Here is a 56,937-nt window from a genome sequence, read left to right on the forward strand (position 1 = left end):
CACGCCACCGGCGCGCTTGTCCTGCGGGATCGAGGCGACCTTGTTGAAAGCACCGCGAAACTTGAACGAACCGGTGCGCTGGAGCATCTCCGGCTTCAGGAACACCTTTGCGCCGACGCGCTCGTTGAGCACGGGAAAGGACAGCAGCGGGGTGCGGACCGCGAAGGGCGCGATCACGCGTGCTGCGGCATCGATATCGGCAGGGCCGATCGGGAGGAGCTGTTCGGTCATAACCGACCATATCGCGGCTATCGAGGCGCGGGCAAGACACCTCCACGCGAGGATTTCTTCCGCTCAGGCGACGAAGCGCGCCGGCTCCGCCCCGTTCCGGCCCGGCAGCACCGCGCCGACCGCCAAAATGCTGTCGATAAAATCCCAGGCCGAGGCTTCCCAGGTGTAGTTGGCGGCGAATTCGACACAGTCCTGCCGGGAGATGTCGAGCGCGGCGAAGCAGGCGCTGCGCAGATCGTGATCGAGCACGCCAACCGGCGCGTCGCCGATCACGTCGCGGGGCCCCTTCACCGGGAACGCCGCGACCGGCAGGCCGCTTGCGAGCGCTTCGAGGAGGACCAGGCCAAACGTGTCGGTCTTGCTCGGAAACACGAAGACGTCGGCGGCCGCGTAAATGTCCGCCAATTCCTCGCCGTGTTTTTCGCCGAGGAAGATCGCGTCCGGATAGGCCTCCTCCAGCGCGATACGCCCCGGACCGTCGCCGACGATCACCTTGGTGCCGGGCAAATCGAGGTCAAGGAATGCCTCGAGGTTCTTCTCCACCGCGACCCGGCCGACCGAGAGGAACACCGGTGCCGGCAAACAGAGATCGATCGCGCGAGGATGGAACAAATGGGTGTCGACGCCGCGGGGCCACAGCACCACATTGTCGAAGCCGCGCTCGGTCAGCTCGCGGGCGAGCGCAGGCGTTGCCGCCATCACGGCGCGGCTGGGGCTGTGGAATCGGCGCAGCGCTCGCCAGATCAGCGAGCCCGGCACCGGCACGCGGGCGCGGACATATTCGGGAAAGCGGGTGTGGAAGCTGGTCGTGAAGGGCAGCTTGCGCTGGCGGCAATAGCGGCGGACCATCAGGCCGATCGGACCTTCCGTTGCAATGTGGATGCTGTCCGGGTGCGCCTCTTCGATCAGCTTCGCGATCCGCGCGGGGCGCGGCATGGCCAGCCGCACGTCCCGATAGCTCGGCATCGCAAAGGTGCGGAACGATTGCGGCGTCAGGAACGCGAATTCGACGTCGAGGCTTTTGGCGGCGTCAGCAAGCTTGGTCAGCGTCCGAACCACACCGTTGACTTGCGGGTGCCAGGCGTCGGTCGCGACCAGAATGCGCATCAGGCTGCCCTTGTTATGCAGCTTTGGCTGCGACCTGCGGTATCTGTGCCGGCTTCTCGGCCTGGTCCGCCCAAGTGATGATCTCGAAACGGCCGTCGTCGTGCTCGACCAGCGCCGTACAGCTCTCGACCCAGTCGCCGCAATTCATGTAGCGGATGCCGCCCTCGTCGCGGATCACGGCGTAGTGGATGTGGCCGCAGATCACGCCATCGGCGTCATGGCGCCGCGCCTCGGCGGCGAGCGCCTGCTCGAACGCGCCGATATAGTTGACGGCGTTCTTGACCTTTTGCTTGGCCCATTGCGACAGCGACCAATAGGGCACTTTGAACATGCGCCGGAAGAAATTGACGAAGCGATTCATCTGGATCGCGAAGTCGTAAGCCTTGTCGCCGAGATGGGCGAGCCAGCGCGCGTTCTGCACCACGAGGTCGAAGATGTCGCCGTGGATGACGAGATAGCGCTTGCCGTCCGCGCCGGTGTGGACAGTGTTCTCGACGACGTCGATGCCGCCGAAATGCGTGCCGTAATAGTTACGAAGGAACTCGTCGTGATTGCCGGGGATGTAGATGACCTTGGCGCCCTTGCGCGCCTTGCGCAAAAGCTTCTGGACGAGGTCGTTATGCGATTGCGGCCAATGCCAGCTCGATTTCAGCGCCCAGCCGTCGACGATGTCGCCGACGAGATAGATCGTGTCTGCATCATGGAAACGCAGGAAGTCGAGCAGAAGGTCGGCTTGAGAACCGCGGGCTCCGAGATGAACGTCGGAGATGAACAACGTGCGAAAGCGCCGCTCAGGGCTCTCGTCACTCACATCGTAACTTCCCATGCGACAGCCTGTAACAATGTCCCGTGACAGGGGGATGACCAATTGAACCTTTGACGCACCCTCGGATACGAATCGCGCCTTGCCTCGCCCTCCCCGCGAATATCAGTCGCATGCGACAATCAGGCGACATCACGCCGCAGCAACCTCCGCAAGAACCCGGAACTGCTGGCTGGATGGGTTAACGGCCGCGCGCTCGCGGCCGGTCTCAGTAAAATCTGTGGAAATGATGGATCGGCCCGTGGCCGTGGCCGACGCTGAAGCGGTCGGCGGCCGCGATCGCAGCGCTGATCCAGGCCTTGGCGTTGCGCACGGCGCGCTCGAGATCCTCGCCTCTGGCCAGCCCGGCGGCGACCGCCGAGGACAGCGAACAGCCGGTGCCATGGGTGTTGCTTGTGGCCACGCGCGGCGCGGCGAGCGCGATCGTGGTCTTGGCATCGACGAAATAGTCGGTGCTCTCGGCGCCCTCGCCGTGCCCGCCCTTGATCAGGACCGCACGGCAGCCCAACGCCAGCAGCCGGCGCCCCTGGCTCTCGATCTCGGGCTCACTTGTCGCGACCGGCTCGTCGAGCAGAGCTGCGGCCTCGGGCAGGTTGGGTGTGATCACCGAGGCCAGCGGCATCAGTTTGATGCGCAGGGCGTCGATGGCTTCGGACGCGAGCAGGCGATCACCCGATGTCGCCACCATCACGGGATCGAGCACGATGTGTTGGGGCTTCCAGCGCGACAGTGCGGCCGCGATCGCATCGATGCTGGCGGCCTGCGCCACCATGCCGATCTTGACCGCGCCGACCTCGAGATCGGAAAACACCGCGTCGATCTGCGCGGTGACGAACTCGGCAGGCACGGCGTGAATGCCGGTGACGCCGCGCGTGTTCTGCGCCGTCAGCGCCGTGATGGCGGAAGCGCCGAAGACACCGAGCGCGGCAAAGGTCTTCAGGTCTGCCTGGATGCCGGCACCGCCGCTCGAATCGGAGCCGGCGATGGTGAGCGCCACGGGGGTGATCATGGGCCGACTTTCCGCTTCCTGGGGACCATGGCCCCTCCTAGCGCGCATATACAGAGGCAGCAAGTTCGCTTGCCAAATCCGGCCGGTTTTGGCCTATTAGCCGGTCAGATATGCCTTCGGAGTGACTGCAATGGTTCCTTTTTTCGTCCAGATCAAATGCAAGCTCGGCCAATCCTATGTGGTCGCCAATGCGCTTGCCGAAGCCGAGATCGCCTCCGAGATCTATTCCACGGCCGGTCAATACGACCTGCTGGTGAAGTTCTACGTCGACAACGACACCGATATCGGCCACTTCGTCAACGAGAAGGTGCAGGTGCTGCCGGGCATCCAGGACACCCTGACCATCATCACCTTCAAGGCGTTTGGCGCGACCTAACTTCCTTCTTTGCGCTTCGGTCGCGGCGGACCGTCCACCGGCGGCAGCGATTTGAGATAGTCCGCCATCGCCGCGAGATCCTCGTCCGGCAATTGCGAGGTGTTCTTGATCACCCGCGTCATCGCACCGCCGACGCTGTCGCCGTCGGGGAGTTCGCCGGTCTTCAGGAGATAGGCAATATCCTTCGCGCTCCACTCCCCAAGACCCTTCTGCGTGATGTTGGGCACCCAGCCCTCGCCTTCCGGATTGGGTCCGCCGGCGAAGCGTTCTCCGGCGATGATGCCGCCAAGCGCATTGCGCGGGCTGTGGCATTCCGCGCAATGGCCAAAACTGTTGACGAGATAGGCGCCACGATTCCATTGCGGCAACTTCGCGCTGTCGGCGACGAAAGGCTTGCCGTCCATAAACAGAAGTTTCCAGATGCCGACGTTGCGCCGGATGTCGAAGGGAAAGCGCACATCGTGGTCGCGCACCTTGCCTGCAACGGCCGGCAGCGTTTTCAGATAGGCGAAGAGATCAAGCACTTCCTCGCGCCTGGCATGCTGATAGGACGTGTAGGGAAAGGCCGGAAAATAATGCTGTCCGTCCGGCGAGACCCCGCGCATCACCGCGTTGACGAATTCGGCATCGCTCCATTTGCCGATGCCGTAGGTCGGATCGGAGGAGATGTTCGGCGCGTAGAACGTTCCGAACGGCGACTTGATCGCGACGCCGCCGCCGAGCCTGAGACGATCGGGCTGGTCGGGGACGGCATGGCATGAGGCGCAGCCGCCGGCGTTGAACATCACCTCGCCATTGGCAAGATCAGGCACGTGGGCAGGCGCGCCACCGCCGGCCGCCACCACCGGCGCGCTGAGCCACCAATAGGCGCCGGCTGCGGCGAGTGCGGCGAGCAGCGCCACGGAGATGGTTCGTCGCAACATGCGGTCCTTTCGTGCCTCGCGGCGAACCTTATGACCGATGTCTTCCCCGCTCCAGCCACGAAGAATTTAGCCCACCGCGGCCTAAAACGGGAATAAACTGAAATGCCGGCTGTTGGAAGTTTGGCAGCCCAAACGGGTTCAGCAGGGAGAAGAGTCATGAACAAGACCGTCATCGCCGTGTCAGTGCTCGGCGCCGTTGCCTTTGCGGGTTCGGCCAGCGCGGAAAAGCTGAAAGCAACGCTCGACGCCAAGTCCGAGGTGCCCGCAACGACCAGCAGCGGCACCGGAACGGCCGATCTGGACTACGACGCCGCCAGCAAGAAGCTGTCCTGGAAGGTCACCTATTCCGGCCTGTCCGGCCCGGCCACCGCCGCCCATTTCCACGGACCCGCCGAGGCCGGCAAGAACGCCGGCGTCGCGGTCCCGATCCCCGGCGCCGCCAAGAGCCCGGCCGAGGGCTCGGCGACATTGACCGACGCGCAGGCCGCCGATCTCCTGGCCGGCAAGCTCTACGTCAACATCCACACCGCGGCCAATCCGGGCGGAGAGATCCGCGGTCAGGTGATGAAGTAACCTTTCGCACTGTCCGACAAAAGGGCGGCTGCTTACGCAACCGCCCTTTTCGATTCACGGAGCCCGCGCTGGCGCATACGTCACACGTCAGGTTCGGCCGCATTCAACGCCTGCGCGAGGTCGGCGATCAGGTCCGAGGGGTGTTCGATGCCGATCGACAGCCGGATCGTGGAATCGAGGACGCCGATTTTCCGGCGGATATCGGCGGGAACGCCGGAATGGGTCATGGTGGCAGGCAGGCTCGCAAGCGACTCCGTTCCACCAAGGCTCACCGCCAGCTTGAGGATCTGCAGCGCGTTGAGGAATTTCATGGCCGCCGCCTTGCCGCCGACGATGTCGAACGAGAACGTGGATCCCGCACCTGAGCATTGCCGCGCGAACACAAGTCCGGCCGGCGAAGCCGCTTCGTGATGACCGAGATAGTGGACCTTGGCCACTTTGGGATGGTCGCGCAGATAGTCGGCCACGAGGCGCGCATTCGCATCGGCCTTTTCCATCCGCAGGCTCAGCGTCTCGAGCGACCGATTGATCATCCAGCAGGAATGCGGATCGAGCTGGGTGCCGATGGCGCCCCGGAGCGCCTTGATGCCTTTCACGACCGCCTTCGCGCCGAGCGCGGCGCCCGCGATCAGGTCTGAATGACCGCCGACATATTTCGTGAGCGAGTACAAGGAAATATCCGCGCCGTGCTCGATCGGCCGCTGAAACACCGGTCCGAGCAGCGTATTGTCGCAGGCGATGATCGGGACGTGTCCTTGCTTCTTTCCGATGACGTCGGCGATACGCCGCATCATCGCGACGTCGACCAGCCCGTTGGTCGGGTTGGCCGGAGTTTCGATCAGGATCATCGAGACCCGGCCCTTGCCCATGGCCTCTTCCGCGGCCTGGCTGACCACAGCTTCGTCAACACCATCGGCGAAGCCGACGGCGCCGATCGACAGACGCGCAAGCGTATTCGTCAGCAGGGTTTCCGTCCCGCCATAGAGCGGCTGGGAGTGCAGAATGACATCGCCAGGGCGGACGAAAGCCAGGATCGTGGTTGCGATGGCCGCCATGCCCGATGAGAACAGCGCACAGCTCTCGGTGCGCTCGTAGATCGCGAGCCTGTCCTCGACGATTTCGCTGTTGGGATGATTGAAGCGCGAATAGACCAGGCCCGCACCCATCCCTTCCGGAGGCTCGCGCCGGCCGGAGACGAAATCGAAGAAGTCCTGCCCATCCTCGGCCGTCTTGAACACGAACGTGGAGGTCAGGAACACCGGCGGCTTGACGGCGCCTTCCGACAATTGCGGATCATAGCCATAGGTCAGCATCAGCGTTTCGGGATGCAGCATATGGTTGCCGATGTGCGTCTTCGACGGGAACGGTTTCACCATGGCTTGTCTCGCTGTTTGATTCAGATCCTGCCGCGTTGGAACTCCTGACGTCATAAAGTCGTCAGGAGCCAGATGCGCCAGCATCCAACAGCTCGCATCGACGCCGCGGCGGCCGAGCTGAAGATAGCCGCTCTGACAGCGATCCGTCAGGCCTTGCGAATAGAATTTGCTGCGCCTCCCCTGTCATTCCCGCGAAGGCGGGGAATCCAGTATTCCAGAGACGTCAAACGTCCCCAGCAGCGCCGCGGCGTACTGGATCGCCCGCCTTCGCGGGCGATGACGCTGAGCTTGTGGTGTCGTGCGTGCTGTTACTTCAGCTTGACGCGATAGGTCTCGTGGCAATCGGTGCAGCGATCGTTGATCGCGGTATAGGCGGCCTTCAGGCTCGCCACGTCGGTGATCTTGCCCTTGACGTCCGCGATCGCCTTCTGGACCGGTGGGATCTTGGAGTCGAAATCGGCTTTGTTCTTCCAAACCTTCGACGACGCCCCATAGGTCGCGTTCACGACGTCCTGCTTGGGATTGACCTCGAACGTCTTGGCAATCTTGGCGACGTCGCCCTCGAGATTGGCGATCGCCTCGTCGACGGCCTTCTGGTTGTAGGGGATGTCGCCCTTGGTCATCTTCTGGATGACGGTGTAGAGGCTCTTGGCCTGCGAGCGCATCAGATTGTCCTGCTGGACGGCAATCTCCTGTTGCGCCATCACGGCGCCCGCACCTAGCACCAACGTGCCCACGACAATCATCATCCGTTTCATCGGCTTGTTTCTCCGGCTTGTATGGGTTGGGGGAGCGCCATCATGATAGAACCCGGCGGCGGGTGTTTATTCCCGCCGCGGAGATCGCCGTTTACAGGCTGTGACGGCGATGGTGCTCGTTGATGGCGATCCACACCCGCTCCGCGGTCGCGGGCATGTCGATGTGGTCGATCTTGTACTCGCGCCAGAGCCCGTCGACGATGGCGTTGACGACGGCCGGACAGGAGCCGATCGCGCCGGCCTCGCCCGCGCCCTTCACTCCCAGCGGGTTGGTCGTGCAGGGAACGTTGGCAGTCTCGAACACGAACGCAGGCCCGTCCGCCGCGCGCGGCAGCGCGTAGTCCATGAAGGTCGCGGTGATGAGCTGGCCGTCGCTCGCGCCATAGACCACCTGCTCCATCAGCGCCTGGCCGATGCCCTGCATGGCGCCGCCATGCACCTGGCCGGCCAGCAGCAGCGGATTGAGCGTCTTGCCGAAATCGTCGACGATCACGTAGTTGACGATTTTGATGATGCCGGTGGCCGGATCGATCTCGACTTCGGCGACATGCGTGCCGTTCGGATAGGTGCCATCGGCGCTGGCGAAGGTTGCACTCGCGTTCAGCTTCGACGGGTCGGCGCCGGGGCGCTTAGCGAGATCGGCGAACGAGATCGAACGGTCGGTGCCGGCGATGCGCACCACGCCTTCTGAAATCTCGAGGTCGCCGGCGCTGGCCTCCAGCGCCTGCGCCGCGATCTCCTTAAGCTTCGCGCCGAGTTCGCGGGTCGCACGCTCGACGCTGACACCGCCTGAGGGAATCGAGGCCGAGCCGCCGGTGCCGAGGCCCGTGGCGATCATATCGGTGTCGCCCTGGTGGACGTGCACGCGCTCGGGCGCAACGCCGAACTGCTCGGCGACGATCTGCGCATAGGCGGTCTGGTGGCCCTGCCCGCTCGACTGCGTGCCGATCAGGACGGTGATGTCGCCATTGGGATCCATCCGCACATTGGCGGTCTCCTCGCCCATGGTGCCGCAGACCTCGACATAGCTCGCAAGCCCGATGCCGCGGATCAGGCCGTTCTTCTTGGCGAGCTTTGCGCGCTTTCCAAACTCCTTCCACTCGGCGATCTCCATCGCGCGCTTGAGATGCGCGGCGAAGTCGCCGGAATCGTAGACCTTGCCGGTCGCGGTCTTGTACGGCAGCGCCTTCGGCTGAATGAAATTCTTGCGGCGGATGGCGTCCGGCGTCATGTCGAGTTTTCGCGCGCAGGCATCCACGAGGCGCTCGATGACATAAGCGGCCTCAGGCCGCCCCGCACCGCGATAGGCGTCGACCGGCACGCTGTTGGTGAAGATGGTGCGCACGCGGCAATGGAACGCCTGGATATCGTAGAGGCCCGGCAGCATGCCGGCGCCGCCATGCGGGATGTAGGGGCCGAAGGTCGACAGATACGCGCCCATGTCGCCCATCAGGTCGCAATCCATCGCGAGGAACTTGCCGTCCTCAGCAAGCGCCATCTTCGCGGTGGTGACGTTGTCGCGGCCCTGCGCGTCGCCCATGAAATGCTCGGTGCGGTCGGCCGCCCATTTCACCGCCTTCTTCAGCTTTCGCGCGGCGACTGCCAGGAGGGCGTATTCCCGATAGGGAAACAGCTTCGTGCCGAAGCCTCCGCCGACGTCGGGGCAGATCACCCGCATCTTGTCCGTCGGGATGTTCAGCACGTTCTGGCAGAGGATGTCGCGCAGGCGATGGCTGCCCTGGCTGCCGACCGTCAGCGTCAGATGGTCGCGCTTGGCGTCGTATTCGCACACGGCAGCGCGCGCCTCCATGAAGCTCGCGACCACACGCGGATTGACGATCGAGATTTCGGCGACTGCATGCGCCTTGGCAAACACAGCTTCGGTCGCGGCCTTGTCGCCGATCGAGACGTCGAACAGCACATTGCCGGCCTTGTCCGGCCACACCTGCGGCGCGCCCTTCTTGATGGCGTTGACGACGCCGGTCACAGCCGGCAGCGGGCTCCATTTGACCTCGATCGCCTCGATCGCGTCGCGGGCCTGGTCGATGGTCTCAGCCACGACGAAGGCGATGGAATCGCCGACATGGCGCACCTCGTCCTTCGCGAGGATCGGGTAAGGCGGGCCGGTGAAGGGATCGGTTTCGAGATTGAACAGGCAGGGCAGATTGCCGAGATCCTTGACGTCGTCGGCGGTCAGGATCAGCGCGACGCCGGGAAGCCCGCGGGCGCGGCTCGCATCGATGGTGTATTTGGCATGGGCATGCGGCGAGCGCAGCATCAAGCAGCGGAGCGCAGCCTGCGGCGCGTAATCGTCGGTATAGCGGCCCTTGCCGCGGATGAGTGCGTCATCCTCCTTGCGCAGCACGCTTTGGCCAACGCCGAACTTGATGGGAGCCGCCATTTTCTCTTCCCGTTCTCATGGTTGTTTTGCCGGCATATTGCCGTGGAAAAAGTTGCAAGGCAAATGGCTTTGGCTGGGCACGGTCCGCCGGTCAGAAGGGGATGGGACGGAAAGGTTGCGGCTCGCTCATTTCCCTGTGAAGATCGATGATCCTGCGGACCTCCCCGGCACGCTCGGAAAACCCCTTACAGGTCGCAATGAGCACATTGGTCGTGCCGGCCAGTCATCGGCCAATGGGAGGCAAGCGGACGTTTTGCGACCGCTCTGAGAGGTTAGCCAATGAGCCGAAGGGATCATTCCCCGACGGTTCAGTTTCCGTCAGGTGCTGGGCAAGGAAAGCCGACGACGCCTGTCAGGAATCTCATCTCTTCCCCCTACCCGCCTTCACGACTTCTTCTGCTTCGCTTCCACGTGTCGCGCGAAGTTGTCGAGGATGGCCTGCCAACCGCCTTGCTGCTGCTCGACCGAGTGCGTCGATTCGCCATCGAAGACAACGCGGACGAGAATGCCCTTCGGACCGGGCACAAACTCGACTTCGGCTTTTCGCTCGCCGAACGCGTATTCGATCCGCTTGTGTTCGACGATCTTCGTGTACGTACCGGCGAAGTCAAAACCCATGCTGCCGTCCTTGGCCTCCATGCGAGATGAGAAGGCACCGCCTTCTCGCAGGTCGACGGTAGCCTTGGTCGTATGCCAGTCGTCGGACGCGGCGTTCCACTTCATGATGTCGGCAGGCGTCGTATAAGCGCGCCAGACCTGATCGATGGGGGCTGCTACGTTGGTTTCGACGGTGATCCTCATAAACAGTGCTCCTGGTTCGATTTTGCCGGATCGAGGTGACGGCATCACTTCACGTGTGCAGGGTCCATCCACCGCACTTCCGCGATGTGTCCATCCAAGGACGATCGAGACTGGTCCGTGCCGACAAGGTCGAGCCGTCAATGCGTTGAAAATTCGAAGAAGCTAGCCGCGCACCAGCGAGACCAGCCAGCGGCGGCCGAACAGAACCAGGATCGCGAGCGCGTAGACGATTGTGCCCCCGAGGGCCAACAGGACCAGCGTCAGTTCGTCTTGGAAGTGCATCGAGGCAAGATAGGCGCCGCTGAACCGCGCGATCAGCCAGAAGGCGGCGGCCAGGATGATGCCGGTCAGCAGGAATTTGGCCAGCGACAACAGCCAGGCACGGTCCAGCACGAGAAAGCCCCGCCGCACTGCGAAGAAGAGCACCAGCAGCAGATTGGTCCAGACACCGACGGCTGTTGCGAGCGCCAGGCCGATCTGGGCGAGCGATCCCATCAAGGCGACTTTCAGGGCGACGTTGACCGCGATGCCGGTCAGTGACGCTCGAACCGGCGTCGCCGTGTCCTTGCGCGCATAGAAGGACGCGACCGCGCTGCGGATCAGCACGAAGGGGATCAGCCCGATGGCATAGGCGGCGAGCGTGGCGCCGGCGACGGCGGCATCGGCCTTCGAGAACGCCCCGCGGGCGAACAGCGCACGCATGATCACGTCGGGCACGGTGAGGAAGGCGGCGACGAACGGCACCGAGAACAGCAGCGTGAAATCGAACGCGCGGCGCTGCGCCTTCATCGCGCCGTCATGGTCGTTGGCGGTGATCCGCCGCGACATCTCCGGCAGCAGCACCGTGCCGATGGCGATGCCGATCACGCCGATCGGCAGCTGGTTGAGGCGGTCGGCATAGTAGAGCGCCGACAGCGCGCCCGCGGGCAGGAAGGTCGCGATGATGGTGTCGGCAAACAGCGCGACCTGCGTGCCCATCGAACCCAGCGTCGCGGGCCCGAGCGCCCTGAAGAAGCCGCGGACGTCTTCGTCGAGCTTGAGTGGCGCAAAGCGCGGCAGGCCGCCATGGCGCGCGAGATCGCCCGCCAGCAGGAAATATTGCAGGAAGCCCGAGATCAGGACGCCCCAGGCGGCGGCATGGCCCGCGCTGGGAAACCAGACAGCGAGCGCCAGCGTCATCATCATCGAGATGTTGAGGAAGATCGAGGCCGCCGCAGCGCTGGCGAAGCGCTGCATCACGTTGAGCATGCCGCCATAGAGCGTGACCAGCGTGATCAGCAGCAGATAGGGAAAGGTGATCCGGGTGAGCTCGATCGCGAGCCTGCGCTGCTCGGCATCCTCGCTAAAGCCGGGCGCCAGAATGCTCATGGCCTGCGGCATGAACAGCCAGGCGACTATCAGCAGCACCACTTGCGAGGCCAGCAGCAGCGTGAAGATGCGGTCGGCGAACAATCTTGCCGCCCCCTCCCCGCGCTCGCCATGGACGTGGGCATAGGCCGGCACCCAGGCGGCGTTGAACGCGCCTTCGGCAAAGATCGCGCGGAAATGATTGGGCAGCCGCAGCGCCACGAAAAAGGCGTCGGCCACGGGGCCGGCGCCGAGGATCGCCGCGAGCATGATGTCGCGGGCAAATCCCGTCAGCCGCGAGAGCAGCGTATATCCGCCAACCGTGAAGATGCGTCCGAGCATGCGTATGTTTTAGAGCATGGCGAGATTAGGTCTAGGTGCAAGCTGCGGCGCAGGTCCGCTCCCTCCCCCGCTTGCGGGGAGGGTTGGGGAGAGGGTGTTTCCGCAATTGAGCCCCCCAGAGGAGAGAACCCTCACCCGGATCGCTTGCGCGATCCGACCTCTCCCGCAAGCGGGAGAGGTAAAGAATAACGGCGAAATCAGGTTGAAAGCGCGCCGCGCACGGCCGCGATGATTCGCTCCTGATCGGCTTCGGTCAGATAAGCGTGCATCGGCAGGCTGATGACGTCCTGCGACAGGCTCTCGCAGCCCGGCAGGCCGCCTTCTGCAACCGGATACTGCTTGTAGGCGGTTTGCTGATGCATCGACTTGCCGTAATAGATCGCGGTCGGCACACCCTGGGCCTTCAGCGCGGCGGCGAAGCCGTCGCGGTCGGTGCCCTCAGGGAGACGGATCGTGTACTGCGCCCAGACCGATGTATTGCCGGGAGCAACGCGCGGCACGGTGACCACATTGCTGAGTCCTCGCGCGTAGCGTTCGGCGACCTTGTTGCGGGCAGCGATCTCGTCGTCGAAGATCTTCAGCTTCTCGATCAGGATCGCGGCCTGCATGGTGTCGAGCCGGCCGGTCAGGCCGAGGCGGACGTTGTCGTATTTATCGACGCCCTGCCCGTGCACGCGGATGCTGCGCAGCGTCGCCGCGAGCTCGTCGTCATCGGTGAAGATCGCGCCGCCGTCGCCGAAGCAGCCAAGCGGTTTTGCGGGGAAGAAGCTGGTCGCGGTGGCGAGCGCCAGCGTGCCGAGCTTGCTGCCCTTGTAGCTCGCACCAAATCCCTGCGCGGCGTCGTCGAGCACGAACAGGCCTTCCGCCTTGGCGATCTCGGCAATGGCGTCGTGATCGGCGGGCTGGCCGAACAGGTCGACCGGAATGACCGCGACCGGTTTGAGGCCCTGCTTGCGGGCGGTCGCGATGCCGCGCTTCAGCGACTCCGGGCTCATGTTGAAGGTCGCTTCGTCCACGTCGACATAGACCGGCGTTGCGCCGGTCCGCGCCACCGGCGAAGCCGTCGCGATGAAGGTGAAGGACGGACACAGCACGGCGTCGCCCGGCCCGACATTCTTCGCCATCATCACCATCAGGATCGCATCGGTGCCGCTCGCGCAGCCGATGACGTGCTTGGCGCCGCAATAGGCCGCAAGCTGCTTCTCGAGCTCGGCGACTTCAGGGCCGTTGACGAACTGACAATGGTCGAGAACGCGCTTCACGGCTGTATCGAGCGAATCGCCGAGCCGGCGGCGCTGCGAGGCGACGTCGACGAAGGGAATGGGTTCGGAACGCAGATGCTGGTTCATGGCCTGGTTCTTGGCGCCTTCTTGAATGGTCGACATGGAAAAGGATCAGCCGGCGACGCGGCGCGGACCCTTGCGGGCGGACGACGTGGCTGCGGGGCGGGACGGCGTTTCCAGGCACTGCGTCGCGATCTCGAGGCTGGCAACACCTTCGTCGCCCGTGACCGCCGGCGTCTCGCCGTTACGCACGGCCTTGAGGAACGCGATCAGCTCGGCGCGAAGCGGCTCGTCATGGCCGACCGGCAGATGCCGCATCGAATAGCTGCCGTCCGGCTTGAAGCCGAAGCATTCGGTGACCTGACGCGTCAGGAGATCGCCCATCACGTATTTGCCGCGGGTTGCGACCGTGACGCTGCGCGCCTTGAACGGGGTCAGCCAGTTGGTGTTGATGTGGGCGAGCACGCCGTTGGCGGTGCGGAACTGCAGCAACGCGATGTCCTCGCGCTCGGCGATCGCGCTCGACAATTGCGGTTGCACCTCGACGATGTCGGATTCGGTGAACCAGCGGATCAGGTCGATGTCATGCACGGCAAGATCGATGACGACGCCGACGTTGGACATGCGCGGCGGGAACGGGCCGACACGCGTGATCGCGATGGAGAGGATATCTTCGCCCGCGATCGCCTGCTTGACGGCGGCGACCGCCGGATTGAAGCGCTCGACATGGCCGACCATCAGCGTCACGCCGGCCTTTTGCGCGGCGGTGACGATCTCGCGGCCCTCCGCGACCGTGGAGGCGATCGGTTTCTCGACCAGCACGTGGATGTTCTTGGCGATGCAGGCGAGCGAGACCTCGTGATGCAGATGGGTCGGCGCCGCAATGGTGACGGCATCGATGCCCTCGGCCAAGAGCTGGTCGAGCGTCTCGAAGCCCGTGCAATTAGCAAGTTCCATGGCGCGCGTGCGATGTGCCGGCGAAGGATCGACGACGCCGACGAGGCTGACGCCGGGCAAGCCGCTCAGCACGCGCGCGTGGTTGCTGCCCATCACGCCCGCGCCAATGACGCCGACGCGCAAGCCGGCCTTTGCCGGTGCAGATCCGTTGGAACTCATCTGAGCAAACCCCGATTCAACGCAAAATCCCCGGCGCAGCTCTAGCACGGACGCCACATTTGTGGCGAATGCCGCCCTCACGATCCGGACACAATTTGATTCAAAAAGTTACACGTTCCCTGGGCCTTAAGCCTCTGAAAGAGACCAACGTTTCAGCCCGGGTCGCGTGATTCGGAGCTTGCTGGCTACGACCTTTGATAGTCGTCTTCAATCCGGATGATGTCGTCTTCGCCGAGATAGCTTCCGGTCTGGACCTCGATCAGCTCCAGCATGATCTTGCCGGGGTTCTCCATCCGGTGCACCGCGCCCATCGGGATGTAGATCGACTCGTTCTCGTGCACCGTCTTGACGGTCTCGTTGACGGTGACGCGGGCGGCGCCGCGGACCACGATCCAGTGCTCGGCGCGATGATGGTGCTTCTGCAGCGACAGACGCCCGCCCGGCTTCACCACGATGCGCTTGACCTGGTGGCGCTCGCCATTGTCGACCGACTGGTAGCTGCCCCAGGGCCGATGCACCCTGAGGTGCTCCTCGGTGACCTTCGGTGCCACCGCCTTGAGCTTGGTCACGAGCCGCTTCAGGCCGTTGGCATCCTTCTGGCGCGAGACCAGCACCGCATCCGCGGTCGCGACCACGACGAGATCGTCGACGCCTTCGAGCGCGACCAGCGCGGAATCGGTGGTGACGTTGCAGTTGCGGCTATCTTCGAACACGGCGCTGCCGTGCGAAGCATTGCCTTGCGCGTCCTTCTCGGACAATTCCCACACCGCGTGCCAGGAGCCGACGTCGGACCAGCCGCAGGACACCGGCACCACCGCTGCGCGCGCGGTCTTCTCCATCACCGCATAGTCGACCGAGATCGCCTTGGCCGCGCCGAATGCCTCGGGCTCCAGCGTCACGAAGCCGAGATCGCGGCCGGCATTGGCGACGGCATTGGAGATCGCCTCCACACTCGCCGCGTCAACCTTGCGGTATTCGTCGAGCAGCACGCTGGCCGGGAACATGAAGTTGCCGCTGTTCCAGAGATAGCCGGAATTGACGTAGTCGGCCGCCTTCACCGCGTCCGGCTTCTCGACGAAGCGCGCGACCGCGTGCACCGTGCCGGAGATCACCTCGCCCGGGCTGATATAGCCGTATTCGGTCGCCGGCCGCTCCGGCTTGACGCCGAAGGTGACGATCCGCCCGGCGCTCGCGGCGATCAGACCTTCGCGGCACGCCGCGACGAAGGCGGCATTGTCCTGCACCACATGGTCGGCGGCGAGCGCGAGCACGATGGCTTCACCGGCGCGGTTCTGCGCGAACACCGCGCCCGCGGCAATCGCGGGCCCGGAATCGCGCCGCATCGGCTCGAGGATCACGTCGGCCTCGATGCCGATCTCGGCGAGCTGCTCCAGCACCATGAAGCGATAGGAGGCGTTGGTGATCACGATCGGGCGATCGAACAGCGAGGCCTCCGAGACGCGTAGCAGCGTATCCTGAAACGTCGAGCGCGTGCCGAACAGCGGCAGGAATTGCTTGGGGCGCACCTCGCGCGAAGCCGGCCACAGCCGCGTGCCGGCACCGCCGCACATGATCAGGGGGATAATGCGTTTGTCCATCGTCATTTCAAACCTTGAAGTAGTCCCGATACCAGGTGACAAAATTACGAACCCCGTGCGCAATCGGCGTTGACGGTGCAAAGCCGGTGTCGCGCATCAGGTCCGAGACATCCGCGAACGTTTCCAAAACGTCTCCCGGCTGCATCGGCAGCAATTCTTTGACCGCCGTCCGACCCAGCTCCTGCTCCAGAAGTCCGACGACATGCATCAGTTCTTCCGGATGGTGGTTGCCGACATTGTAGACCTTAGACGGCGCATTTGCGGCAGCCGGGTCATCCGCGGGCACCTGATCAATCAGCTTGGACACCACGCGGGTGACGTCGTCAATATAGGTGAAGTCGCGACGCATTTTGCCATGGTTAAAGAGCCGGATCGGCCGATCGGCCATGATGGCGTTCACGAACAGAAACATGGCCATATCGGGCCGACCCCAGGGGCCGTAGATGGTAAAGAAGCGCAGGCCCGTGACCGGCAGCCGATAGAGATGGCTGTAGGACTGCGCCATCACCTCGTTCGCCTTCTTGGTCGCGGCGTAGAGGCTCACGGGATGGTCGGTCCGGTCCTGCACGGCAAATGGCAGTTTTGTGTTGGCGCCATAAACGGAGGATGACGAAGCGTAGACGAGATGACGACAGCCATTGTGCCGGCAGCCCTCCAGCACGTTGAGAAAGCCCTGGAGATTGGAATCGGCGTAGGCGTGCGGCTGCTCGATCGAATAGCGCACGCCGGCCTGGGCCGCGAGATGCACGACTTTGGCAAATCGGTGTCGCGCAAACAGCGCCGCGATGGTCTCGCGGTCGGCGAGATCGGCCTCAACGAAGGAGAAACGGGAATCCCCGCGCAACAGCGCAAGGCGCGCCTGTTTCAACGCCGGGTCGTAATAGCCGTTGAGATTGTCGAGCCCGACGACGGGCCGGCCCTCGCTCAGAAGCTGCCGGGTGACGTGAAAGCCGATGAAACCGGCCGCACCCGTAATCAAAATCGCCTGATCCGTCATTCTGTTCCCGAGAAATCCTTCGCCCGTGAGGCCTCTCTAGCGGGGAGCGCAATAGCTCCGCCACCCTGCATGAGGCTGTTCATGAGAACTCTTAATAACCGCTATTGCAAGATCGACGCCAAAACCATACCAAAGCGGCCGAATTCGGCGCCTCGCGTCGGGTGGTTTCAAATCCCTTGTTCACGCGGGCGAAATGCGCCGAATCCTGCTGTCGACGGCCAAGATCCTGATTTCCGGAGCGCTGCTCTATTTGGCGCTGCGCAAGGTCGATCTGTCCGAACTGTTTTCGCGTTTCACCGTGACCAGCCTGTTCTGGATCGGCCTGGCAATCGCGATCACGTTCCTGCAAATCTTCGTCGGCGTGCTGCGCTGGCGCGAGATCAGCGCGGAATGCGGCGCGCCGCTCGAGCTCGGCCGGGCCATGCGCTACAACGTGATCGGATCGTTCTTCAACCAGACCCTGCCGTCGGCGATCGGCGGCGATGCGGTCCGGCTCTGGCTCGTCGCGCGCGCGGGCGCCGGCTGGCGCGCTGCGACCTACTCGATCTTCGTCGACCGCGCGATCGGTTTGATCGCGCTCGCGATCATCATCGTCGCGAGCCTGCCCTGGAGCTACGCCCTCATCGCCGATCCGCACGGGCGCTCGGCGCTGCTGCTCGTCGACCTCGCGGCGCTCGCGGGTGGTCTCGGCTTCCTGGTCTTCGGCGCGCTGAAATGGCACTGGCTGAAAACCTGGTGGGCCACGCATCACATTCACGCCTGTGCCGTGATCGCCAACCGCGTGATCTTCAGCCGCTCGCGCGGACCGGCGGTCGTGATCCTGTCGCTCGCCGTGCATGTGCTGGCCGTCGTGGTCGCCTGGTGCGTCGTGCAGTCGATCGCGGCGCCGGTCGGCTTCAGCGACGTCTTTATGCTCGTACCGCCGGTGATGCTGATCACGATGATGCCGATCTCGATCGCCGGCTGGGGCGTGCGTGAAGCCACCATGGGCCTCGCGTTCGGCTTCGCGGGACTTGCCACCAACGAGGGCGTCAACGTCTCGCTCCTGTTCGGCGCCGTGTACTTCATCGTCGGCGCAATCGGCGGCCTGGTCTGGATCCTCAGCGCGGAGAAAGCCGCGCAGGGGTCGGCGCCGCTCGGGGTGCCGGAGTGAACGCGGCCGTTGACGCGCTCGGCGCCCTACCCTCGCTGCTTGCCGTTGCCATTGCCGCGCTGGTGTCGGCCGCCATCACCTGGACCAGCCGCCCCCTGCTCCAGCGCTACGCATTGGCGCGCCCCAACGCGCGGTCCTCGCATCGTATTCCGACCCCGCAGGGTGCGGGCATCGCGGTAATCGCCGCGACGCTGCTGGTCGCATCTGCCTGGGCAGCCTGGGCGAACGTCGCGATTCCACCCGCGCTGATCGCTGCGACGATCCTGATCGCCCTGGTCGGATTTGCTGACGACATCGTGTCGCTGCCGGTGCTCGTGCGGCTCGTGCTGCAGGCCGCCGCGGTCGGCGCCGTCGTGTTCACCGCGCCCGAGACCGCGCGCATCGCGCCGGCGCTGCCGCTGGCGCTGGAGCGCGGCCTCATCCTGCTGGCGGGCGTGTGGTTCGTGAACCTCGTCAACTTCATGGACGGGCTCGACCTGATGACGGCGGCGGAAGTCGTGCCCGTCACCGCGGCGCTGCTGCTGCTGGGACTGCTCGGCGATTTGTCTTGGCCGGCCGCGCTGATCGCCGCGGCGATGTGCGGCGCCGTGCTCGGCTTTGCGCCGTTCAACAAGCCGCTCGCAAAAGTCTTCCTGGGCGATGTCGGCAGCCTGCCGATCGGCCTTTTGCTCGGATGGTGCCTGCTCGAACTCGCCTGGCACGGACAAGCAGCCGCAGCGCTGCTGCTGCCGGCCTATTACCTCGCGGATGCCACCATCACGCTGTTTCGCCGCATCGCGCGCCGCGAACAGTTCTGGTCGGCGCATCGCTCGCACTTCTATCAGCGCGCCACCGACAACGCCTTCACGGTCCCGCAAGTGATTCGCGAAGTGTTCGTGCTCAACCTCGTGCTGGCATTGCTTGCCATCGCCACCGTGCGCGCCGGCGCGATCGCGATCACGCTTCTCTCCCTGCTCGCCGGCGCGATCGCGATCGGATTTGTGCTGCGGCGTTTCTCCCGCCCTCAGGCGTCCTGAGCCGACAGCGCCAGCCGCAAGCCATCGTCGAGAGAGACCTGCGGCTGCCAGCCGGTTGCGGTCACCTTGGCGAGGTTGAGCTCGAGCGAGCCGATCAGGCTGTCATGCGTATCCTGCCGGCCCATCACGCTCAGCAGCGTTGAGAGCAGGTCCGGCGGCATGCCGAACAGCCGCGAGTTCTTGCCGGCAGCTTTCGCCAGCCGCTCGATGAATTCGGGCGTGGAGACCTGCTCCTTGTCGGCCACCAGGAAGATCTCGTAGTTGCTCGTGGGATCGGGATGGGAGAGCCGGCGCAGGATGAACGACGACAGGTTCTGCACGGCAAGGAAGGCGCGGTGATTGTGGATCGCGGCAAAGGGCAGCGGCAGCCCGAGGTTCACGGCACGCGTCAACAGCGCGAAATTGCCCTTGGCGCCCGCACCATAGACCAGCGGCGGCCTGATCACCGAAATCTTCATGGCGCTATCGCGCGCCAGCGTCTTCAAGCCCGCCTCGGCCGCGGCCTTGGACATGCCATAGAGGCCGCGCGGCGTCAGGATATCGTCCTCGCTGAACGGCGCGCGGCCCTCGTTGCTGCGGCCGTGCACGAGAACTGTGCTGACGAAGATGAACTGGCGCACGCCAGCCGTCGCCGCGCTGCGCGCCAGGTGCAGCGTGCCGGCAATGTTGACGTTGCGGTAGAGCTGGACCGCATGCTCCTCGTGCTTGTGATGCACGCGCGCGGCGAGATGGACCACCGCGTCGACGCCTTGAAGCGCGGCCTGCCAGTCGGTCTCGGGGCCAATCGTCTCGATCACGACCTCGTCGTCCATGCCTTCCGGGCTGCGCACCGCGCGGCGGACCGACCATCCCTCGCGCGCCAGCGCGGGCACGACATGACGGCCGACGAAACCGCTCGCCCCCGTCACCAGTACGACTGGCTTGGGCTCGTTCATCGTTGCTCCGCCAGTTCGGGGTTGCGCAGCAATTCGTCGACCACGGCGGCATAGGCGTTCATCGCGGTGACGCGATCGAACTTCGCTGCCGCCTTCACCGCGCGCTCCGCAATAGTGACATCGTCGGAGCGAGACGCCGCGCGGATCGCCTCGGCCAGTTGATCGGCACGGCCCGGCGTCACGACCCAGCCCAGCCCGTTCTCCACCACCGTCAACGCGGCCTCGGCCTCCGGCTCGGAGACCAGCACCACGGGACGGCCAACCGCCAGCAGATTGTAGAACCGGCTCGGCACCGACACTCCCGCAACGTCCTTCCGGTACGGAATGATCCAGAGATTGGCCGCCGCCAGGAATGCCTCGAGCTCGGCATCCTCGACCCGCGCCACGAAGGAGACATTGGGCAAGTTCGCTTCGGCCTGCAACTGCGTCAGCCGCTCGAAGCCGATGCCCCAGCCGGAGAGCAGGAAGCGGATGTCCGAATCGTCCTTCAAAAGGCGCGCCGCCTCGAACACGATCTCCGGATCGTGGGTGAAGCCGAGATTTCCCGACAGGCCGACAATGAAACGCGCGCGATGCGCCTTGCGGAACGGATTGTCCGCCGTCACCGGGCGGGGTGCGGGCGCGAGCGTCGCCCAGTTCGGGATGAAGCGGATCTTGTTCCGCGTCATGCCGGAATAGCTCAGCAGCGGCCGTTCCGCATCGCGGCCGATGGTGATGACGGCATTGAGCGCGCGGAACATCAGGCTGTTGGCGGCGCGCATCGTCATGGTCACGATCGAACCGGGCTTGAGCAGGCCCGCCATCACCAGCACGTCGGGGAAGAGGTCGTGCATGATCAGCGCCGAGCGCGCGCCCTTCAGCCTTGCCGCCGCCGCGACCGCATAAGGCAGCATGAACGGCGCGGTGACGGTGAGCACGACGTCACCTCGCCTCAGCTCCCGTGTCAACGCCAGGAACGTGCGCGCCGCGAACAGCAGCTCGGAGGCGCCGCGCCGCACCAGCGCCGCCTTGCCTGCGATACGGTTCTTGACGGCGACGACGCGCGGCTTGCCGGGCCCGGTCAGCGACGCCGGCAGCGCGCCTGATGAGCCCGACAGCACGACGACCTCGTGATCCCCGGCGATGCGGCAGGCGATCTCGGCCATGATCGCCGCCGTCGTGCTCGGATCAGGCGGATAATGCTGGCTCGCGACGACGATCTTGCCTCGAGGCTGCATGGTCAGGCCGCGGTCGACCCGAATTCCGGAACCGCGTCCTTCAGGATGGTCCTGATGGTGGCGCGATCGTCGCGCGCGATCGCCTGCTCCAGCGCCGCAATCCATTTGCGCAGCGTCTGCATCGGCGGTTCGTTCGGCTGCGCGGCCATGATGCCGGCGACGCCGATCTCGCGGGTCGGCTCCTCGGAGGCAAACAGGATTTCGTGCAGGCGTTCGCCGGCCCGCATGCCCGTGAACACGATTTCGATGTCGTAGCCCGGCTGCAAGCCAGAGAGGCGGATCATGCGCTCGGCGAGATCGACGATCTTCACCGGCTGGCCCATGTTGAGCACGTACACTGACACGTCCGAACGCTGTGTTCCGAGCGCATGCGTTGCCGCCGTGATGACGAGATCGCAGGCCTCGCGAATGGTCATGAAGTAACGGACCATGTCGGGATGCGTGACCGTCACGGGGCCGCCGGCATCGATCTGGGCCTTGAACTTCGGCACCACCGAGCCGTTCGACGCCAGCACATTGCCGAACCGGACCGAGATCAGCCGCATCGACCGCCTCGCGCCGCCGTGACCCGCCGCGAGATCATGGTCGAGCGCTTGGCAATACATCTCGGCGAAGCGCTTGGTGAGGCCGAGCATCGACACCGGCTCGATCGCCTTGTCGGTCGAGATCATCACCATGGCTTCGGCGCCGGCACTATGCGCGGCATCGGCAACGTTGATCGAGCCGAAGATGTTGGTCTTGACGCCCTCGCTCCAGTCGCGCTCGAGGATCGGCACGTGCTTGAGCGCGGCGGCATGGAACACGATGTCCGGCTTGAAGTCGGCCATCAGGCGCATGATGCGCTCACGGTCGCGAATGTCGGCGATCCGCCCTTCGATCGAAGCAGCTGTGCCGCGCGCCGCGAGCGCTTCCGTGATCGCGTAGAGCGCGGGCTCGGAATTTTCCACGATCAGTAGGCGCGCGGCGCCGAACGCGACGACACGCTCGCAGATCTCGGAACCGATCGAGCCACCCCCGCCGGTGACGATCACGGCCTTGCCCTCGATCAGGGCCTCGAGCCGCGCATAGTCGATCGTCTCGCTCGGCCGCAGCAGCAAGTCCTCGACGGCGACGGCGGTGAGCCGCGGCGTGTCGCCGCTCTCGAGCGAGGGCATGCGGCTCACGATCACGCCGAGCTTGCGCGCGCGCATCAGGATCGATTCGGGATGGGCCTCCGGCTCGAATGCCGTCGGCGTCATCACCACGCGCGCGATCGGCTTGCCGCGCTTGGCGAAGTCGGCGACGACATCCTCGATGTCATCGACGCCCCCCAGAACCGGGACGTTGCGGATGGACTGGCCGCGATCGGAACTCGACGGTGACAGCACGCCGACCGGCCAGATGCGCTTGATCGCCCCGCTCTCGATTCCGCGCAACAGCACCTCGGCATCCGCGGCGCGGCCGATCAGCAGCGTCGGCGCGGCATCCCCGATGCGGGCCTGACGCCGCACCCGCGTATAGCGGAAATAACGGTAGGCCATGCGCAACGCGCTGAGGAAGGAGATCTCGATGAACCAATAGAGGACGATCGTCACCTTGCCGAGGAAGAAGGCGCCGCGGACGTTGGGGGCGACGAAGATGTAATCGAGCACCAGGAGCGCAACCGTCAGCACGGTCGCGACGCGGATGATGTTCAGCGCGTCGGGCAGTGAGATGAAGCGCCATTTCGTCGTGGTCAGGTTGAAGACGAAGAACACGACCACGCTGAAGGCGAGGAAATAGGGCAGGATCTGGATCAGCAGCGGCAGGCGGTCGAAGAAACCTTCGCCGCCCTCGAAGCGCAGATAGAAGGCAGCGAACAGCGCCGCCGTGGTCGCCAGCAGGTCGTGGAGCGCGATGAAGAAATTGCGCAAGGTGAGATGCGAAAGACGCGTCATCCGCTGACCGATGAAAATCCAGTTAGGTGCAACCTGACCGCGCTGATAACCCATCTCGGCAAGACATGCCAGTCAAGGCTTGCCAGTCAAGGCTTGCTGCTCAACACGCGGCCGTTCAGGAACCGGCTTCCGCCGCCTTCGTCTCGGCCTGCTGGGCCCGAATCACCATGCCGCCGGCAACTCCGACACCGATGACGTACATCCAGCCCTCGTGGAAGTCGAACAGATGGGAATTGAACAGCGAGGTGAAGACGTTCTGGACCACGACCAGGAGGCCGACCCAGTTTGCCAGCCCGTCGCCGCGAAACAACAGCAAATGCAGAATCCAGATAGCGTAGAGAACAACAATTCCGATGATGCCCCATTGCACCGCAACGTTCAGCGTCTGGTTATGCGGGTTGCCGATCACCTCGGATGATGCCTGGTACAGGCCGACGCCCGGCGTCGCGGCCCGCTCGAACAATCCGCGCGTCGAGCCCGTGCCGTGCCCCTTGATCGGCGCTTCCGCGAAGAAGCTGAGGGATTTCCGCCAGAATTCGAGCCGCAAGCCGGCCGAGGTCGGCGCGCCGTTTTCCACATAGCGTGTGTAGTCGCTGGCAAAGCTGTCGGCGGTCTTGCGCAATTGCGGCGAGGCCTGCCAGGCGAGAACCGCGCCCACGAGCAGGGCGGCGGAGATGATCGCGATGCTGCGCCTTTTCAGATGAAGCAACGCGAACACACCGAACATGATCGGAACAGTGACGAGCGCAGTGCGCGACACCACCACGAAGGCCATGTTGACGAAGAAGCTGAGCGCAAGCACCGTGAGCAGCCCGGCGATCCAGTAACGCTTCTGGCGCAGCAACTGCACGATCGGATAGGCGAGCGCGACCGCGCAGAGCGCGAACTCCTGACTCTGGTCGATGTAGTTCTTGACAAAGATGCCGCGTTCGACGCGGTCCGACTTGAGCGCGAGGTCGGGGTAGAAGGCGACGAGCCAGGACATCACCGACAGCAGCGCGCACGACGCCAGGAACGCGACAAACACCCAATGTCCGCGCGGCGAGCGCGCAAAGTGATAGAGCAGGATCGGCAGCACCAGCAGCTTGACGGTCGGATTGACCGCGTAGAAGCGCGCGCCCCAGGCCGCGTCCGACCACAGCGTCCCCACCAGTGCGAGCAGGACCAGCGCAATCGGCGCCGCGCAGATCGGGCGCTTGAGCGATTGCAGGAACTCGCGGATGTCGAGAAACGGCGCCATGCAGAGCAGCATCAAAACATTGAAGATCGCCGCAAGCGACGTCGACCATGGCAGCGAGGCCGCAGTCAGGATCGCGAACAGATCAACCGTCTCGGACCAGGCCGCCGGACTGCGCAGACGCCGCCACAGCACCTGGCCGGTCGTCTCCCCCGCGAGCGTCGTCACTTGCCCTCTCCGCGCGCGCGATGAACCAGCGCCGTCGTGCTGAAGCCCCGGAGGATGTCGACCAGCACGACCGTTCCGCCCGCGGCTTCGACGACCTCATGGCCGACCACCTGCTCGCGGGTGTAGTCGCCGCCCTTCACCAGCGCGCTCGGCTTGATGCGGGTGATGAGGTCGATCGGCGTATCCTCCTCGAAGATGACGACGAGATCGACGGCTTCGAGCGCCGCCAGCACTTCCGCACGCGCCCGCTCGTCCTGAACGGGGCGATCGGCGCCCTTCAGCCGCCGCACTGAGGCGTCGCTGTTGAGGCCCACGATGAGACGGTCGCAGGCGGCGCGCGCCGCGGTCAGCACCTTGACGTGACCGGGATGCAGGATGTCGAAGCAGCCATTGGTGAAGCCGATGCGCTGGCCTTGGCTCTTCCATTCCGCGAGCTGCGTGTCGAGCGTATCAGGCTCGAGCACGATCTTCTCCTCGGCCGCGAGATAGGCATGCGGCAATATCTTTCGCTTCAGCTCGGCCGTGCTCACGGTGGCGGTGCCCTGCTTACCGACGGCGACGGCGGCGGCGGCACTGGCCATGCGCAGGGCCGTATCCCAGTCCGCGCCCGTGGCGAGCGACACCGCGAGCGCGGCGGCGACGGTGTCACCGGCGCCGGAGACGTCACGCACCTTGACCGGGACCGCCGGAACATGAACGGCCTCGCCGTTGCGCGGCACCAGCGTCATGCCGTGCTCGCCTTGCGTGACCAGGATCGCCTCGCAATCGGCGAGCCGCATCACGTCCTCGCTTGCATCGACGATGCTTTGTGAAGTGTCGGCGCGGCTTCTGGTCGCCTCCGAAAATTCCCTGCGATTGGGCGTGAGGAGCGTCGCGCCGCGATAGATCGCCCAATTGAGACTCTTCGGATCGACGATCACGGGCTTGCCGAGCTTTCGCGCGGCGTCGATGGTGTGGCGGATCACGCGGGCGGTCAGCACGCCCTTGGCGTAGTCGGAGAGCAGCACGATGTCGGCGCGCGGGATCTGCGGCAGGATCGCTTCGATCAGCCTGGTCTCGATCGTATCGGAGGCAGGTTGTGCCTGCTCCCAATCCGCGCGCAGCATGTGCGTGGAAAAATGCTCGGAGACGAAGCGGACCTTTCGCGTGGTCGGGCGCGAGGGATCGCACACCAGCACGCTTTCGATTGCACCCTGCTCCGCAAGCGCCGAGGCGAGCTGCCTGCCCGCATCATCCTCGCCGACGAGGCCGACGAAAATGCAGCGCGCGCCGAGGGAAGCGACGTTGCGCGCGACATTGCCGGCACCGCCGATATGGATCTCGCTGCGCTGCGCCGCGAGGACGGGCGCCGGCGCTTCCGGCGAGATCCGCGACACCTCGCCATAGACGAACTCGTCCAGCATGATGTCGCCGATGCACAGCACCGTGCGGCCTGAGATGGCTTGCGCGAGGGCATCGAAATCGAGAATGGGCGTCGGCATGGTGATGGGCCTCAGCGGAAGCGGTCGGGCCGGTCGAGGTAATCCCCGACATAGGCCTTCACCGCGTCCTCGAGCGTCGTGAAACCACCATTATAGCCGGCGCAATGGAGGCGATCGACCTCGCTCTGGGTGAAGTACTGGTAGCTGCCGCGGATCTGCTCGGGCATGTCGATATATTCGATGTTGGGCCTCGCGCCGAGCGCGGAATAGGCCGCGAGCATCAGATCCCTGAAGCTGCGTGCCTTGCCGGTGCCGACGTTGAAGATGCCGGACACCGACGGCGTCGCCAGCAGCCACATGACGACGCGCACGACGTCGTCGACACAGATGAAATCGCGGCGCTGATCGCCGTCGGCGATGCCCTCGCGATGCGACTTGAACAATTGCACGACGCGGCCCGCTTTGACGTCGTCGAAGCGGCGCGCCAGCACGCTCATCATCGAGCCCTTGTGGTATTCGTTGGGGCCGAACACGTTGAAGAATTTCAGGCCGGCCCATTGCGGCGGCAGCTTCTCGCCGTTCGCCGCGCGCTCGGCGACGGCGAGATCGAACAGGTGCTTGCTCCAGCCGTAGAGATTCATCGGCCGCAGTTTTTTCAGCGCAGGCACAGAGCTGTCGTCGTCAAATCCTGCCTCGCCGTCGCCATAGGTCGCCGCCGAGGAGGCGTAGATCAACGGCACCGCATTCGCCGTGCACCAGTCCAGGAGGCGCATCGACAGGCGGAAGTTGGTCTCGAATACGAGATCGCCCTCTGTCGCGGTGGTCGCGGAAATCGCCCCGAGATGGATCACGGCATCGAGCTTGCGGCCCTTCAGCCAGTCCGGCAGCTCAGCCGGCGGCACGATATCCACAAGCTGCCGCTTGGCGAGATTGCGCCATTTGCCGTCGTTGCCGAGGAAATCACAAACCACGACGTCGCTACGGCCGGCCTCGTTCAGCGCGGCGACGACATTCGATCCGATAAAACCGGCTCCGCCGGTCACCAGCAACATTCCAACTTCCCCGCCAGATTTCGCCTGCCCGAAGTTTTGCGGCCCGGTCCTGCCCTAGCGCATGATCCGCCAAAGTGTAAGCGGTTTTGGGATTGCCGCTCCTGCCGGCTTTACCTGCCGGCCCGGAGCGGCTAACCGAACCGCCACATCAGCGAACCCACGGTCCAATATAACGAATGAACAAAGATTCGCAATTTGGCGGAGATACAGATCGGAGCGACACCCGCCCGATCCTGATCGTCCCGTACATGTGGATCGGCGATTTCGTCCGGAATCACACCGTGGTGCGGGTCCTGAAGGAGCGCTGGCCGAACCGGCCGATCGATCTCCTGACGACATCCCTGTGCGCTCCTCTAGTCGACTACATGCCCGGCGTGCGCGAGGGCGTCGTCTGGGACCTGCCGCGCAGCCAACTCGCCGTGGGCCGCCAGCTCGGCTTGGCGAAGCTCCTGCGCGAGCGGAACTACGGCACCGCCCTGGTGCTGCCCCGGACCTGGAAGGCCGCCATCGCGCCCGCTTTGGCCGGGATTCCGGAAAGGGTCGGCTTCGTCGGCGAATTCCGGTTCGGCCTGCTCAACCGCTGGCGCTGGGGCGAAAAGAAACTGCCCCGCTTCATCGACAAGAACGCCGCCCTCGCCCAGCCCGACGGCGCCCCCCTGCCCCCGGAATGGCCGGTACCGCAGCTGCGGGTGCCAACCGAGGACATTGTCCGCTGGCGGCAAGCCAACGGCCTCAGCGCGGGCGCCGCGGTGGCGCTCGCCCCCGGCTCGGTCGGCGCCTCAAAGCGCTGGACCTACTATCCTGAGGCCGCCCGGCTGCTGGCCGCGCGCGGCATGGAGGTCTGGGTGATCGGCGGTCCCGCGGAAAAGGGCCTCGCCCAGGAGATCGTCGCGGCGGGCGGCCCGGGCGTCCGCGACCTCACCGGCAACGACCTCCGCAATGGCGTCCTCGCCATGGCCGCCGCGGGCGTCGCCATCTCCAACGATTCTGGCCTGATGCACATCGCGGCCGCGCTGGGGACGCCCACCATGGGCATCTTCGGCCCGACCAGTCCCTACCTCTGGGCGCCCCTCAACGGCCTTGCCGCGACCGTGGTCCAGGACAAGAGCGTGCTGTCGTGCCAACCCTGCCAGAGCACGATCTGCAAGATGAACGACCACCGCTGCATGCGGGATATTGCGGCGAACGAGGTGGTGGAGATTGCGGAGCGGGTGCTGGGTGAGGCTGGGATGCGCGTTACGACTTGAGGCCATTGGGGGCTGCGCCGATGGTGACATCCTGCCAGTGTTTTGCCCGACGAGTCAAATTGGTTTCGTAAAATCAGCAGACATCGACCCGCCGCCAAGCCATTGATTTCGCTGTCCCCGGCTACTGTGCATGGGGTTGTTTTCGCGTTTTTGTTTGCGGTCACGACAGCGCCGGCTCAGAGCAGCGGCTGATAGACCTCGCCGATACGCGCCGCTTCCGCATCGAGGCTGAATCGTTCGAGCACCCGTGCCCGCCCGCGCTCACCCATAGCGATCGCGGTGGCCACATCGCCCATCAGCGGCTCCAGCGCTGCCGCCAGCGCATCCGCGTCACCGGTCGGGATCAGCACACCGGTCACGCCATCCTCGACCACGAGCTCGGCCGCGCCGGCGCGCGCGGCGACCAGCGCGCTGCCGGCTGCCATCGCCTCGATCAGCGTCAAACCAAAGCCTTCGTTGCGTGAGGTGAAGGCGTAGATCGTCAGCCGCTGATACCAGCGCTGCACATGTTCGATCGGCAGCTCGCCGGTGATGACGATGCGCGATTGCAGGCCGGCGGCCTCGATCCGATTCTTCAGGTCGTTCGCAAAGGGAGTTTGCTCGGGCGTGACCTGTCCGACGATAACAGCGGTGAAATCTGGATAGCGCGGCAGCAAGCGGCACATCGCATCGACAAACAAATCAGTGCCCTTCTGCGCGCGCACGCGGCCGAAGCAGCCGATCGCATAGCGGCCCGGCAGCGCAGCTTCCGCGAACGCGGCGGCGCGATCGAGCGGCGGCGCATAGACGTCAGTGTCGACGCCATGCGGGATCACCGTCGCCTGCACTTTCAGGAACGAGGCCGAGATATCTGATGTCGCGATGATCGCGTCCATGCGCCGGATCAGCCAGCGCGTGATCCAGCTATGGTGCCGCTGTGCTGCGGAGGTAAAGACCAGTTTCAACGGCCAGCCGAGCGCACGCAGCACGACGCCCGCGATCATCTCGTTGTTGCGCCGCGCATGCCAGATCAAAGGCTGCTTGCGGCGCCACAATTTCAGGAGATCTGCACTGCTCAGCCGCGCGATCCCCTCTGGCGCGTCGGAGCCGAACCAGCCGGCGCGAAACAGCTTTGCCAGCCGCGGCGCCACCATCCGGTTGGTCGCGGTGACCCCGGAATAGCGCCTGTGCAGATTTGGCACGATCACTTCGAGATCGCTCGGGGAATTCGCCACGTCACGCTCCGCTTCGTTGGCCCCCTATACGCAACATTAAGTATAGTGACCAGTTCAGCCGCGCCGATACCCCCTCTTCACCACGCAGACGTTAACTTGCAGCGTTGATGAAGACGGGTGAGACCATGACTGTGCTAGTCACCGGCGGCGCCGGCTATATCGGAAGTCACACGGTTCTGGCGCTGGCGGAAGCCGGCGAGGACGTCGTTGTGATCGACGATCTCTCCACCGGTTTCTCCGCGTATCTGCCCGAAGGCGTGCCGCTGTTCATTGGCGATGCCGGCGACGAGAACCTGCTCGAAGGCGTGATCGCCCAGCACAATATCGAGAGCATCATCCATTTCGCGGGCTCGGTGGTCGTGCCGGATTCGATGCGCGATCCGCTCGGCTATTACCGCAACAATTTCATGACCGCCCGCAACCTGCTCAACGTCGCAGTCAAGCGCGGCATCAACCGCTTCATCTTCTCCTCGACCGCCGCTGTCTACGGCAATCCGGACCTGGTGCCGGTGCCCGAACACGCGCCGACGCGGCCGCTGTCGCCCTACGGCTCGTCGAAGCTGATGACCGAGATCATGCTGCACGACGTCGCCGCCGCCTACGGCATGCAATACGTGACCTTGCGCTACTTCAACGTTGCGGGTGCCGATCCGCAGGCCCGCATCGGCCTCGCAACCGTCGGTGCTACGCATCTGCTCAAGATCGCAGTGGAAGCCGCGACAGGCCAGCGTGCCAAGATCGACGTGTTCGGCACCGACTATCCGACCCAGGACGGCAGCTGCATCCGCGACTTCATCCACGTCACGGACCTGTCGCAGGCGCATCGCTCGGCGCTCGCGTATTTGCGCAATGGCGGCGCCTCGACGACGCTGAATTGCGGCTATGGCCGCGGCTATTCCGTGCTGGAAACCATCGACGCGGTGCGCCGGGTTTCCGGGCGCAGCTTCGCCGTGCAATACGCCCCGCGCCGGTCCGGCGACATCATGACCATGGTCGCCGACACCAGCCGCATCCGCAGCCTGCTCGACTGGAAGCCGCAATACGACGACCTCGAGACCATCGCCGCGCATGCGCTGGCGTGGGAGGACAAGCTGTTCCGCGAGCACCACGGCGAACTCCGCCACGCCGCCTCGGCCTAGATTCCATCCGGGCGCAAGTCCTTAATTGGGCTTGAAAAGCGCGGCTTTAGCGGGCACAGAGGCCGTTCGATCCCTGACGCGCGGGCAGGCTTTTTTCCTGTGCCGTCAATGGACTACGGATGGCCCAGTTTCCAAAGAAAATCACCGACGATCCCTATGCGGCAGCGGTCCTCGTTCGCCGCCTTGTCACGGAACAAGGGGTCATCTACTGGCGGCGTTACCTCGTCGCCTTCGCGCTGATGGCGCTTGCCGCCGGATCGACCGCGGGCGCGACCTACGTGCTCGGCCAGGTCATCAACCAAGCCTATGTCGACAAGAACATCCCCGGCATCGCGATGTTTTCGGGCATCACCGTGATCCTGCTCTTCATCAAGGGCGTGGCGACTTACGGCCACATGGTGATCCTGACCAAGATCTCCAATGCCATCCTCGCCACCAACCAGCGCCAGCTGTTCGCCAAGCTGATGCGCGAGAGCGTCGGATTCTTCTCCGAGCGGCATTCGTCGGAATTTTTGGCGCGGCTGACGGCCGGAGCAAAGTCCATCACCGATGTCCTCAACATGCTGGTCAACGCCGTCGGGCGCGACCTCATGATGCTACTCGCCATGATCGGCGTGATGGTGTGGCAGGACCCGGTGATGTCGTTCATCGGCCTCGTCGTGGTGCCGCCGGCAATGCTGGTGCTGCGCAAGCTGGTCAAGCGCATCAAGGGCCTCGCCTATAACCAGTTCACCGGCACCGCCGACATCCTGGAGACGATGCAGGAATCGCTGCAAGGCATCCGCACGGTCAAGGCGTTCACGCTCGAAGACACCATGCAGAACCGCATCGACGAGAACATCGCGATCGTCGAGCGCAACGCCAACAAGATGGCCCGCGTCGCCAATCGCTCCAACCCGCTGATGGAGATGCTCGGCGGCTTCGCGGTCGCCGGCTGCCTGCTCTATGGCGGCTATAGCGTGGTCGCGCTCAACGCCACGCCCGGCGCGTTCTTCTCGTTCATGACCGCGTTCCTGATGGCGACCGAGCCCGCCAAGCGGCTGGCGCGGCTCAATATCGACCTCAACAGCCAGCTCGTCGGCGCCCGCATGCTGCTCGAAGTCGTCGACAGCCCCGCGAGCGAGCACTCTGACGACGACAAGCCGGCGTTGAAACTGTCGGATGCACGCATCGAGCTCAACGACGTCAGCTTCTCTTACCGGACCGGCGAGACCGTTCTCAACCGCATGAGTTTCGTTGCCGAGCCCGGCAAGGTCACCGCATTGGTCGGCCCCTCCGGCGGCGGCAAGTCGACCGTGCTGGCGCTGCTGCTGCGCTTCTACGAGGTGATTCAAGGGGACATCGTGATCGACGGCCAGTCGATCGGCTCGATCTCGCGCAAATCGCTTCGCGCACAGACCGCCTATGTCGGTCAGGACGTCTATCTGTTCCGCGACACCATCCGCAGCAACATCGCCTTCGGCCGGTCTGGTGCGACCGAAGAACAAATCATCGATGCTGCGAAAGCAGCCTGCGCACATGATTTCATCATGAGCTTCCCGCTCGGCTACGACACGCCGGTCGGCGAGCACGGCACGCAGCTGTCCGGCGGCCAGCGCCAGCGCATCGCGGTCGCGCGCGCGCTGATCAAGAACGCGCCGATCATCCTGCTCGACGAAGCCACAGCCGCGCTGGATTCCGAGTCCGAGCGGCAAGTGCAGGAGGCGATCGAGCATCTCTGCCGGAACCGCACCACCATCGTGATCGCGCACCGCCTGCACACTATCATGCACGCGGATGCGATCCTGGTAGTCGAGGGCGGCGAGATCGTCGAGCAGGGCCGGCATGACGAGCTGCTCCGCCGCGGCGGACGCTACGCTTCGTTCTTCCGCCTGCAACATCACGACGCAGGCGCTCTGGCGCCGATCAGCGCAACCGCATAGAGTTCGTTTCACCCCAAGAGCAGCGAGACCGCTTCATGAACGCCGCCTCCTACGTCATCCCGCTTCCGGCCCAGGCATCGCTTCCCGTTGTCGGGGAAAGCGGCCGTTATCCCGTGCGCCGCATCTGGTGTGTCGGCCGCAACTATCTCGAGCACATCCGCGAGATGGGCAACGACGAGCGCGCCCCGCCGTTCTTCTTCGCCAAGCACGCCGACATGCTTGTGCCTGACGGCGCCAGCATTCCCTATCCGCCGCTGACCAAGGATCTCCATCACGAGGTCGAGCTGATCGTCGCGATGAAAAGCGGCGGCCTCAATATCCCCGCCGACAAGGCGCTCGACCATGTCTACGGCTACGCCGTCGGCATCGATCTCACCCGCCGCGACCTCCAGATCGCCTCGCGCAAGAAGGAGCGTCCGTGGGAGGTCGGCAAGTCGTTCGACGGCTCCGCCCCTTGCTCTGCGGTGCAGCCGGCATCGAAGATCGGCCATCCCGCCAAGGGCAAGATCTGGCTCACGGTCAACGGCAAGGAAGCGCAGCAGGGCGACCTTACCGAGTTGATCTGGAACGTGCCTGAGATCATCTGGCAGCTCTCGCAGCAGGTGAAGCTCGCCGCCGGCGACATCATCATGACGGGCACACCGGCCGGCGTGTCGCAGCTCCAGCCCGGCGACAAGCTCGAATGCGGCGTCGATGGCGTCGGCACGCTGAAGGTGTCGATCGGCCAGCCGGAGTAAGGCTTACGGCGGCACGAAATAACAAGGCCCCGGACATGTCCGAGGCCTTTTGCATTTCGATGGCGGACGATGCCGATCTACCAGGCCTTCACCGACCGGTCGGCGTGGCTTGCCTGCGGCACGCCGCGATTGAGCGACATGTGGGAATGCACGCACAGCCAACCCTCGGCATTGCAGGAAAACACCATGGTGGCGCGGCCCGGACGCGGAAACGGGCTGCCATCGGGGTGATAGCCCGTGCTCGTGAACGGCGCGATCACGGTTGCCATCGCGCCGTCCCGTGATGCCAGGATCGAGGTTTGCTCAATCACGAATCGGAAGTCGGTCGTCTTCGGCCAGACGTTGTCCCATTGCGTCGAGACCCATTGATCGAGGCCTGGGATGACATCGTTATGCGTGCCGAAGGCCAGCACATCCGGATGGAAGAGCGGCCGCGCCGAAGCATAGTCGACCTCGCGGACATAGCCCGCGAAGGTTTCCAGCCACTCGCGGAAGAATTGCACCAGCTCAGTGTTCGCAACTGGCAACGGGGCCATTGCCTGCTCCATGTTTGACAGCTCATCAGGCAATCTTGTTGCCATGGGGCGAACCGTCCAGCAAGATATGTGGAGAGCACCGGTGGAGACGATCAACGAACCCGGGCCGATTTCATGGAGCCAGCTCATGAGACGCCTTATCCTGCTTGCGGCCACCCTTATGGTCTCGTGCAACGCTGCCAGCGCGCAGTCCAGTCAGCCCTATGCTGGCCTTGAGCAGCGCCCCATCAAGGCGCTGTCGCACCAGCAGGTCGACGATCTTCGAACAGGTCGTGGCATGGGCCTGGCGCTTGCCGCCGAACTCAACGGATATCCCGGTCCGAGCCATGTTCTTGAGTTCGGTGATCGGCTTGACTTGACCGCCGATCAGCGCATCCAGGTTCAGCGCCTCTTCGATGCCATGAAGCAAGAGGCGGTCCCGCTGGGTAACAAGCTTGTCGAGCAGGAAACGGAGTTGGACCGGCTCTTCTCTGCCCGCGTCGTGACCCCGGAGTCACTCAAGGCGACCCTCGTTGCTATTTCGGAAACCCAGGCACTGCTCCGCGAAAGCCACCTCAAATATCATCTGTCGACAACCGCCTTGCTCGATCAGAGCCAAATGCAGCGATACGCGGAGCTGCGAGGTTACCAGCGCCCTGATAGCTCCGAAGGACACAAGCACCATCACTAGAAAATGCTGGTGGTTTGCTTCGCCACCCCATGCAAACGCGATCACCGCAATGCCGACACCACGATGAGGCCGAGGATCAGCGCCGTCAGCGAATATTTCAGCGTGTAGTAGACGTTGCGATTCCATTGCTTGACCTTGCGGCTCGCAAGGTGGATCTCGTAGAGCTTGCCGAACAGCTTGTTGAGCACGCCGACATCCTCGCCGTCGACGTTCTGCGTCGCCGACGCCTTGACGATGTGATGGCTGACCCAGCGGTTGATCGCAGCCATGAAGCCGTACTTCATCGGACGCTCGACGTCGCAGAACAGGATGATGCGGTTGACGTCGGTCTCATTCTCCGCGCTGTGGATGAAGGTCTCGTCGAACATGAAGGCCTCGCCGTCGCGCCAGACGCATTCGACGCCGTCGACCAGGATCCGGCACTTGTTCGAGTTCGGCGTGACGAGGCCGAGGTGGTAGCGCAGCGAGCCGGCGAAGGGATCGCGGTGCGCGCCGAGCTTGCCGCCCGGCGGCAGCATCGCGAACATCGCGCCATGCACGCTCGGGATAGAGTTGAGCAGCTCCACCGTCTTCGGGCACAGCGTGCGCGCCGAGGGTAGAAAGTCGTCGTACCATTTCAGGTAAAACCGCTTCCAGCCGCTCTTGAAGAACGAGTAGAAACCCCAATCGTTGTTCTTCACCGCTGCGCGAATGAAGCCTTCGTCGAACAGGCGAACGGCCTCGTCGCGAATGGTCTCCCAATTCTCGCTGAGCGGCTTGAGCTCGGGAAACTGATCGACCGGGATCACCGGCCTGTTCGGCACCGCCGATCCCGCATACATCAGCACGTTGTAGGGCGAAAGATAGGTGGAGTGATCGCCGAGCTGGCGCGCAAAGCGCAGCCGGTGCTTGCCGCAGAAATGAATGTAGATCGTCGACGCCGCCAGCACATAGAGTATGACGAGCTGCGGTGCAAAAAGCTGTTTCAGCATCTCCCGTTCCCCCAGTGATCCAGCCGGGGACGTGATCTACCCCGACACCGCCCGACCGGCAAGATATTCACCGGTGGGTTGCAATCACGCTCGAGAGAGTAAGGACGGGTGACCTGAGGCGAAACGAGCCGAATCAGAGCCGCGACAGCGCCTGGAGACCCTTGAAGGTCAGGCGCTTGGGATCGGTTACGCCGGCGAGATAGAGCCGGCGGATGAAGGCGATGACGGCGTCGCGGTCGCAATCGGTCAACGCGACGACGGCGTCGACCGCGATCTTCTGGGCTTCCATTGGGCTCACCTCGGCCTTGCAAGTAACCCCGGCCGAGACAGGCTAGGACTCCGCGGTTAATCCAGCGTTAACCGTTCGGCCAGCATGGCCGATTCACCGGGGTGACCGAATACGCGAAACAACGCATTGCCGAGCGCGCAGCCGTTCAACGCGCCTTGATGCTCTTCTTCAGTTGCGCAAAGTGCTTCTTCAGCCGGGGCACGGCAAAGTCGGTGAAGGCTCGCACTTTGGGCACCGAGAGCCGGCCCTGCGGGCAGATCAAATGCGCGGGCATCTCCGGATCTTCGTCGCCGGCCAGCACGATCTCTAATTCGCCGCGCGCGACCTGCTCGGCCACCTGGTACGAATACATCCGCGCCACGCCACGCCCGGCGACGGCGGACGCCACGGCCGCATAGGCGGCGCTTCCTGTCCGGCCTCACCGGAGGAATCATCATGGTGCTGGCGGCCTCCGTCATTCTGCCGCACACTTCGGCCACGCGGCGCGGCATCGTCGGCGGCGTGATCTTTGCGGGCGTCGGGCTCGGCGTCGCCGCGTCGGGCTCGCTGGTGGCTGCTGCTCCAGCAGGGTTTGCAGCAGAGCTGGTATGGGCTTGGTGCGCTCTCGTCTGTACTCACGCTAGCGAGCTGGTGGAGCTGGCCTGCTGAGTCTAAGGCCGATGCGGCGACTTCGCATCACGCGAAGCACGACCATGCTTCGCCCGCTGTCCGCGCCCTGCTGGTCCAATACGGCCTCAACGCGGTGGCCCTGGTGCCGCACATGGTCTTCATCGTCGATTTCGTCGCGGGCGGGCTCGGCCAGGGCATCGCGGCCGGCCCCCGCTACTGGGGGCTGTACGGCCTTGGCGCAATCGTCGGCCCGCTGGTCACCGGCCATCTCGGCGATCGCCCGGATTTGGATCGGCGCTGCGGGCCGCCGGCGAGATCAGGAATACCGCATCACGCCGTCGTCGATCCGGCCGAACCGCAAGGAGACGATGTCGAACGCATAGTTCTGGTAGAGCCGCCACGGCTGCTTCGAGCCCTGCTTCGGCATCTTCGCGACCGAGCGCTGCACGTAACCGGAGGTAAAATCGAGCGACGGCTGCGCGGTGATCTCCGGGTCGTCATTATGCGGCATGCACTGCCGGAAATTGTGCCGGTCCATGTAATTGATGAGCCGGCAGACATATTCGCAGGTGAGGTCGCATTTCAGCGTCCATGATGCGTTGGTGTAACCGAAGGCCGAAGCCATGTTCGGCACGTCGGCATACATCATGCCCTTGTAGGTCAGCGTATCGGCGAAATCGACGGCGCGGCCGTCGACACTGATGTCGAGACCGCCGACGACCTGGAGCACCAGCCCCGTCGCGGTCACGACGATGTCGGCCGCAAGCTCGCTGCCGTCCTTCAGGCGGATGCCGTCGTGGATGAACGTGTCGATCTCCTTGGTGACCACGGAGGCGCGCTGCTCGCGGATCGCCTTGAACAGATCGCCATCCGGCACGAGGCAGAGCCGCTGGTCCCAGGGATTGTAGCGCGGCGTGAAATGGGTCGCGACGTCGTAGTCGGATCCGAGGGCCATCTGTACGCCCTTGAGAACCAGCTCCTTCACCTTCGCAGGACGGCGGCGGCTGAGCTGGAAGAAGAACATCCCCCACATCACGTTGCGCCATCGGATCAGATGATAGGCAAGGCGCGTCGGCAGATTGCGGCGCAATTTGTTGGCGACGGGATCCTGCGCCGGACGCGACACCACATAGGTCGGCGAGCGCTGGAGCATCGTGACCTGCGCAGCCGTCTTGGCGAGCTCCGGCACCAGCGTCACCGCGGTCGCGCCCGAGCCGATCACGACGACGCGCTTGCCCGCGCAGTCGATGTCGTCGGTCCATTTCTGCGGATGCACGATGCGCCCGGCGAAATCCGCGACGCCCGAAAACTCCGGCGTGTAGCCCGCCTCGTATTTGTAATAGCCCGAGCACATGAACAGAAAATTGCAGGTGAAGCGCACGGTTTCGGTCGCGCCCTCGCCCGTGATGCGCTCGACCTCGATCGTCCAGCGCGCCTCACTCGTCGACCACGCCGCACGCTTGACACGATGGCGGAAGCGAATGTGCTTCTCGATGCCGTTCTCGGCTGCGGTTTCGCGCACGTAATTCAGGATCTGCGACCCGTCGGCGATCGCCTTCGGGTCGGTCCACGGCTTGAAGGAATAGCCGAGCGTGAACATGTCGCTGTCGGAGCGGACGCCGGGATAGCGAAACAGGTCCCAGGTGCCGCCGATGCAGTCGCGCCCCTCGAGGATGACGTAGCGCTTGCCCGGGCATTTGGTCTGAAGATGATAGCCGGCGCCGATGCCGGACAGGCCGGCACCGACGATCAGCACATCGAAATGGTCTTGCATCGTTTCCCCGCAGCCGAGGATTGTCCGCTCGCGGGCGCTGCGCGTCAACTCGCAATCATCTCCCGACACAGCCACGACGAGAGGCGCGCGCGTTGCGTTCAAAACAACGAAGCCCCGGATTGCTCCGGGACTTCGCCTCGATGATCAGTCAGATCAGCGGATCAGTACCGGTAGTGGTCCGACTTGTACGGACCTTCCTGCTTCACGCCGATGTAGTCGGCCTGGTCCTTGCGCAGTTCGGTGAGCTTGACGCCGATCTTGGCGAGGTGCAGGCGCGCGACCTTTTCGTCGAGCGATTTCGGCAGCACGTAGACTTCCTTCTTGTACTTGCCGTCCTTGTTGTTGGCGAAAAGCTCGATCTGCGCCAGCGTCTGGTTGGTGAAGGAGGCCGACATCACGAACGAGGGATGGCCCATGGCGTTGCCGAGATTCACCAGGCGGCCTTCCGACAGCATGATGATGCGGTGCTTGTCGGGAAATTCGATCTCGTCGACCTGCGGCTTGACGTTGGTCCACTTCAAGTTGCGCAGACCCGCGATTTGGATCTCGTTGTCGAAGTGGCCGATGTTGCAGACGATGGCGCGATCCTTCATCGCGCGCATGTGCTCGATGGTGATGATGTCCTTGTTGCCGGTCGCGGTGACGAAGATGTCGGCGCGGGGGGCGGCGTCTTCCATGGTCACGACTTCGTAGCCTTCCATCGCAGCCTGGAGCGCGCAGATCGGATCGACTTCCGAGACCAGCACGCGGCAGCCGGCCTGGCGCAGCGAAGCGGCCGAACCCTTGCCAACGTCGCCGAAGCCCGCGACCATCGCGACCTTGCCCGACATCATCACGTCGGTGCCGCGGCGGATGCCATCGACCAGCGATTCACGGCAGCCATAGAGGTTGTCGAACTTCGATTTGGTGACGCTGTCGTTGACGTTGATGGCAGGCCACAGCAGTGTGCCCGCCTTTTGCATGTCATAGAGACGATGCACGCCCGTGGTGGTTTCTTCGGAAACGCCCTTGATGCTCTTGGCGATCCCGGCGAAGTAGCCCTTTGGCTTTTCCTTGAGCTGCTTCTTCAGAAGCGCGAAGAATACTTCCTCTTCTTCCGAACCCGGGTTGTCCAGGAACTTGGTGTCGCCGTTCTCGGCGCGCAAACCGAGATGGACGTACATGGTGGCGTCGCCGCCGTCGTCGAGGATCATGTTCGGGTGACCGCCGCCGTGCCAGTCGAACAGCTTGGCGGTGTAGTCCCAGTATTCGGTAAGACTCTCGCCCTTGACCGCGAACACCGGAATGCCGGCGGCCGCGATCGCAGCCGCGGCGTGGTCTTGCGTCGAATAGATGTTGCAGGAGACCCAGCGGATGTCGGCGCCGAGTGCGGCCAGCGTCTCGATCAGCACGCCAGTCTGGATCGTCATATGCAGCGAGCCGGCGATGCGTGCGCCCTTCAGCGGCTGCTTCGGGCCGTATTCTTCCCGCGTGGCCATCAGGCCGGGCATCTCGGTCTCGGCCAGCGAGAGTTCCTTGCGGCCGAAATCGGCGAGCGAAAGGTCCTTGACGATGTAGTCGGTGAAGCCGGGCTTCGCATTCATAGCGGAGGTCCTGTTGTTGAATTGGTCATTCCGGGTCGCCCTCGAAGAGACAAACCCGGAATCTCGATACAATGGATAAGGTTCCGGGTTCGCCGCTGTCGCGGCGCCCCGGAAATGACGTCGGTGATCAGACGGCGCGCTTGAGCGCTTCGACGAGATCGGTCTTCTCCCAGGAGAAGCCGCCCTCGTTGTCGGGCGTGCGGCCGAAATGGCCGTAGGCGGAGGTGCGCGCATAGATCGGGCGGTTGAGATCGAGATGGCTGCGGATGCCGCGCGGGGTGAGATCCATCGCCTTGGCGGCGGCCTTCTCGAGCTGGTCCTCCGACACCTTACCGGTGCCGTGGGTGTCGATGTAGATCGACAGCGGGCGCGCCACGCCGATGGCGTAAGCGAGCTGCAGCGTGCAGCGATCGGCGAGACCGGCCGCGACGATGTTCTTGGCAACGTAGCGGGCAGCGTAAGCCGCGGAGCGGTCGACCTTGGTCGGATCCTTGCCGGAGAACGCGCCGCCGCCGTGCGGGGCCGCACCACCGTAGGTGTCGACGATGATCTTGCGGCCGGTCAGGCCGGAATCGCCGTCGGGACCGCCGATGTAGAACTTGCCGGTCGGGTTGATGTGCCAGATGGTTTTCGCCGTGATCCAATCCTTCGGCAGCGCCTCGCGCACGTAGGGCTCGACGATGTCGCGAATTTGCTTGGACGAGATGTCCTCGACGAGATGCTGATGCGACACCACGATCTCGCGCACGCCGACCGGCTTGCCGTTCTCGTACTGCACGGTGACCTGGCTCTTGGAGTCAGGGCCCAGCACCTTCTCGCGGCCGGAGTGGCGCGCTTCGGAGATGAGGCGGAGGATCTTGTGGGCGTAGAAGATCGGCGCCGGCATCAGGTCGGGCGTCTCGTTGGTGGCGTAGCCGAACATGATGCCCTGGTCGCCCGCGCCCTCTTCCTTGACCTCGCCCGGCTGCAGCGCATCGACGCCCTGCGCGATGTCGGCGGACTGCGGATGCAAGAGGATCTCGATGTCAGCGGTGTTCCAGTGGAAGCCGTCCTGCTCGTAGCCGATGTCCTTGATCGCGGCGCGGACGACGCCTTCGATCTGCTCGTTGGTGACGGATGCGGGACCGCGGGTCTCGCCGGCGATCACGACCTTGTTGGTGGTCGCGAGCGTTTCGCAGGCGGCACGAATTTGCCAGGGATCGATGCCTGCCTTCGGTCCTTCGCGGTAGAACAGATCGACGATCTCGTCGGAGATCCGGTCGCACACCTTGTCCGGATGGCCTTCGGACACGGACTCGCTGGTGAAGAGATAGGACGCGCGCATCAGTAACCCCTTGTTCCGCTGCTAGCTGGCGGACGTTGCGATATTTAGCTTTGGATGATGTCAATCACGCCGGCGCGAGATGACGTAGGATTCGTCGAGAAACCAGAGCCCATTGTACTTTCGCAGCACGTCCCTGGCGGCATCCAGAGTGCGGCCGTTTTGAGTCATTTCTGTCAACCGGTCGTCCTCGATCTGGGCGACGTACACTGCCGCATTCCACGCTGCAAAGGCCGTCGAGGTGCCGATAGTGCCTGTCACCTCGTTGGGCAGAGCTTCCATATCATACCTGAAGATCGAGCGGTTATCCGCATAAGCATTAAAATTTAAGTCGCGGCCCACCGAGCCGAGCTCGTACTTCGCTGCGCGCAATAGCTCATGACGGCTCACTGAGAAAGGATTTTCTCCGGGCCAGATCGCCTGGATCATTTCCATGCCCGGATCCTGGCCGTGGGAGTGAATTCCGATCAGGCGGCCGCCTGCCCGCAAGGCCCGCGCCAGGGGCGCAATGATCCGTTTTGCCCGAAAATTGACCGAGGACAGCGCGCGGTATGGCTGGGATGCAATAACGAGGTCGAAATTGGCCTCGGTCTGGCCTGGCCGCGGAATGGTCGAATCGAGCAGAAACCGCTGGTCTTCGCGGTAAAGCACCAGAACGACAGGCCGCTCATATAGCGGCATGCCCGTGCGCGGGCTGACCGCCGCGCGCCAATTCTGCTCCAAAAACGGCTTCAGCTCCGCGATCTGGGTCTCGAACTCGCCCGAGGAAGCCCCCCGCAAGGGAACCTCGTGCCAGACCGTCGCGGCGGCCGCCGCGGGCGATGCCGGCGTGAGCCAGGGCGCCTCGGAGTAGAACATGTTGGTAAAGACGAACACCGACGCCGGATGCTCGAAAATGCGATCCGGCACCTTCTCCAGCGTCAGACGGAGGTCTTCGAGGCTGAGCTCCTTGCCGGCGACATAGAACGGCATGTGCGGAAAGCGCTGATGCATCGAGCGCAGCACGCGCGCCAGCACCGTGCCGTCGCCCACGCCGGCGTCGAACACGCGCAGCGCCGGGGGCCGCGGATGGATGCTGGCAAGCTCCAGCGCCACGCGCTCGGCGACCACCCGCTTCTCACTGCAAGTGTGGACGAACAGCAGGTATTTCTGGCGGTTTTCGAAAAAGCGGAAATTGCCGCGCGGATCGCGCTTTTCCGGCGGCACCTGAAGCCCCCGCGGGGGCGGCACGCCGCCGGCCATCGATGCGGCCATATAGGCCTGGATCCGGTCCAGCGTGTCGATGGTAATACGCTTGCCCTCGCGCAAGCGGTGCACGAGCTTCCCATCGTTCACCGCGCGCCGGCCGAACGTCGACTCCGCCATGTCCGCCTTGCGGCAGAACTCGGTGATTTGGCTCAGGATTTCGTCGTTCTTCATGGAGTGGGACGCGGTGGGCAGAAGGGTTGGGTATTGCCTCCTAGCAAAATCTGCCCACCGAGGGAATAGGGGATCGAGCCGCCTTCCGTTTGCCGTGTGCACAACGGCGAGGCCGTGAACCACGGCGCCCCGCCGAACAACAAACAGACGCCTCTCCTCAACGGGACCACCACCAATGCGTCGCCTGCTCGTCGCGTTCTGCCTGCTCGCCGCAACCCTGTGGTCGGCGCCCGCTTTTGCGCAGGCGCGCAGCCAGCTTGGGCCGCTCTGCACTACCGACACCACGCCGGCGGATCAGATGATCGACGCCTGCACCAGGATCATTGCGCTGAAGGTGTTCAAAGGCGAGCAGCTCGCGACAGTCTACTTCTGGCGCGCGGTAGGCTGGAACAAGAAGGGCGATTACGCCAAGGTCATCACTGACGCCACGGAAGCGATCCGGCTCCAGCCGAACCAGGCACTCCACAACCTGCGCGGCTCGGCGTATTACGACAAAGGCGACTACGAGATCGCGGTCGCCGATTTCGACGATGCGCTGAAGCTCGGCCCGCCTGATGGCACCATCTTCCACAATCGCGGCAATGCCTGGCGCGGCAAAGGCGATTACGCCAAGGCGATCGCCGACTACGACCTGTCGATCACGACCAATCCAAAATCGGCATTCTCGTACCAGAACCGCGGCATCTCCAAGGAGGCGCTCGGGGACCTCGACGGCGCGCTCGCCGATATCAACCAGGCGATCCGGCTCGACCCGACGCTGCCGCAGCCGCTGATTAACCGGACCGCCATCTGGCGTGTCAGAGGCGATTACGATCGCGCGATTGCCGACGGCAGCGAAGCGATCCGGCTCGCGAAGGAAAAGCCGCCCGTCAACATCATGACGCCGCCGAACAGCGTGCTGATCTCGGGCTACACCCATCGCGCGCTCGCCTACGAGGCCAAAGGCGACTACGCGCACGCGCGAGACGACTACAAGGCGACGCTGGCGATCGTGGCATCCGATGCCGGCAGCAAGGCCAACCAGGCCACCGCAAAGGTGCGGCTGTCGCTGGTCACGGACGCAAGCGCGCCGATCCCGCGCGATGCCCCGTCAGCAGTGACGCACCCGGCACAGGCACCGGCTCCTCAGCAAACGAACACAGCCCCCTCACCTGCTCCGGACACTCGCGGCACGCGCATGGCGCTGATCATCGGCAACGGCGCCTATGCGCATGTCAAGGCACTGCCCAATCCGCCCAACGACGCACGCGCCGTCGCGAAGAGACTGCGCGACATCGGCTTCACCGTGTCGGAAGGCGTCGATCTCGACCGCGCAACGATGCAGAGGATGACGCGCGATTTTTTGCGGGAGGCGGCGCGGGCGCAGGTGGTGGTGGTTTATTATGCCGGCCACGGCGTGCAGGTCGACGGCCGCAACTATCTCATTCCGGTCGACGTCGAACTCAAGCCGGGCGCGAGCATGACGGACGCGATGATCGACATGGACACGATCATGGCCGGCCTCGACGACCAGGTCCGCACCAACATTCTGATCTTCGATGCCTGCCGCAATAATCCGATGGCACAACGGGTCGCATCGGCCGGCACCAACCGCGCCATCGAGGGGGCGTCGGGCCTCGCAGCGCCAACCAGCCTGGGGACCGGCGCGACGCTCGGCGCGGGCACGCTGATCGCTTTCGCCACCGCACCGGGCCAGGTCGCGCTCGACGGCGAAGGCGCCAACTCGCCGTTCTCCGCCGCGCTCTCCCGCCATCTCGGCACGCCCGGCCTGGAAGTGCAGCAGATGCTGACGCGGGTGCGGGCCGAGGTGGTCTCGAGCACGAAGAACAAGCAGGTGCCGTGGTCGAACTCGTCCCTGCTGGGCGAGGTTTATCTGGCGGAGAAGTGAGATATTCTCGTGGCCCGGACGCAGCGCAGCGCCTCTTCAGCGGTGCGCTGCAGAGCCGGGGCCCATGTCTCCGCGATGCAGTTCGTGGCCTTCTGGGTCCCGGCTCTGCGCAGCAACGCTAAAGCGTTGCAGCGCCTCCGAGACACGAGCGACGCTAGCGTCGCACCAACCTGTCAGTTGCCCCACACTTCCTTTGCGATCTCCACCGCAAGGCCGAGCTTGGCCCACTGCTCTTCTTCGGAGAGGACGTTGCCCTCTTCCGTCGACGCAAAACCGCACTGCGGGGAGAGCGCAAGCTGCTCAAGCGGCACGAACTTGGCGGCTTCTTCCAGACGGCGCTTGATGGCGTCCTTGTTTTCGAGCTCGCCGAATTTCGAGGTGATGACACCGACCACGACGACCTTGTTGCCCTTGGGCAGGAAGCGCAGCGGCTCGAAGCCACCGGCGCGGTCGCTGTCGTATTCCAGGAAGTAACCGTCGTAATTTGTGCCGGCGAGCATGGTCTCCGCCACGGGCTCGTAGCCGCCTGAAGAAATCCAGGTCGAGCGGAAATTGCCGCGGCAGACATGGGTCGTTACCACCATGTCGGCCGGCTTCTCGGCCAGCGCGTAGTTGATGATGCGCGCATAGATCTGCTGGAGACCCTCGGGATTGTCGCCGCGCTCGCGTGCCTTCTGCAATTCGTCCTGCGAGCAGAGATAGGCCCACACGGTGTCGTCGAACTGGAGATAGCGGCAGCCGGCGTCGTAGAACGCCTTCACGGCCTTGCGGTAGGTCTTGCCGAGGTCCTCGTAGAAGGCGTCGAGATCGGGATAGACGTCCTTGGAGATCGCCTTGCGGCCGCCGCGGAAGTGCAGCACCGCCGGCGACGGAATCGTCATCTTGGCGGTGACGTGAGCCTGATCGGCGACCTTCTTCAGGAAGCGGAAATGGTCCAGCATCGGATGGTCATCGGGAAAGTCGAGCTTGCCGATCACCCGCACCGCGTCGTGCCGCGTCTCGACGCCCGCGAACTGGATGCCCGTGTCGGGGTGGAACATTTCGCAGCCGGTGAGCTTGGCCAGGAAGTCGAAATGCCACCAGGAGCGGCGGAATTCGCCGTCGGTTGCGAGCTTCAAGCCGACCGAGGCCTGCTTGTGCACGACCTTCTCGATCTCCATGTCCTCGATCTTGCGCAGATCATCGGCCGAGATCTCGCCCTTCTCGAGCCTGGCGCGGGCTTCCTTGATCTTGGCCGGGCGCAGGAGGCTGCCGACCTCGTCGGCGCGGAAGGGGGCTTTGGTTCGCTGCATTTCTTGTCTCTCCCGAATTTCTAGTGGGCCGCCGCCGCCCCTGCGACGCCGAGGTGGCGCTCCAGCACCGACGGGTCGGCCTTCAGCGCGGCGCTCGGGGCGTCGTGGACGATCGTTCCGCGCTCCAATATCACAACGCGGTCGGCCAGCCCCAGAATCTTTTGGGCATTCTGCTCGACGATGATCGAGCAGATGCCGCCCGCCCGAGTGATGGCGCCGATCGCCTTTAACAGCTCCTCGACGATGATGGGGGCAAGGCCCTCGGTCGGCTCGTCCAGGAGAAGGACCTTCGGATTGAGGGTCAGTGCGCGGCCAATCGCCAGCATCTGCTGCTCGCCACCGGAGAGCTGGTTGCCAAAATTGCTCCGCCGCTCCTTCAGCCGCGGGAACATCTCGTAGACCCTCTCGACGGTCCAGGAACCGGGCTGGGCCACCGCGGTCATGTTTTCTTCTACCGTGAGCGAGCGAAAGATATTGCGCTCCTGCGGCACCCAGCCGATGCCGGCGCGCGCCCGCTGGTCGGGCCGCAAGGTCGTGACGTCAGCGCCGGCCAGCTCGACAGTGCCGGAGAAGCGCCGGGTCACGCCGACGATCGAATTGATCAGCGTGGTCTTGCCGGTGCCGTTGCGCCCCAACAGCGCCAGCACCTGGCCCTCGGCGAGACGCAGGGACATGTTCGGCAGCACCACCGCTTCGCCGTAGCCGGCGCGAAGCGAATCGATCGCGAGCAGGTCAGACATTGACCGCCTCCTCGCCGAGATAGACCGCCTTGACCTGCGGGTCGCGCGCGACCTGCTCGGGCGGGCCTTCGGTGAGCAGCGCGCCCGAGACCAGCACCGAGATGCGGTCGGCAAAGGAGAAGACAAGGTCCATGTCGTGCTCGATCAGGAGCACGGTGACGTCGCGCGGCAGGCTGCCTACGACGGCGAGAATGTCGTGGCGCTCGCTCTCGGGCACGCCGGCGGCAGGCTCGTCCAGCAGCAGCACGCGCGGCTTGCCCGCGATCGCGACCGCGATCTCGAGCAGGCGCTGCTTGCCGTAAGGAAGCGTCACGGTCTGTTCGTTCATGACGTCGAGCAGATGGAAGCGCGTCAGGAGGTCGGCGATCTCGCCGTTGACGTCGCTGCGCGTGCCCATCCGCCGCCACCAGTCGCCGCCATGGCCGAGGCGCTCGGAAACCGCGAGACCGATGGTCTCGAGCGGCGTCAGGTCGGGATAGAGCTGGTTGATCTGGAAGGTGCGCGACAGGCCGCGCAACACGCGCTTGTGCACGGGAATATCGGTGATGTCCTGGCCTTCAAGCAGAATGCGGCCAGAGTTCGGCTTGAGCACGCCGGTGAGCTGGTTGATGACCGTGGTCTTGCCGGCGCCGTTCGGACCGATCAGCGCATGGCGGGCGCCTTGTTCGATTTTTAGCGACAAGTCGCGGGTGACGCGCAGCCCGCCGAACTGCTTTTCGAGATTTTGGGTTTCGAGCGCGATGGTCATGCGTCGCTCTCCGGCACGGCAACCACGGCCTTGCGCCCGGCAATCTGTTTGATGACCAGGTTCGGCAAATACAGCACCCAGCGATGCAGGCGCTGACGGCCGATCAGGACGATCACGACCAGCACCAGGCCGATCCAGAACTGCCAGTATTGCGGGGTGATGGTGGAGAACAACTCCTGGAGCATGCGGAACAGCACCGCGCCAACCAGCCCGCCATAAAGATAGCCGGTGCCGCCGATCACGAGCACCAGCATCAGGTCCGCCGAGCGCTCGAAGGCGAACACATCGAGCGAGGCGATCGCGGTGGTCTGGGTGAACAGCGCGCCGGCGATGCCGGCATAGAACGCCGCGAGCGTGTAGATCGCGATCAGGCGGCGGTTGACGGGGATGCCGATGGCGGCAGCGCGCAACGGATTGTTCTTGATCGCCCGCAATGACAGGCCGAACGGGGAATGCACGACGCGGCGGGCGAACAGGAACAACAGGAACAGAACGGCGAGCGAATAGAAAAATCCGGTCTTGCCGAACATGTCGAACGGGATTTCGCCGAAGATCGGCTGCATCTCGATGCCTTGCAGCCCATCGGTGCCGCCGGTGATGTTGGAGAAGCGTTCGGCCAGCGCCTCAAGCAGCAGCGCGATGCCGAGCGTCACCATCAGCCGCGTCAGGTCGACGCCGCGGATCACCAGGAAGCTGGTGGCAAAGCCGAGCACCATCGCGACAAGGCCGGCGACGACAAGCGCAAGCACGGGCTCGTTGACGATCCCGTGCAGCGCAAGAAGCCCCGCCGCATAGGCGCCAACGCCGAAGAAGGCGGCATGGCCGAGCGAGACGATGCCGGCGTAGCCGAGGACGAGGTCGAGCGACATCGCAAACAGCGCCAGCCTCAGGATGTCGGTCATGATCAAATAGCGCGTGGGAAATGCGAAGCCGCAGGCCAGCACGATCAGCCAGAAGGCGGCCTCGCCATAGTGCCAGCGTGCCTGGCGCTGGGCGTGATAGCCGACGTCGGAGGAGGCGCTCATCGGCGAACTCAACGCGCGGCCGTGCGGCCGAACAGACCGTTCGGGCGCCAGATCAGGATCACGATCATCATGGTGTAGATCACGAAAGGACCCATCTTCGGCACGTAATATTTGCCGGCGACGTCGCCGATGCCGAGCAGGAGCGAGGCCAGAAACGGGCCGGTGATCGAGGACGAGCCGCCGACGGTGACCACGATCAGGAAGTAGATCATGAACTTCAGCGGGAAATACGGGTCGAGGCCGAGGATCTCGGCGCTCAGCGCGCCGCCGAGGCCGGCGAGGCCGCAACCGAAGGCAAATGTAAAGGCGAACACCTGCGGCACGTTGATGCCGAGGCCGCTCGCGGCGCGGGGATCATCGACCGCGGCGCGCAGGCGGCTGCCGAACCGGGTCTTGGCCAGCACCATCTGGAGACCGATGGTGAGCAGCCCGCAGATCACGATGATCATCAGGCGGTAGCGACCGATGCCGACGCCGAACACGTCGAACTGGCCTTGGAGCGCGGCCGGCAGGTTGATGAAGACCCGCGACGAGCCCTGGATGTAATCGACAGCCGCGACCGACATGAAGGTAAGACCAATGGTGAACAGCACCTGGTCGAGATGGCTGCGCGCATAGAGGTGTCGGTATAGCGTGCGCTCGAGCACGATGCCGATCGCAGCAGCGGAGACGAAGGCAAGCGGAAGTGCGGCGAAGAACGGCCAGCCCATCCGGTTGACCAGCACCATGCAGACATAGCCGCCGGCCATGGCGAAGGCGCCGTGGGCGAGGTTGACGAAGTTCATCAGGCCGAGCGTGACCGCAAGCCCGCAAGCGAGCACGAACAGCAGCATGCCGTAGGCAACGCCATCGAACAGGTTGGTGAGGATAGAGGTCATCGTCTCAGCTTGGACTTGGGCGTCGTGGCCGGGCTTGTCCCGGCCATCCACGTTCTGCCTGGTTTTCCCGGCTTTGCGTGGATGCCCGGGACATGCCCGGGCATGACGCAGACACCGGAGGCGGGCTCCGGGATGACGCGCTTTCGCGCGTCACTTCTTGGTCTTACCGAGATCCTTGACAGCCTCGAAGGTCGCGAACTCTACGTTGTAGAGCTCGCCGTCGACCTTCTCGACCTTGCGGATGTAGATGTTCTGCACGATGTCGCGGGTCTCGGGGTCGATCGAGATCGGGCCGCGCGGGCTCTCCCACTTCTGGCCCTTCATGGCTTCGACCAGCTTGGTGCCGTCGGTGTCGCCGTTGGTCTTCTTCAGCGCTTCGTAGATCAGGTGAATGCCGTCATAGCCGCTCACCGCCATGAAGCCCGGCCGGTTTCCGTACGCCTTCTTGTAGGCCGCGACGAAATCCTTGTTCATCTGCGAGGGATGCGCCGCCGAATAGAGGTGCGCGGTGACCGTGCCCAGCACGGCGTCGCCCATGTTGTTGAGGAGGTCGTCGTCGGTGACGTCGCCCGGTCCGATCACCTTGATGCCGGCCTTGTCGAGCCCACGCTCGGCATACTGCTTCATGAAGTTGCCGCCCTGGCCGGCCGGCACGAACACGAAGATCGCGTCGGGTTTTGCGTCCTTCATGCGCTGGAGGAACGGTGCGAAATCGGGATTGGCAAGCGGCGTCTTCACCTCTTCGACCACCTCGCCGCCGCCGGCGGTGAAGTTCTGCTTGAAGAAGTTGAGCGCGTCATTGCCCGGCGCATAGTCCGAGGTCAGCGTCGCCACCTTCTTGATGCCGTTCTTCACCGCCCAGTCGGCGATGATGGTGGAGGACTGCGCCAGCGTGAAGCTGGTGCGCACGATATAGGGCGAGCGCTCGGTGATGATGGAGGTGCCGGCCGCCATCACGACTTCCGGGATCTTGGCCTGCGTCGCGAGCGGAGCCGCAGCGAGCGCGGCCGGCGTCACGCCAAAGCCGGCGATGAAATTGACCTTGTCGTTGACGATCAGTTCCTGCGCGGCCGTCTTGGTCTTGTCCGGCACCGCGCCGTCGTCCCTGAGGATGATCTCGATCTTCTTGCCGGCGACGGTGTCGCCGTTCTGCTGCATGTAGAGCTTGATCGCGTTCTCGATCTGCTTGCCGGTCGAGGCCTGGCCGCCGGTCATCGGCAGGATCAGGCCGACCTTGACGCTGTCCTCGGCCTTGGCCGGAGCGACGGCAGCAAGGCCGGCGATGGCGGCCACTGCTGCGGCCCAAACAGCCTTATGAGACAATTGTTTGCGTTCGAACATCAGATGTCCCTCCCCTTCATTCCTGATCTCTTGTGCGCCGGACCGAGTGCCGGGTCCTTGCGCTAAGTTTAGGTCACGCACGCGTGATGTCGCGCGCCACAAGGCGTCTTTCGCGCCCTTATTGTCAATCGGACGTTTGGCGACCATTCGGCGCAAGCCGAGCCTTCCGATTGCCGACATCCGAAAGCGATGTCGGAGTTACGTCGGGGTAACCCGGGCATCGCGATTGCGGTCGCCATCATTTGTACGATTGTACAAATAAAATGGACCTGTCAACGAAAAAGCCCCCTCGCTGATCAAGCCACTTTGCCGCGAGCCCTTGCCGGAGTCTACAAACGCAGCCAGCCGGGTGGATGGAGGATTTCGTCTTTCATTTGCAGAATTTTGAAGGTCTTCGTGGCCTGAATCGGCATTCTTCGGTAGCTAATTACCTACCTCGAATAAGTCTCTTTTACCTTGTTGAAGGCTACTCTCACGGCGCCAGCCCTGGCGTCCAAAATGACTGACCTCGCGCGTGCCGGTACAATGCCCAAGTCTTTTCGTTCCCTCCTGATCCTCCTCGCACTCGCCGCGGGGCTATCTGGCTGCGGCACCGTCAACGAAAAGCTCTCGTCCGGCATGGGCGACTACGTCCCACAATGGGCCGGCGGTCTGCCGGCCGATGCACCGCCGCGGGCCGGCACGCCGCAATACGATGCCTACATGAAGGAGCGCGAGCGTAAGCGGCTGTTGCCGGCGGCCGATCGCGAAAAGGAAGAGCAGGCGCAGAAAGGCGCGACGGGGTCTACGTCGGCAGGCGCAGTACGCTAGGTCGGTGCGCTCCCTCGCCTCGCTGCGGGCGAGGTGAAGCAACATCAATCCATAAACACCACGGTCTTGCGACCGTTGGGGATGACGCGGTCGTCGAGGTGGTAGCGGATCGCACGCGCCAGCACGCGACGCTCGATGTCGCGGCCCTTGCGGACGAGATCCTCCGGCGTATCGCGATGGCTGATGCGCTCGACGTCCTGGTCGATGATCGGGCCCTCGTCGAGATCGCGTGTGACGTAATGCGCGGTGGCGCCGATCAGCTTGACGCCGCGCTCATGGGCCTGGTGATAGGGTTTTGCGCCCTTGAAACCCGGCAGGAACGAGTGGTGGATGTTGATGCAGCGTCCCGACAGATTTGCCGAGAGATCGTCCGACAATATCTGCATGTAGCGGGCGAGCACGACGAGATCGGCCCCGGTCTTGGCGACGAGGTCGAGGATCTGCGCCTCCTGCTCGCGCTTGGTCTCTTTCGTAACAGGCAGATAGTGGAAGGGAACCCCGCCGAAATCGAGCCCGTCATAGACCTCGCGCGGATGGTTGGAAACGATTGCGGCCAAATTCATCGGCAGCTCGCCGGTGCGCCAACGATAGAGGATGTCGACCAGGCAGTGGTCGGACTTGGACACCAGCAGCATCACCTTGCGATGCGCCGCACGGTCGCGCATCTGCCATTCCATGCCGAAACGCTCGGCAATCGCGGCAAAGCCGGTCTGGAGCGCCGACAGCTCCACGGCAAGATCGGCGGCGGTGAACACCACCCGCATGAAGAACTTCTTGGTCTCGATGTCGTCGAACTGCTGGGCGTCGAGAATGTTCTGTCCGTTATGGGCCAGGAAGGTCGACACCGCCGAGACGATGCCGGGACGATCCGGACAGGACAGGGTCAGGACATATTGATGATCGGGCATGGGCCTTGATGAAGGTTTGGGCAGCGGCTGCGAGACGACCCGCGATTTGCGCCCTGCTCTATCACCGACCCCACCCTTGCGCCAATCCCAAGACTTGAATGAACATAATGCGAGGAATCAGGCTGAATGTACCATTGCTTTGACTGACCGGAGTACGCCGATGGCCGACCGCTTGAACGGTTACCGCATCCTGATCCTGGAAACGCGCGAGGAGGCGCAGTTCTCGAAGCTGCTGGCCGAGCAAGGCGCCGAGGTCGTGCAGTGCCCGATGTTCACCATCCAGGATGCACCCGACCCCGCCCCGGTCGAGGCCTGGATCCGCCGTGCCATCGACAAGCCGTTCGACGACCTCGTCCTGATGACCGGCGAAGGCCTGCGCCGGATCATGAAACTCGCCGTCGCGCGCGGGCTCGACCAAGCCTTTGTCGCGGCGCTCGGCAAGGCGCGAAAATTCACCCGTGGCCCGAAGCCCGGCAAGGCACTGCGCGAAGTCGGACTCGAAGCGCAGCAGACCACGGAGAAGCCGACCACCGAAGGCGTGATCGAGATGCTCGGCAAGCTCGACCTGAAGGGGCATCGCCTCGGCCTCCAGCTCTATCCTGACAAGGACCACAGCGCGCTGACCGGCGCGCTTGCCGCGCAAGGCGCCGTTGTCGATGCCGTGCTGCCTTATGCCTACGACTCAAAGGCAGCGGATGCGAACATCGTCACCGCGATCGACGACATGGTCGAGGGGCGAATCGATTCGATTGCGCTGACCAATCTTGGCCAAGTGCGCCGCCTGATCGAAGCCGCGAAGGCGCATGGCAGCGAGGCGAAGCTGCGCGCAGGTTTCGAGCGCACTTTGATCGCCTCGGTGGGACCTGCTGTCTCAGGCGAACTCGCCGCGCATGGCCTGCGCACCGACGTCTCGCCCGCGGATGAAGCTTATTTCATGCGGCCGCTGATCTCGGCGATGGCCGCGGCGCTGGCGGAGCGGAAGCCGAGACCCGCGGCGACGTAGGAGCCGAGCGCGGGGCCGGCCTGCGGCGGCGCCGATTGACACGAGCATCGCCAGCGCTAGGTTGCCGAACAGCAAGAAGAAGCAACAAGGCAAGGGAATCGCCGTGATACGCGCCATCGCGCCTTGAGCACAGCCGCACGACCCTCCGCGCTCGCGCCGTTTCGCATCCGCAACTACCGCTTCCAATGGCCATCCGATCTGCTCACCTCCTGGGCGTTCGAGGTCGAGACTCTCGTGCTCGGTTGGTACATTCTGATCGAGACCGGCTCGGTGTTGCTGCTCACCGTGCTTGCGTCGCTGCAATTCGTCGGAACGCTCGTCGCACCGGTGCTCGGCATGATCGGCGACCGCATGGGTCATCGCGATCTCCTGGTCGTAATGCGCCTTGCCTATACGGTGCTTTCGTCGACCATCATGGCTCTGGCCCTGACCGGTCATCTGTCGCCGCTGAGCGTCATGATCATCGTCGCGATCATGGGCCTGATCCGCCCCTCCGATCTCGGCGTTCGCGGCGCGCTGCTTGCCGAGATCATGCCGGCCGAGCAACTGGTGGGCGCCATCAGCGTTGCGCGCACGACCCAGGACAGCGCGCGCATCGCCGGCGCGTTGACGGGCGCCGGGCTGTTCGCCGTCCTCGGCATTGGCCTCGTTTATGTGGCGATCGCCTGTCTCTATTTTGTGGCAGCGCTTCTCATGCTCTGCCTGACCCGGCCGGAAAAAACAGTTGTCACAACTGATCTCCCGGCGAACGGCCGCGCCGTTTCGAGATTGCTGGGCGATTTGAAGGAAGGGATCGTCTACGCCTGGAATGGCCCGGGGATGCGCGCAGCGCTGTGCGTCGCCTTTCTGGCCAATCTCACCGCATTTCCCTTCACCGGCGGATTGCTGCCCTACATCGCGCGGGACATCTTTCATACCGACCAGACTGGCCTCGGCTATCTCTCGGCGAGCTTCGCCGTCGGCTCGCTGATCGGCTCCATCACGCTCAGCCTCGTCGGCGGAGTGCGCATTGCCCGGCTTCTGATCGGCGCGACGCTGGCCTGGTACGCCATGCTCCTGGTGTTCGTCGAGATCAGAACCATGCCCGTGGCGATGGCCTGCCTCGTCCTCGCCGGCATCGCCCAGAGCATGTCGATGATTTCAGCTGCCGTGATTCTGATGCGGACGGCGAGTGCGCATCTGCGCGGCCGCGTCATGGGCGTGCGCATGATGGTGATCTACGGCCTGCCGATCGGACTGCTCGCAGCCGGCAGCCTGATCGACGTCATCGGCTATTCGGCGACGGGTTCGCTCTATGCCGCCTCAGGATTCATCGCAATGCTGGCGATCGCAATCCGCTGGCGCGCCGACCTCTGGCCGGTGCACGCTCCTGCCAATGGGCGCTAGTCCCCGTAACCGCGCAACCGCTCGATATCGAGAATGGTGACGCCGCCATATTCCAGCCGGAGCAAGCCCTCCTTCTCCAACCGGTTCAGCGCGCGATTGGCATTCTGACGGGACATTCCGGAGAGCGCGCCGATCTCCTCCTGGGTGATCTCCAGATGCGCGGTCGATTCCGGATAGAGGATCGGATTGAACAGCGACGCGATACTGCGGGCAAGCCGCGCGGTGGCATCCAGCGTGCGATTGACCTCGAGCATGCCGATGAACTGGCCGAGCCGCTCGTTGAGCTGGCGCACCAGGAAACGGTTGAAGCCAACGCTGTTCTCGAACAGCCACATGAAGGCGCTACGTTCCATCAGTGCGACGCGGCTGTTGCGCAGCGCGACCACGTCATAGCGGCGCGGCTCGTTCTTCAGCACGCTGCCTTCGCCGAACCATGCCCCTGCCGTCAGCCCGGCAAGGCTCGTCTCCTTGCCGTCGCGCGAGACCCCGCCCATCCGGGCAAGCCCAAAAACCATGCCGGCCCAATAGTCGAACGTGTCGCCGCGCATGAACACGGTCTCGCCGGTGCCGTAGAACCGCTCCGTGATCCCGGCACGCGCGACCTCGATCTCCCTTTCTGTGAGCTCGCGCGCCCAGGCAGCGACGCGCTTCAGTTGATCCTCTGAAATCATGATCCCGAAGCCAGCCGCACCGTTCGCCACTCCTTGTTCTGCTGCATTGCAGCATGGCCGCTTCGACCACCATCCGACGAAAGACGGAGGCTGCTACCGCCCGAAAACTTTGTCGCAGAATTGTCAGGCGGGAGACATTTCAAAATAGCGCTTTCCCCTATTGAGGACCACCTCGGACGATGCGGCTTTTGATCCCAACGGGAACGAGAGTGGCGCGGCTCCGGTCGAGACCATCTGCTGCATGGCCTCACCGGCACAGCCGTACTAGGATCGCCGAAGAGAAACGGACGAAGAGCGCCCCTGAATGCGCCATCACCGGGAGGGATTTGTTTGGTGGCTACCAGTCTCGAAGTGCGCGGCGTGTCCTTGCGATTCGGCGGCGTCCGTGCGCTGACCGATGTCGGCTTCGCCATCAGGGATGGCGAGCTGTTCTCGATCATCGGCCCCAACGGCGCCGGCAAGACCTCGATCGTGAACTGTATTTCCGGCCGCTACAAGCCGACCGAAGGCCAGCTGTTCTATCAGGGCCGCGACATCACCGGCCTGACGCCCAACGCGCGCGCTTCGCTCGGCATCGGCCGCACCTTCCAGAACCTGGCGCTGTTCCACCACATGAGCGTGCTCGACAACATCATGGTCGGCCGCCATCACCTGCTGAAGAACAATTTCCTCACGGGCTCGCTGTACTGGCTCACCGGCGCGCGCAAGGAAGAACTCGAGCACCGCCGCAAGGTCGAGGAGATCATCGACTTCCTCGACCTCCAATCGGTGCGAAAAGCGCCGGCCGGCACCCTCTCCTACGGCCTGCGCAAGCGCGTCGAGCTCGCCCGCGCCATGGCACTGCAGCCGCGCCTCATTCTCCTCGACGAGCCGATGGCCGGCATGAACTTCGAAGAGAAGGAGGACATGGCCCGCTACATCGTCGACCTCAACGAGGAGTTCGGGATGACCGTGGTGATGATCGAGCACGACATGGGCGTGGTGATGGACATCTCCCACCGCGTCATGGTGCTGGATTTCGGCCGCAAGATCGCCGAAGGCGATCCGGCCGCCGTGCTCGCCGATCCCCACGTCAGGCGCGCCTATCTCGGCGAAGAGGACGAGGTGCTGGTCGATCCCGACGATGCACCGCCGGCGCAGGAGAGCGCGGCATGATGGATTACGTGGGCCGCGTCGCGCAGGCCGACACCTATCCGAAGATGCTCCGGCTCAACGCGAAGGAGTACGGTAACGAGATCGCATTGCGCGAGAAGGATCTCGGGCTGTGGCGCCCCTTCACCTGGAATGACTATCAGACGCGGGTGCGCGATTTCGCGCTCGGTCTGGTCGAATTGGGCCTGGGGCGCGAGGATGTCATCGGCATCATCGGCGACAACCGGCCGGACTGGGTCGCCGCGGAAGTGGCGGCTCATGCGATCGGGGGATTGAGCCTCGGGCTCTATCGCGATGTGCTGGACGAAGAGGCCTCCTATCTCCTCAACTATGGCGAAGCCCAGCTCGTCTTCGCCGAGGACGAGGAACAGGTCGACAAGCTGCTTACGCTGGCCGAACGCGTGCCGAGGCTGAAGCACATCATCTATTCCGACCCGCGCGGCATGCGGAAATATGACGATCCGCGCTTGATGTCCGCGGAGAAGTTT

The 56,937-nt window shown here is 64.2% G+C and carries 51 protein-coding genes and 2 pseudogenes (2 of these 53 running past the window's edge); 16 read left to right on the forward strand and 37 right to left on the reverse strand.

Annotated features, from left to right (window positions below; genetic code table 11):
• From ABIB00_RS28550 to thiD, 4 genes are all read right to left on the reverse strand, one after another.
• Positions 1-231, reverse strand: partial view of a threonine/serine dehydratase family protein gene (locus tag ABIB00_RS28550; RefSeq protein ID WP_247352069.1) — the start only. 753 nt of this gene lie to the left of the window's left edge; only the first 231 of its 984 coding nucleotides appear in the window; the start codon lies at positions 229-231; its stop codon lies beyond the left edge, outside the window.
• Between the two features lie 63 nt (positions 232-294).
• The gene (locus ABIB00_RS28555) at positions 295-1,338 is read right to left on the reverse strand and encodes a glycosyltransferase family 4 protein (RefSeq protein WP_354106642.1); all 1,044 of its coding nucleotides are present in this window, start codon (positions 1,336-1,338) and stop codon (positions 295-297) included.
• 13 nt (positions 1,339-1,351) lie between these two features.
• A complete protein-coding gene (locus ABIB00_RS28560) occupies positions 1,352-2,164 on the reverse strand; it encodes a UDP-2,3-diacylglucosamine diphosphatase (RefSeq protein ID WP_354106643.1) in 813 nt (270 codons plus the stop codon).
• 205 nt (positions 2,165-2,369) lie between these two features.
• Complete coding sequence (gene thiD / locus ABIB00_RS28565; protein ID WP_354106644.1) at positions 2,370-3,170, reverse strand: bifunctional hydroxymethylpyrimidine kinase/phosphomethylpyrimidine kinase; 801 nt, start codon at positions 3,168-3,170, stop codon at positions 2,370-2,372.
• 130 nt (positions 3,171-3,300) lie between these two features.
• Here thiD and ABIB00_RS28570 point away from each other — a divergent pair, with 130 nt between their 5' ends.
• Complete coding sequence (locus ABIB00_RS28570) at positions 3,301-3,546, forward strand: Lrp/AsnC ligand binding domain-containing protein (RefSeq protein ID WP_247352077.1); 246 nt, start codon at positions 3,301-3,303, stop codon at positions 3,544-3,546.
• Here ABIB00_RS28570 and ABIB00_RS28575 read toward each other — a convergent pair.
• On the reverse strand, positions 3,543-4,469 hold the full coding sequence (locus tag ABIB00_RS28575) for a c-type cytochrome (protein WP_354106645.1): 927 nt from the start codon (positions 4,467-4,469) through the stop codon (positions 3,543-3,545). The two genes, ABIB00_RS28570 and ABIB00_RS28575, sit on opposite strands and share 4 nt — an antisense overlap.
• Positions 4,470-4,625: 156 nt before the next feature.
• Here ABIB00_RS28575 and ABIB00_RS28580 point away from each other — a divergent pair, with 156 nt between their 5' ends.
• Entirely contained in the window at positions 4,626-5,042 is a 417-nt protein-coding gene (locus ABIB00_RS28580) for a CHRD domain-containing protein (RefSeq protein WP_247352082.1), read from the forward strand.
• Positions 5,043-5,122: 80 nt separating this feature from the next.
• Here the strand turns inward: ABIB00_RS28580 and ABIB00_RS28585 are convergent, their stop codons facing one another.
• The 9 genes from ABIB00_RS28585 to ABIB00_RS28625 all read right to left on the reverse strand — a co-directional run bounded on the left by ABIB00_RS28585 (position 5,123) and on the right by ABIB00_RS28625 (position 17,061).
• The gene (locus ABIB00_RS28585) at positions 5,123-6,418 is read right to left on the reverse strand and encodes a cystathionine gamma-synthase family protein (protein ID WP_247445524.1); all 1,296 of its coding nucleotides are present in this window, start codon (positions 6,416-6,418) and stop codon (positions 5,123-5,125) included.
• 308 nt (positions 6,419-6,726) lie between these two features.
• Positions 6,727-7,176, reverse strand: a complete 450-nt coding sequence (locus ABIB00_RS28590) for a cytochrome c (protein ID WP_354106646.1) — start codon at positions 7,174-7,176, stop codon at positions 6,727-6,729.
• Positions 7,177-7,267: 91 nt separating this feature from the next.
• The gene (locus tag ABIB00_RS28595) at positions 7,268-9,577 is read right to left on the reverse strand and encodes a xanthine dehydrogenase family protein molybdopterin-binding subunit (protein WP_354106647.1); all 2,310 of its coding nucleotides are present in this window, start codon (positions 9,575-9,577) and stop codon (positions 7,268-7,270) included.
• Between the two features lie 384 nt (positions 9,578-9,961).
• Entirely contained in the window at positions 9,962-10,378 is a 417-nt protein-coding gene (locus ABIB00_RS28600) for an SRPBCC family protein (protein ID WP_354106648.1), read from the reverse strand.
• A 162-nt stretch (positions 10,379-10,540) separates the two neighbouring features.
• Positions 10,541-12,067: a murein biosynthesis integral membrane protein MurJ gene (murJ, locus tag ABIB00_RS28605; protein WP_354106649.1), complete on the reverse strand. Its 1,527-nt coding sequence runs from the start codon at positions 12,065-12,067 to the stop codon at positions 10,541-10,543.
• 197 nt (positions 12,068-12,264) lie between these two features.
• Positions 12,265-13,452 carry a DegT/DnrJ/EryC1/StrS family aminotransferase gene (locus tag ABIB00_RS28610; RefSeq protein ID WP_354106650.1) on the reverse strand — a complete coding sequence of 396 codons (1,188 nt, stop codon included), beginning with the start codon at positions 13,450-13,452 and terminating at the stop codon, positions 12,265-12,267.
• 9 nt (positions 13,453-13,461) lie between these two features.
• A complete protein-coding gene (locus ABIB00_RS28615; protein WP_354106651.1) occupies positions 13,462-14,466 on the reverse strand; it encodes a Gfo/Idh/MocA family oxidoreductase in 1,005 nt (334 codons plus the stop codon).
• 185 nt (positions 14,467-14,651) lie between these two features.
• On the reverse strand, positions 14,652-16,064 hold the full coding sequence (locus ABIB00_RS28620; RefSeq protein ID WP_354106652.1) for a mannose-1-phosphate guanylyltransferase/mannose-6-phosphate isomerase: 1,413 nt from the start codon (positions 16,062-16,064) through the stop codon (positions 14,652-14,654).
• Positions 16,065-16,071: 7 nt separating this feature from the next.
• The gene (locus ABIB00_RS28625; protein ID WP_354106653.1) at positions 16,072-17,061 is read right to left on the reverse strand and encodes an SDR family NAD(P)-dependent oxidoreductase; all 990 of its coding nucleotides are present in this window, start codon (positions 17,059-17,061) and stop codon (positions 16,072-16,074) included.
• A 193-nt stretch (positions 17,062-17,254) separates the two neighbouring features.
• On the opposite strand from ABIB00_RS28625, the gene ABIB00_RS28630 reads away from it, so the two are divergent.
• Both ABIB00_RS28630 and ABIB00_RS28635 read left to right on the forward strand, forming a co-directional pair.
• A complete protein-coding gene (locus ABIB00_RS28630; protein WP_247443624.1) occupies positions 17,255-18,214 on the forward strand; it encodes a lysylphosphatidylglycerol synthase transmembrane domain-containing protein in 960 nt (319 codons plus the stop codon).
• On the forward strand, positions 18,211-19,230 hold the full coding sequence (locus tag ABIB00_RS28635) for an MraY family glycosyltransferase (protein WP_354106654.1): 1,020 nt from the start codon (positions 18,211-18,213) through the stop codon (positions 19,228-19,230). The genes ABIB00_RS28630 and ABIB00_RS28635 overlap by 4 nt, the downstream gene beginning before the upstream one ends.
• Here ABIB00_RS28635 and ABIB00_RS28640 read toward each other — a convergent pair.
• The 6 genes from ABIB00_RS28640 to rfaD form a co-directional block, all read right to left on the reverse strand.
• Entirely contained in the window at positions 19,218-20,165 is a 948-nt protein-coding gene (locus ABIB00_RS28640; RefSeq protein ID WP_354106655.1) for an NAD-dependent epimerase/dehydratase family protein, read from the reverse strand. The genes ABIB00_RS28635 and ABIB00_RS28640 overlap by 13 nt on opposite strands.
• Positions 20,162-21,382 carry a glycosyltransferase family 4 protein gene (locus tag ABIB00_RS28645; protein WP_354106656.1) on the reverse strand — a complete coding sequence of 407 codons (1,221 nt, stop codon included), beginning with the start codon at positions 21,380-21,382 and terminating at the stop codon, positions 20,162-20,164. Before ABIB00_RS28645 ends, ABIB00_RS28640 begins: the two co-directional genes overlap by 4 nt.
• 2 nt (positions 21,383-21,384) lie before the next feature.
• A complete protein-coding gene (locus ABIB00_RS28650) occupies positions 21,385-23,298 on the reverse strand; it encodes an SDR family NAD(P)-dependent oxidoreductase (protein ID WP_354106657.1) in 1,914 nt (637 codons plus the stop codon).
• 115 nt (positions 23,299-23,413) lie between these two features.
• Positions 23,414-24,703, reverse strand: a complete 1,290-nt coding sequence (locus tag ABIB00_RS28655) for an O-antigen ligase family protein (RefSeq protein ID WP_354106658.1) — start codon at positions 24,701-24,703, stop codon at positions 23,414-23,416.
• Positions 24,700-26,184 (reverse strand): D-glycero-beta-D-manno-heptose-7-phosphate kinase, encoded by a 1,485-nt coding sequence (gene rfaE1 / locus ABIB00_RS28660; protein WP_354106659.1) that lies wholly within the window; start codon positions 26,182-26,184, stop codon positions 24,700-24,702. Before rfaE1 ends, ABIB00_RS28655 begins: the two co-directional genes overlap by 4 nt.
• An 11-nt stretch (positions 26,185-26,195) precedes the next feature.
• Positions 26,196-27,176, reverse strand: coding sequence for an ADP-glyceromanno-heptose 6-epimerase (gene rfaD / locus ABIB00_RS28665; protein ID WP_354106660.1), 981 nt, complete (start codon positions 27,174-27,176; stop codon positions 26,196-26,198).
• A 176-nt stretch (positions 27,177-27,352) separates the two neighbouring features.
• Here rfaD and waaF point away from each other — a divergent pair, with 176 nt between their 5' ends.
• Positions 27,353-28,423 carry a lipopolysaccharide heptosyltransferase II gene (gene waaF / locus ABIB00_RS28670; protein WP_354106661.1) on the forward strand — a complete coding sequence of 357 codons (1,071 nt, stop codon included), beginning with the start codon at positions 27,353-27,355 and terminating at the stop codon, positions 28,421-28,423.
• Between the two features lie 176 nt (positions 28,424-28,599).
• On the opposite strand, the gene ABIB00_RS28675 is transcribed toward waaF, so the two are convergent.
• Positions 28,600-29,637: a glycosyltransferase family 4 protein gene (locus tag ABIB00_RS28675; RefSeq protein ID WP_354106662.1), complete on the reverse strand. Its 1,038-nt coding sequence runs from the start codon at positions 29,635-29,637 to the stop codon at positions 28,600-28,602.
• A 125-nt stretch (positions 29,638-29,762) separates the two neighbouring features.
• On the opposite strand from ABIB00_RS28675, the gene galE reads away from it, so the two are divergent.
• The 3 genes from galE to ABIB00_RS28690 all read left to right on the forward strand — a co-directional run bounded on the left by galE (position 29,763) and on the right by ABIB00_RS28690 (position 33,435).
• Entirely contained in the window at positions 29,763-30,776 is a 1,014-nt protein-coding gene (galE, locus tag ABIB00_RS28680; protein ID WP_354049923.1) for a UDP-glucose 4-epimerase GalE, read from the forward strand.
• A gap of 119 nt (positions 30,777-30,895) precedes the next feature.
• Positions 30,896-32,698, forward strand: a complete 1,803-nt coding sequence (locus tag ABIB00_RS28685) for an ABC transporter ATP-binding protein (RefSeq protein ID WP_247443635.1) — start codon at positions 30,896-30,898, stop codon at positions 32,696-32,698.
• Between the two features lie 35 nt (positions 32,699-32,733).
• Positions 32,734-33,435: a fumarylacetoacetate hydrolase family protein gene (locus ABIB00_RS28690; protein WP_354106663.1), complete on the forward strand. Its 702-nt coding sequence runs from the start codon at positions 32,734-32,736 to the stop codon at positions 33,433-33,435.
• Positions 33,436-33,512: 77 nt separating this feature from the next.
• Here the strand turns inward: ABIB00_RS28690 and ABIB00_RS28695 are convergent, their stop codons facing one another.
• The gene (locus ABIB00_RS28695; protein WP_354106664.1) at positions 33,513-33,971 is read right to left on the reverse strand and encodes a YybH family protein; all 459 of its coding nucleotides are present in this window, start codon (positions 33,969-33,971) and stop codon (positions 33,513-33,515) included.
• Positions 33,972-34,053: 82 nt separating this feature from the next.
• Here ABIB00_RS28695 and ABIB00_RS28700 point away from each other — a divergent pair, with 82 nt between their 5' ends.
• A complete protein-coding gene (locus ABIB00_RS28700; RefSeq protein WP_354106665.1) occupies positions 34,054-34,641 on the forward strand; it encodes a Spy/CpxP family protein refolding chaperone in 588 nt (195 codons plus the stop codon).
• 41 nt (positions 34,642-34,682) lie between these two features.
• Here ABIB00_RS28700 and ABIB00_RS28705 read toward each other — a convergent pair whose 3' ends face one another.
• The 3 genes and pseudogenes from ABIB00_RS28705 to ABIB00_RS28715 form a co-directional block, all read right to left on the reverse strand.
• Entirely contained in the window at positions 34,683-35,612 is a 930-nt protein-coding gene (locus ABIB00_RS28705) for an aspartyl/asparaginyl beta-hydroxylase domain-containing protein (protein WP_354106666.1), read from the reverse strand.
• A gap of 133 nt (positions 35,613-35,745) precedes the next feature.
• Positions 35,746-35,901, reverse strand: a complete 156-nt coding sequence (locus ABIB00_RS28710; protein WP_247352127.1) for a hypothetical protein — start codon at positions 35,899-35,901, stop codon at positions 35,746-35,748.
• 145 nt (positions 35,902-36,046) lie between these two features.
• Positions 36,047-36,307 (reverse strand): annotated as a pseudogene (locus ABIB00_RS28715) (LysR substrate-binding domain-containing protein); the annotation flags it as partial.
• On the opposite strand from ABIB00_RS28715, the pseudogene ABIB00_RS28720 reads away from it, so the two are divergent.
• A pseudogene (locus tag ABIB00_RS28720) lies at positions 36,304-36,819 on the forward strand (YbfB/YjiJ family MFS transporter); the annotation flags it as partial. The pseudogenes ABIB00_RS28715 and ABIB00_RS28720 overlap by 4 nt on opposite strands.
• 7 nt (positions 36,820-36,826) lie before the next feature.
• Here ABIB00_RS28720 and ABIB00_RS28725 read toward each other — a convergent pair.
• The 4 genes from ABIB00_RS28725 to ABIB00_RS28740 all read right to left on the reverse strand — a co-directional run bounded on the left by ABIB00_RS28725 (position 36,827) and on the right by ABIB00_RS28740 (position 42,607).
• A complete protein-coding gene (locus tag ABIB00_RS28725) occupies positions 36,827-38,284 on the reverse strand; it encodes a flavin-containing monooxygenase (RefSeq protein ID WP_354106667.1) in 1,458 nt (485 codons plus the stop codon).
• Positions 38,285-38,445: 161 nt separating this feature from the next.
• Positions 38,446-39,867: an adenosylhomocysteinase gene (gene ahcY / locus ABIB00_RS28730; RefSeq protein WP_247443641.1), complete on the reverse strand. Its 1,422-nt coding sequence runs from the start codon at positions 39,865-39,867 to the stop codon at positions 38,446-38,448.
• 127 nt (positions 39,868-39,994) lie between these two features.
• A complete protein-coding gene (metK, locus tag ABIB00_RS28735) occupies positions 39,995-41,191 on the reverse strand; it encodes a methionine adenosyltransferase (protein ID WP_247352142.1) in 1,197 nt (398 codons plus the stop codon).
• Positions 41,192-41,251: 60 nt separating this feature from the next.
• Positions 41,252-42,607, reverse strand: coding sequence for a hypothetical protein (locus ABIB00_RS28740; RefSeq protein ID WP_354106674.1), 1,356 nt, complete (start codon positions 42,605-42,607; stop codon positions 41,252-41,254).
• 175 nt (positions 42,608-42,782) lie between these two features.
• Between ABIB00_RS28740 and ABIB00_RS28745 the strand changes: the two genes are divergently transcribed.
• Positions 42,783-44,495 (forward strand): caspase family protein, encoded by a 1,713-nt coding sequence (locus ABIB00_RS28745; RefSeq protein WP_354106668.1) that lies wholly within the window; start codon positions 42,783-42,785, stop codon positions 44,493-44,495.
• Positions 44,496-44,668: 173 nt separating this feature from the next.
• On the opposite strand, the gene ABIB00_RS28750 is transcribed toward ABIB00_RS28745, so the two are convergent.
• The 6 genes from ABIB00_RS28750 to ABIB00_RS28775 all read right to left on the reverse strand — a co-directional run bounded on the left by ABIB00_RS28750 (position 44,669) and on the right by ABIB00_RS28775 (position 50,519).
• Positions 44,669-45,787 (reverse strand): cobalamin-independent methionine synthase II family protein, encoded by a 1,119-nt coding sequence (locus ABIB00_RS28750; RefSeq protein WP_247352145.1) that lies wholly within the window; start codon positions 45,785-45,787, stop codon positions 44,669-44,671.
• Positions 45,788-45,807: 20 nt separating this feature from the next.
• On the reverse strand, positions 45,808-46,527 hold the full coding sequence (locus tag ABIB00_RS28755) for an ABC transporter ATP-binding protein (protein WP_354106669.1): 720 nt from the start codon (positions 46,525-46,527) through the stop codon (positions 45,808-45,810).
• Positions 46,520-47,275, reverse strand: a complete 756-nt coding sequence (locus ABIB00_RS28760; RefSeq protein WP_247352149.1) for an ABC transporter ATP-binding protein — start codon at positions 47,273-47,275, stop codon at positions 46,520-46,522. The genes ABIB00_RS28755 and ABIB00_RS28760 overlap by 8 nt, the downstream gene beginning before the upstream one ends.
• Positions 47,272-48,300 carry a branched-chain amino acid ABC transporter permease gene (locus ABIB00_RS28765; protein ID WP_247443644.1) on the reverse strand — a complete coding sequence of 343 codons (1,029 nt, stop codon included), beginning with the start codon at positions 48,298-48,300 and terminating at the stop codon, positions 47,272-47,274. Before ABIB00_RS28765 ends, ABIB00_RS28760 begins: the two co-directional genes overlap by 4 nt.
• 8 nt (positions 48,301-48,308) lie before the next feature.
• Positions 48,309-49,178 carry a branched-chain amino acid ABC transporter permease gene (locus ABIB00_RS28770; protein WP_063982180.1) on the reverse strand — a complete coding sequence of 290 codons (870 nt, stop codon included), beginning with the start codon at positions 49,176-49,178 and terminating at the stop codon, positions 48,309-48,311.
• 150 nt (positions 49,179-49,328) lie between these two features.
• A complete protein-coding gene (locus ABIB00_RS28775; protein WP_247352155.1) occupies positions 49,329-50,519 on the reverse strand; it encodes an ABC transporter substrate-binding protein in 1,191 nt (396 codons plus the stop codon).
• Between the two features lie 525 nt (positions 50,520-51,044).
• On the opposite strand from ABIB00_RS28775, the gene ABIB00_RS28780 reads away from it, so the two are divergent.
• A complete protein-coding gene (locus ABIB00_RS28780; RefSeq protein WP_354106675.1) occupies positions 51,045-51,329 on the forward strand; it encodes a hypothetical protein in 285 nt (94 codons plus the stop codon).
• Between the two features lie 44 nt (positions 51,330-51,373).
• Here ABIB00_RS28780 and purU read toward each other — a convergent pair whose 3' ends face one another.
• Positions 51,374-52,237, reverse strand: a complete 864-nt coding sequence (gene purU / locus ABIB00_RS28785; RefSeq protein ID WP_354106670.1) for a formyltetrahydrofolate deformylase — start codon at positions 52,235-52,237, stop codon at positions 51,374-51,376.
• 160 nt (positions 52,238-52,397) lie between these two features.
• On the opposite strand from purU, the gene ABIB00_RS28790 reads away from it, so the two are divergent.
• Both ABIB00_RS28790 and ABIB00_RS28795 read left to right on the forward strand, forming a co-directional pair.
• Positions 52,398-53,240 carry a uroporphyrinogen-III synthase gene (locus ABIB00_RS28790; protein WP_354106671.1) on the forward strand — a complete coding sequence of 281 codons (843 nt, stop codon included), beginning with the start codon at positions 52,398-52,400 and terminating at the stop codon, positions 53,238-53,240.
• Positions 53,241-53,363: 123 nt separating this feature from the next.
• Positions 53,364-54,626 (forward strand): MFS transporter, encoded by a 1,263-nt coding sequence (locus ABIB00_RS28795; protein WP_247443647.1) that lies wholly within the window; start codon positions 53,364-53,366, stop codon positions 54,624-54,626.
• Here the strand turns inward: ABIB00_RS28795 and ABIB00_RS28800 are convergent.
• A complete protein-coding gene (locus ABIB00_RS28800; RefSeq protein WP_247350462.1) occupies positions 54,623-55,297 on the reverse strand; it encodes a Crp/Fnr family transcriptional regulator in 675 nt (224 codons plus the stop codon). The two genes, ABIB00_RS28795 and ABIB00_RS28800, sit on opposite strands and share 4 nt — an antisense overlap.
• Before the next feature lie 333 nt (positions 55,298-55,630).
• Between ABIB00_RS28800 and ABIB00_RS28805 the strand changes: the two genes are divergently transcribed.
• Together ABIB00_RS28805 and ABIB00_RS28810 are read left to right on the forward strand one after the other, a co-directional pair.
• Complete coding sequence (locus ABIB00_RS28805; protein ID WP_247350464.1) at positions 55,631-56,452, forward strand: ABC transporter ATP-binding protein; 822 nt, start codon at positions 55,631-55,633, stop codon at positions 56,450-56,452.
• Positions 56,449-56,937 carry the start of a long-chain fatty acid--CoA ligase gene (locus tag ABIB00_RS28810; RefSeq protein ID WP_247443648.1) on the forward strand. The gene runs 1,443 nt beyond the window's last position, so the window shows 489 of its 1,932 coding nt (coding positions 1-489); the start codon lies at positions 56,449-56,451; the stop codon falls past the right edge of the window. The genes ABIB00_RS28805 and ABIB00_RS28810 overlap by 4 nt, the downstream gene beginning before the upstream one ends.

The organism is Bradyrhizobium sp. LB14.3 (genome assembly GCF_040547985.1).
Lineage (GTDB): Bacteria > Pseudomonadota > Alphaproteobacteria > Rhizobiales > Xanthobacteraceae > Bradyrhizobium.

Coding starts and splice junctions, on each gene's coding strand:
- ABIB00_RS28555 (WP_354106642.1), bottom strand. CDS start 1,338: ATGCGCATTCTGGTCGCGACCGACGCCTGGCACCCGCAAGTCAACGGT.
- ABIB00_RS28560 (WP_354106643.1), bottom strand. CDS start 2,164: ATGGGAAGTTACGATGTGAGTGACGAGAGCCCTGAGCGGCGCTTTCGC.
- thiD (WP_354106644.1), bottom strand. CDS start 3,170: ATGATCACCCCCGTGGCGCTCACCATCGCCGGCTCCGATTCGAGCGGC.
- ABIB00_RS28570 (WP_247352077.1), top strand. CDS start 3,301: ATGGTTCCTTTTTTCGTCCAGATCAAATGCAAGCTCGGCCAATCCTAT.
- ABIB00_RS28575 (WP_354106645.1), bottom strand. CDS start 4,469: ATGTTGCGACGAACCATCTCCGTGGCGCTGCTCGCCGCACTCGCCGCA.
- ABIB00_RS28580 (WP_247352082.1), top strand. CDS start 4,626: ATGAACAAGACCGTCATCGCCGTGTCAGTGCTCGGCGCCGTTGCCTTT.
- ABIB00_RS28585 (WP_247445524.1), bottom strand. CDS start 6,418: ATGGTGAAACCGTTCCCGTCGAAGACGCACATCGGCAACCATATGCTG.
- ABIB00_RS28590 (WP_354106646.1), bottom strand. CDS start 7,176: ATGAAACGGATGATGATTGTCGTGGGCACGTTGGTGCTAGGTGCGGGC.
- ABIB00_RS28595 (WP_354106647.1), bottom strand. CDS start 9,577: ATGGCGGCTCCCATCAAGTTCGGCGTTGGCCAAAGCGTGCTGCGCAAG.
- ABIB00_RS28600 (WP_354106648.1), bottom strand. CDS start 10,378: ATGAGGATCACCGTCGAAACCAACGTAGCAGCCCCCATCGATCAGGTC.
- murJ (WP_354106649.1), bottom strand. CDS start 12,067: ATGCTCGGACGCATCTTCACGGTTGGCGGATATACGCTGCTCTCGCGG.
- ABIB00_RS28610 (WP_354106650.1), bottom strand. CDS start 13,452: ATGTCGACCATTCAAGAAGGCGCCAAGAACCAGGCCATGAACCAGCAT.
- ABIB00_RS28615 (WP_354106651.1), bottom strand. CDS start 14,466: ATGAGTTCCAACGGATCTGCACCGGCAAAGGCCGGCTTGCGCGTCGGC.
- ABIB00_RS28620 (WP_354106652.1), bottom strand. CDS start 16,064: ATGGACAAACGCATTATCCCCCTGATCATGTGCGGCGGTGCCGGCACG.
- ABIB00_RS28625 (WP_354106653.1), bottom strand. CDS start 17,061: ATGACGGATCAGGCGATTTTGATTACGGGTGCGGCCGGTTTCATCGGC.
- ABIB00_RS28630 (WP_247443624.1), top strand. CDS start 17,255: ATGCGCCGAATCCTGCTGTCGACGGCCAAGATCCTGATTTCCGGAGCG.
- ABIB00_RS28640 (WP_354106655.1), bottom strand. CDS start 20,165: ATGAACGAGCCCAAGCCAGTCGTACTGGTGACGGGGGCGAGCGGTTTC.
- ABIB00_RS28645 (WP_354106656.1), bottom strand. CDS start 21,382: ATGCAGCCTCGAGGCAAGATCGTCGTCGCGAGCCAGCATTATCCGCCT.
- ABIB00_RS28650 (WP_354106657.1), bottom strand. CDS start 23,298: ATGACGCGTCTTTCGCATCTCACCTTGCGCAATTTCTTCATCGCGCTC.
- rfaE1 (WP_354106659.1), bottom strand. CDS start 26,184: ATGCCGACGCCCATTCTCGATTTCGATGCCCTCGCGCAAGCCATCTCA.
- rfaD (WP_354106660.1), bottom strand. CDS start 27,176: ATGTTGCTGGTGACCGGCGGAGCCGGTTTTATCGGATCGAATGTCGTC.
- waaF (WP_354106661.1), top strand. CDS start 27,353: ATGAACAAAGATTCGCAATTTGGCGGAGATACAGATCGGAGCGACACC.
- galE (WP_354049923.1), top strand. CDS start 29,763: ATGACTGTGCTAGTCACCGGCGGCGCCGGCTATATCGGAAGTCACACG.
- ABIB00_RS28685 (WP_247443635.1), top strand. CDS start 30,896: ATGGCCCAGTTTCCAAAGAAAATCACCGACGATCCCTATGCGGCAGCG.
- ABIB00_RS28690 (WP_354106663.1), top strand. CDS start 32,734: ATGAACGCCGCCTCCTACGTCATCCCGCTTCCGGCCCAGGCATCGCTT.
- ABIB00_RS28695 (WP_354106664.1), bottom strand. CDS start 33,971: ATGGCCCCGTTGCCAGTTGCGAACACTGAGCTGGTGCAATTCTTCCGC.
- ABIB00_RS28705 (WP_354106666.1), bottom strand. CDS start 35,612: ATGCTGAAACAGCTTTTTGCACCGCAGCTCGTCATACTCTATGTGCTG.
- ABIB00_RS28710 (WP_247352127.1), bottom strand. CDS start 35,901: ATGGAAGCCCAGAAGATCGCGGTCGACGCCGTCGTCGCGTTGACCGAT.
- ABIB00_RS28725 (WP_354106667.1), bottom strand. CDS start 38,284: ATGCAAGACCATTTCGATGTGCTGATCGTCGGTGCCGGCCTGTCCGGC.
- ahcY (WP_247443641.1), bottom strand. CDS start 39,867: ATGAATGCGAAGCCCGGCTTCACCGACTACATCGTCAAGGACCTTTCG.
- metK (WP_247352142.1), bottom strand. CDS start 41,191: ATGCGCGCGTCCTATCTCTTCACCAGCGAGTCCGTGTCCGAAGGCCAT.
- ABIB00_RS28740 (WP_354106674.1), bottom strand. CDS start 42,607: ATGAAGAACGACGAAATCCTGAGCCAAATCACCGAGTTCTGCCGCAAG.
- ABIB00_RS28745 (WP_354106668.1), top strand. CDS start 42,783: ATGCGTCGCCTGCTCGTCGCGTTCTGCCTGCTCGCCGCAACCCTGTGG.
- ABIB00_RS28750 (WP_247352145.1), bottom strand. CDS start 45,787: ATGCAGCGAACCAAAGCCCCCTTCCGCGCCGACGAGGTCGGCAGCCTC.
- ABIB00_RS28755 (WP_354106669.1), bottom strand. CDS start 46,527: ATGTCTGACCTGCTCGCGATCGATTCGCTTCGCGCCGGCTACGGCGAA.
- ABIB00_RS28760 (WP_247352149.1), bottom strand. CDS start 47,275: ATGACCATCGCGCTCGAAACCCAAAATCTCGAAAAGCAGTTCGGCGGG.
- ABIB00_RS28765 (WP_247443644.1), bottom strand. CDS start 48,300: ATGAGCGCCTCCTCCGACGTCGGCTATCACGCCCAGCGCCAGGCACGC.
- ABIB00_RS28770 (WP_063982180.1), bottom strand. CDS start 49,178: ATGACCTCTATCCTCACCAACCTGTTCGATGGCGTTGCCTACGGCATG.
- ABIB00_RS28775 (WP_247352155.1), bottom strand. CDS start 50,519: ATGTTCGAACGCAAACAATTGTCTCATAAGGCTGTTTGGGCCGCAGCA.
- ABIB00_RS28780 (WP_354106675.1), top strand. CDS start 51,045: ATGCCCAAGTCTTTTCGTTCCCTCCTGATCCTCCTCGCACTCGCCGCG.
- purU (WP_354106670.1), bottom strand. CDS start 52,237: ATGCCCGATCATCAATATGTCCTGACCCTGTCCTGTCCGGATCGTCCC.
- ABIB00_RS28790 (WP_354106671.1), top strand. CDS start 52,398: ATGGCCGACCGCTTGAACGGTTACCGCATCCTGATCCTGGAAACGCGC.
- ABIB00_RS28800 (WP_247350462.1), bottom strand. CDS start 55,297: ATGATTTCAGAGGATCAACTGAAGCGCGTCGCTGCCTGGGCGCGCGAG.